The organism is Pseudomonas sp. Root71 (genome assembly GCF_001429045.1).
GTDB classification, from domain to species: domain Bacteria; phylum Pseudomonadota; class Gammaproteobacteria; order Pseudomonadales; family Pseudomonadaceae; genus Aquipseudomonas; species Aquipseudomonas monachiensis.
Genome location: NZ_LMHY01000027.1, coordinates 230,687 through 288,357, shown reverse-complemented (window position 1 = coordinate 288,357; position 57,671 = coordinate 230,687). Strand labels below are relative to the sequence as shown.

Here is a 57,671-nt window from a genome sequence, read left to right as displayed (position 1 = left end):
CCGGCAAGTCGGCTTGCAGGGTCCACTGGACCTTTTCGAACAAGCCGCTGGCCTGCCATTGCTCGCCGAGTGTCTGCGCCATGGCGACGGCCTGCTGGCGATCACTGTGGCCGACCAGCACCAGCATTTCGCGGTTCAGCGGCTCTTGCATGCGTTGTTCAGCGCGCAGTTCCAGAGCGTCGGGCGCCGTACCGGGCACCAGGTCCATCAGGTTGGCCGACAGCGGCGCGGCGTCACGCCATTGCCAACCGGCGAGCGCCAGTACTGCCAGCAGCAGGATCAGGAACAACCGTGGCAACCACCGTTCACTCGGCAAAGTCATGCTGCTCCGCGTCGCTCAACGGCTGGCTGCTGGTGCTGTCCTGCATGCGCAATAACGTACTGTCGCCCTGGGTCTCGAGCAGTTCGATGCTGTGCACCAGTTCTGCGCCGGTAATGTTGATCTGGTTGAACACCTGCTTGAGCAGCATCGAGCGCGGCAGCAGCGTGAGTTTCCAGTTCTGCGCATCGCCGCTCAGGGACAGTTCGAAATCCCGTTGCAGGCCACTGCTGTCGCCTTGCAGCACGGCGAGGAACAAACGGTTCTGCTCGGCACCGGCGCTTTTGCCCGGCAGCATTTGCCAGACAATGCCGTCGCGCCGGGCAATGCCTTTGGCGGTGATGCGATAGTCCTGTTGCAGTGGCGTTTTCAGCAGCCACAACAAGCCGTGGTTTTTGGCCAGCACGAACGTGCCCTTGCTGGTCAGCGGCTGGGACAGGGCGCGCAGGTGTTTTTCCTGGACGAAACTGCCGTGGATCACCTCGGGCCTGGCCAGTTGATCGCTGAGTTGTTGCAGGTCGAAGGCGCTGGCCATCGACGACACCCCGAGTAACGCCAAAACACTGAGGCATTTGAACACTGAGAAACGTGGCGAGCGAGCTTGCTCGCGCTGGGCTGCGTAGCGGCCCCAATACGTCAGCAAACCTCGGCGGGGTTGCGAGTGCTGCGCACTCGAGCGCGAGCAAGCTCGCTCGCCACAGGCGGGGCGGCTGGTCTCAAGGGAAATATCGATCATCCCAGTACCCTCTCAACCGCGTCGGTGAACACTGTCGGCGAGGCCAGTTGCATCTCGCGGCTGGCGATGTCGACGGCCACCTGTACCGACATGGCTCGGGTCAGGCGCTCACCGGTTTGCAGGTCGCTGATCAGGTAGTTGATCTTCAAGCGGTTCTCCCACTCCACCAGGTTGGCGCGCACGTTGAGCGTCTGGCCGAACACCGCGCCGCGCACGTAGCGCAATTGCAGGTCGATCACCGGCCAGGCATAGCCGGATTCGTTCATCGCCGTGTAGTTGTGGCCGATCTTGTCCAGCAGCGCACAGCGGGCCACCTCCAGGTATTTGACGTAATGGCCGTGCCAGACCACGTGCATGCTGTCGACGTCAAAGAACGGTACGACGATTTCCGTGTCGGTGTAGAGAAATCCCTTGCTACGCATGCAGCCTCCAGTGTTGTTCGGCGATGCGTTGCAGGCACAGGCGCAATTCGCCTTCCAGCGCGCGGTCTTCGATGACCGGTGGGAAGTCCTTGGCCAAGGCTTCGTGCATGGTCGCCAAAGCGGGTGGCAGGGGGCGTGCATCTTCGGCCTGGCCGCGCAGCCAGACGCCCTGATTGGCCGCCAGCAGCGTGGCGGCCGCCACTTGTTCGGTGAGTTCCAGCACGCGGATCGCATCCCGGGCGGCGATGGTGCCCATGCTGACCTTGTCCTGGTTGTGGCATTCGGTGGAGCGCGAGAAGACGCTGGCCGGCATGGTGTTCTTCAGGGCTTCGGCAGTCCAGGCGCTGGTGCCGATCTGCACCGCCTTGAAGCCGTGGTTGAGCATGGCGCGGTCGGCCGTGGCACCCGACAGGTTGCTCGGCAAGCCATGGTTGTAGCGCTCGTCCACCAGCAGCGCGAGTTGTCGATCCAACAGGTCGGCGACGTTGGCCACGAGGTTTTTCAGGCTGTCCATGGCGAAGGCGATGTGGCCTCCGTAGAAGTGCCCACCGTGCAGCACTCGCTCGGCCTCGGCGTCGATGATCGGGTTGTCGTTGGCACTGTTGAGCTCGATCTCGATGAATGAGCGCAGCCAGTTCAGGCTGTCGGCCAGTACGCCCAGCACATGGGGGGCGCAACGCAGGGAGTAGCGATCTTGCAGACGATGCAAGGGCGCGGTGGGCGCGTCGATGGCCAGATCCTCGCGCAACCACGCGGCGACCTGCATCTGCCCCGGGTGTGGCTTGGCGGCGAACAGGCGCTCGTCGAAGTGCTCCGGGTTGCCTTGCAGGGCGACCACGTTCAGCGCGGTAATGCGCGTGGCCAGGTGCAGCAGGTAATCGGCGCGGGCGTACGCCAGGCAGGCCAGCCCGGTCATCACTGCGGTGCCATTCATCAGCGCCAAGGCTTCTTTCGGACGCAACACCAGTGGCTGCCAGCCGAGTTCGCGGTGCACATCGGCAGCTTGCCGGCGCTCGCCGCGGAACATCACCTCGCGTTCACCGGACAGCGTGGCGGCCACGTACGAAAGCGGCGTCAGGTCACCACTGGCGCCCACCGAGCCTTCCTCTGGAATCAGCGGCAGGATGTCGTGTTCAAGGAACGCCTGCAGGCGCTCCAGCAGCTCCACCCGCACTCCGGAAACACCGTGGCACAACGACTGCAAACGCGCCGCCAGTACCGCGCGGGTGGCCTGGGCGTCGAGCAGTTTGCCCAGGCCACAGCCGTGGAAGGTGTACAGGTGACGGGGCAGCGCCTCGACGTGATGCAGCGGCACCGCGACCACGCAAGAGTCGCCGTAACCGGTGGTCACGCCGTAGATCACGCCTTCCTTGTCCAGCAGAGAGTCCAGAAAACGCGCGCCCTTGGCGATGCGCTCGCGGTAGGCGGGATCGCTTTGCAACAGCGTCGGCACTTTGCGGTTGGCCAGTGCCAGCACATCTTCTATGCGCAAAGGGCGTTCGCCGAAGGTTACCGGCTCAAGCGTTGGCGTCGTCATCGGTCTTCCAGAAAGGGTAAAAGTTGAACCATTGTTGGGGCGCTTCAAGGCAATAGTGACCCAAGCGTTCGGCGTAGCGGGAGGCCCACTGATGAATGACCTGTTCGCGGTCAGTACGTTTCCAGGTGATTGCCTCAGCGAACGGCTCGATGGTCAGTCGATAGTCACCGTCGGGCTTTTTCAGGCACAGCAGCAGGTTGACCGGGCATTTCAGCAGGCCGGCCAGCAACCACGGGCCCTGGGGGAACCTGGCCGAATGACCGAGGAAGTCCACGGTCGCGCAGCGTCCGCCATGCAGCGGCACGCGGTCGCCGGCGATCGCCAGCCACTCGCCACGCTCCAGGCGCTCGCTCAGTTGCAGCATGATCCCGGGGTCCAGTTCGCTGACCTGGATCAAGCGCAAATTGGTCGCCCCGGCTTCACCCAGTAAACGGTTGAACTGTTCGGCGTGCTTGGTGTGCACCAGCACGTTCATCGTGACCTTTTCGCCGATCTCCGCCAGTGCGCGGCAGACTTCCAGATTGCCCAGGTGTGCGCCCACCAGCATCTGCCCGCGGGCACCGCGCAGCTGGTCACGCAGCAGCGCCGGGTCGATGATTTCGATTTGTTCGATGCTCAGCTTGCCGTTCCAGACGTCGAGTTTGTCGAGCATCGAATCGGCGAAAGCCATGAACTGGCCGAACACCCGCCAATGGCTCGGGCGCAATTCGCTGCGACCGCTCCAGTCGGCCAGCCGTTGCTGGTATTGCCAGGCACTGTGTCGGGCGCTGCGACCGAACAGGAAAAAGTACAGGACGATGCCGTACAACACTGGGCTCAGTACTCGACGGCCCAGCACTTTGGCGCCGAACGCGGTGAGCTTCATCAGCCAGAAACTGCCCCGTTCTTTGCGGTCGGCCCAGTGTTGCTTGTCTGCACTCATGCCCGCCACCGTCGCCAGAGGATCACTGGCGCACGCAGCAACATGCCGAAGAACAGCCGCGTGTGCATGCTGGAAATCAGGACGTTGTCGTGGAACATCCGAAAGTGCGAAACGCCGTCCAGCGGGTAATGGACCTTGGTTTGCAGCCATAACATCGGCTGATTGCGCCAGGACAGGCGCACCAGGATGTCCGAGTCGAAGTCCATGCGCTTGCCGATTTTTGCTGACTCGATCAACGCCAGGACCGGTGCCAAAGGGTAGACCCGGAAACCGCACATGGAGTCGCGAATCTGCAACGACAGGGTGTTGATCCAGACCATGACGTGAGTCAGGTAGCGTGCATACAAACGGCCTTTCGGCACGCTGGCGTCATATTGCGGATAACCGCAAATCAACGCTTGTGGGTAGCGGCGTGACTGTTCGATGAAGCGTTGGACGTCCTGCAAATCGTGCTGGCCATCGGCGTCCACCTGTAAGGCATGGCTGAAACCCAGGCGCGAAGCTTCGCGCAAACCGGTCATGACCGCGCCACCCTTGCCCTGGTTTTCGGCCAGGCGGATCAGGTAAACCATTTCACGCTGGGCCAGGCGATCCAGCACCCGGGCGCAACGCGGGCTGCTGGCATCGTCCACCAGGATGCACGGCAGATGGCTGGCGATCAGCGCATCGACCACCGTGGTAATGGCTGTTTCGTGGTTATACACCGGGACGATGGCGCAGGGGCTATGCATGTTGGTGTACACCTGAAAGACCGAGGTGCCTGCTTCGCGAGCAAGTCGAATCGTCGCACCGCCGCTCCCACAGGGGGGCTGTGTCGTTCACAAATCCAGTGTGGGAGCGAGCCTGCTCGCGATTGAGTGCGCAGCACTCACCCGGCTTATGCATGCGCCGCCTCCAGCAAGATCCGCCCGCTGGAGCAGGTGGCGGTTTCGTCGCGATAGGTGAAATACAATTTGCCGCGGGCCGGGTCGAAGCGCAGGTGCAGCTGGATTTCATCTCCCGGGCGCACCAGTTGCTGGAACTTCAAGACTTCCATGCCGGCAAATTTTTTCGGCAGGTTCATCAATTGCCGGCCCAGGCTCAGCGCCCAGTCCACCTGCACCACGCCAGGCAACACCGGCGCCGTGGGGAAGTGTCCGCTGAAATAGGCCAGGTCCGGTGGCACCGCCAGTTGCAGGCTCCACTCGCCATCGCTTTCGGTTTGTTCCAGCACTTCGGGCGCCTTGGGGCGCGGCGCCAACAGCAGGGCGTCGACGTCGGCCTGGGGCAGTTTGCCCTGAGCGTTCAGCGGCAGTTGGCGCAGCAGGCGCCAGCGTCTTGGCAGGGCCAGGGCTTCGCAGTGTTGGCTCAGGTGCTGGCGCAATTGCTCGGTGAGGCTGCGTCGCCCCTGATTGCGCAGCACATGCAGACCGGCATCGCTCAGCACCAGCAATGCCCCCAGGGAGGCGCGGTTTTCCTGAACGACACCGAGCCGCGCTTCGATGACCCATTCATGGGCCGTCAGCGCTTGTTCCAGCATCGGCAGCGAGATGCGTTTTTCTTCCAGCTTGACGATCCGGTCCAGTCGCCCAAGCAATTCGAAACGACCGTCGACAGAGATACGCACGGCATCGGCCGTGTGTTCGACATGGCCATGGGGCAAATACGGCGAAGCGATCAGCAGTGCACCGTCACTGTCCTGGGTCAGCGTGACACCGGCAAAGGGCTGCCAGAGTTCCGCGCCCTGACGCCAGGCGATTCCACCGGTTTCCGAACTACCGAAGATCTCCGTTGGCCATTGCCCCAGACGCTCATGCAGGCTCTGTGCAGCCTCGACCGGCAATGCGCCGCCGGAGGAAAACACCCGGCGTACGGAACTCAAGGCAGGCCAGTCGAGGTTGTCGCCCATGCGCTTGAGCAGCGCCGGGCTGGCCACCCAGGCGAAGGCCGGGTGCTCGCGGCTGGCGCGTTGCAGGTCTTCCGGAAAGGCCAACTGCCGACGTACGAACGGGCGCCCGGCGCATAGCGGCCACAGCACCCGGAACAGCAGACCGTAGATGTGCTGGGTGGCGACGCTGCCAATGATGCATGCCGGGCCCAGGTCGGCGCCCCACAGCTGTTCCAGGACTTCGACTTCATTGGCCAGTTGGCGCAGGTTTTTTTCGATGCGCTTGGGTTCGCCACTCGAGCCGGAGGTGCACAGGCTGAGTCGGCAGTTATCCAGGTCCAGGGCGGCGGCACTCAGTGGCTGCTGTTGTAGGTCGCCAAGGTGCGCATCGTCGGGCTGATCGCTCAGCCACAGATCGACTTCACCTGACCAGCGTTGGCGGGTCTGGGGTTGCAGGTCGGACGGCAGCAGCACACTGACTCCGGCACGCCAGGCACCGAACAGGGCAATCGCCAGGTCGGCGGCATCCTCAAGGTGCACGGCCATCTGCCGCACACCCCGGGCTTGCAGGCCAGCGGCCAGGCGCAGTGCCTGTTCGCACAGTCGGGCGTGATCCAGTGCCGGGGCGGTCGTTACGGCACGCTCAGGCTGAGCCTTGAGCAGCAGGTGCTCAAGTTTTATCCAATTCATGGGCGGCCTCGTACCCTTTGTCGTATGAGCCATTCAATGGCAAACATCAGGCCTATCAATCCGTAGGAAATCAGCCCGGTGTACAGCGTCCACCAGCTCAGCGGCGCCCAGAGTGTCAGGGCGGCGGCACACAAACCGTTGCATAGAAAAAAAACGCTCCAGGCGATGGTTACCTGACGGGTGTAGCGAATACCCTTGGCGGGCAAATGCGGCTCGCGTACCCGGGCCAGGCGTTCAACGATCGGTGGGCCGAATATCAGGCTCGATCCGAACAGCGCCAGCATGAAACTGCTGATCAGCACCGGATACCAGCGCAACAGCGCCGGGCTGTCGAACAGTGCCAGCAACAGGCAGAACATAATGGCCACCGTGGCCATCCACCGGCTGCCAGGCCGTCGCTTGCCGGTCAGCGCCCGGCCCAGCCACAGTGCGCCCAGCAGCATCCCGAACTGCCACGGGGCGAAATGCTCCATGCCGAAATACACCGCAAAGGGATACAAAAGGCCCGCCAGCAGCAGGCCGAGGCCAATCAGTCGATTCATGCGGCCGGTTGAACCAGACGGTAGACCGCCTCGACCACGTCACTGACGGTACGCACCGATTTGAATTCTTCGGCGGCGATTTTCTTGCCGGTCTGACGTTTGATGTGATCAATCAGGTCGACCGCGTCGATGCTGTCGATTTCCAGGTCCTGATACAGGTTGGATTCCAGGCTCACACGCTCAGGGTCCAGCTCGAAAAGCTCGACCAAGGCATCGCGCAGGGTGTTGAAAATGTCGTCACGAGTTTGCATGGTCCGGTCTCAAGCTGCCTGTTTTGCAATGACGAACGCCGCAAGGCTCGCCACGTTACTGAAGTGATTGCGCGTGTCCTTGGCATCGGCGTCGATCTTGATGCCGTATTTTTTCTGGATGGCCAGGCCCAGTTCCAGGGCGTCCACCGAGTCCAGGCCCAGGCCTTCGCCGAACAGGGTCTGCTCATTGCCGATGTCGTCGGCACTGATGTCTTCCAGGCCAAGGGCGTCGATGATAAGCATTTTGATATCACGGTGCAGATCGCTCATCTTCGGCGAGCTCCTTAATAAAGTAAGAATGTAGATAATCGTTGAGCTTGCGCGAGGCCTGCGGAGCCGGCCCCTGCGTGGCGAAGGTCTGTGGGTCTATATCGGCCTCGACCCGAAAACTGAAGTGCACGCGCCGCTTGGGGATGCGATACCAGGGCTCGGCCTTGGTCAATGTGGTCGGGCTGACTTTGATAATGACCGGGGTGAGGATTTTCGCACCCCGCAGGGCGATTGCCGCGCCGCCCCGATGAAAGGCCGGCGGCTGGCCGGGTCGGGTGCGCGTACCTTCCGGGAAAATGATCAGGGTCTGGCCGTCTTTCAGCGCGTCGGCAGCCGCGTCGAGCATGTCCATGCTGCCGTCGTTGCTGATGTATTCGGTGCAGCGCAGCGGCCCGCGAGTGAAAGGGTTTTCCCAGAGGCTTTGCTTGACCACGCAGTTGGCGTGACGCACCAGACCGATCAGAAAGACCACGTCGATCAGCGATGGGTGATTGGCAATGATCATTTGCCCGGGACGACCGAGTTTTTCCGCGCCTTCAATGTTATAGGTCAGTACCCCGGTACGGGCCATGAAACGCACAAAAATCCAGAAACAGCGGCTGACCGTTTGCCGGGCCCGCAGCCGATGGGTCCGGGCGTCGCCCGGCAGGCAGTTCAGCACAGGGAAAATCACCAGGCGCAGGCACAGCCCGCCCAACCCGAACAGGGCAAAGCTCGCGGCGGTGGCCAGTAAGCGCCAGTGGTAGGCGTCGCGGTTTTTCTCGGTCACGGGTTGCGTTGCCAGGTCCATACACGATTTTTCCAGGCATGTTGGCAGGTGGTTTGCTGGCCGAGCAGCGTACGCAGCAGATTCAGCGCGTGGGGCCAGCGGGATTTGGACAACGCATCCGGGGGGCTGTTCAGGGACAACCGCCAGTCGGTGCCGGGCGTGATCAGCAGGCCGACGGCATAAGGGAACGGTACGTCGTCGATCCAGGTCGAGTAAGCCTCGGGCGGCCGCTCTTCGGTGACTACCAGCAGTACCGCGTCAGCGCCTTCAGCCAGCAGCGCGGCAGCTTCGAGCATGCCATGTTCCAGGCCATCGCCTGCGGCGGCCAGGGCGGTCATTTCGCTGGTTTCACCACGCATGATCGACCACAGGCCAATGATCGCGTTATGCACCGACAAGCTGAAGCGGGTTGGCGACAGCGGTTGATCGGTGGCCAGGTCGCTGAGGATCTCGATCGTGCGGGGCGTTTCGCCGTGACGGGAAACAAAGACCAATGGCAGATCCTGCCGACCTTCGGCCAATGGCCAGCCGACACTGAATGCCATGCGCGCCAGACGGCTGAGCCGCCGACGCTGCATGGCCGGCAGAAAGGAAACGTCGGGAGCGGCATCGCTGTCCGGCAGCACAACCGGTTGTCGGCACCAGGCCTGCCAATCGGACACGCTATCAAGCCCAGGGGCCCAGGCGCGCCATTGGGCGATGTTGAAGTTGATCACAGACATTCATTCCACCCTCACGGGCTTACTTGACGCGGGGGAGTGGCCGAAAGCCGGGACTTACCCTGCGTGGCGTTTGGCGCCGAGTGGCGCGCATTATCCCGGTGCCGGGAACGTGTAGCAAATGCTGGTTACATTTTGCTCAGCAAGATGAAGCTACTGGCTCGCAAAAATTGAACGATTGGTAATTATTCACAGAATTATGACTCCGTCTGTCAGTTCTGGCGTCGAATCGCCGGGCTGTTCAGGGCCTTTCAAGCAGGAGAAGGCAACTGACTGTGTAGTCCTTGCACTGGTGAGGTAGCGTAGCCATGCCGGGGACCACTACACTCGGTCATTCTTTGATACACGGAGGTTTTGACATGCGGCGCGTGGTGTTCAATCAGAAAGGTGGCGTTGGCAAATCCAGCATTGCCTGCAATCTGGCGGCGGTCAGTGCCAGCGAGGGTTTTCGCACCTTGTTGGTGGATCTCGATGCCCAGGCCAACTCCACTCAGTACCTGACGGGGCTCACCGGTAGCGATATCCCGATGGGCATCGCCGATTTCTTCAAGCAGACGCTGTCTTCCGGGCCGTTCTCCAAAAAGAATCAGGTCGACATCTACGAAACCCCCTTCGATAACCTCCATGTCATTACCGCCACCGCCGAACTGGCGGACTTGCAGCCAAAACTTGAAGCCAAGCACAAGATCAACAAGCTGCGTAAGTTGCTTGAAGAGCTGAGCGAAGACTACGACCGGATTTACCTCGACACCCCGCCCGCGCTGAACTTCTATGCGGTTTCAGCGTTGATTGCCGCTGATCGTGTATTGATTCCCTTCGATTGCGACAGCTTTTCACGCCAGGCACTGTATGGCCTGATGGCGGAAATCGAAGAGTTGAAGGACGACCATAACGAAGGCCTGGAAGTCGAAGGCATTGTCGTCAACCAGTTCCAGGCCCGCGCCAGCCTGCCCCAGCAGATTCTCGATGAGCTGATCGCCGAAGGCCTGCCGGTGTTGCCGGTGTACCTGGCCAGCTCGGTACGCATGCGCGAATCCCACCAGGCCAATACGCCACTGATCCATCTCGACCCGCGGCACAAGCTGACCCAGCAGTTTGTCGAGTTGCACAACCTGCTGGAAAACGCCTGAAGATCAAAAGATCGCAGCCTGCGGCAGCTCCTACAGATTGGGCGCTGATGTCCTTGTAGGAGCTGCCGCAGGCTGCGATCTTTCCGGGCAGTCTCAGATCCCCTGGCTACGCAACCAGCTCATCAACTGCGGTAACGGAAAAGCCCCGCTCTGCCGGGCGACTTCCCGGCCGTTCTTGAACAGGATCAGGCTCGGAATCGAGCGAATCCCCAATTGCGCCGACAACTGCTGGTTCGCCTCGCTGTCCAGCTTGGCCAGTCGGCACTTGCCCACCAGTTGCCCGGCCGCCTGCTCGAACACCGGTGCAAACGACTTGCACGGCCCGCACCAGTCCGCCCACACATCCACCAGCAGCGGCAGATCGCCCTTGATCTGGCTGGCGTAGTCGCTTTGTTTCAATTCAAACGGTTTGCTCAGCATGACTTCAGCCTTGCAGCGCCCGCACTTCGGGTGGTCGTTCAGGCGCTCGGCGGGAATGCGGTTGAGGCCGTTGCAGTGGGGGCAGGGGATGAGGAGTGGGTCGGTCATGACAAAACGTCCAGTCGAAAGCGAATGATCCTTATCTGGAGACAGGACTGCAGATTTTCAATCGTGCAGTGCCTCACGACGAACAACTGATCTCCAGGTGCTTGCCCCATTCCGGTGGTCGCTCGGCGTAGCTTTGCATCCCCGGTTGTTCCTCGAACGGATTGCTCAGCACGGCGTGTAGCCGGCGGACTTCCGAGTAGTCGCCGTTCTGCGCCGCCTCGATGGCCTTCTGCGCCAGGTAGTTGCGCAGGATGTACAGCGGATTGACCGCGTGCATCCGCTGGCGGCGCTGCTGTTGATCAAGCGTGCCTTCACGTGCCACCCGGGCGACGTAGAGTTCGCCCCAGGCATCAAAGCCCTTGAGGTCGACGAAGTCATCACGCAAGCGGGTGATGGCCTGTTCCGGTGCTTCATCACCCAGGCGGCGGAAAAACAGGCTGTAGTCGACGCCGCTGTTTTGCATGAGTTGCAGCAGGTTCTCCAGCAATTTCTGGTCGTCATCCTCCGCGGTGGCCAGGCCGAGGCGGCGGCGCATCAGGTCCAGGTAATGAGCCTGGAACAGCGGCAGGTACAGGCCGAGGGTTTCGCGCAGGGCTTCGACGCTGATGAACGGCGTCAGGGCCTGGGCCAGGGCGCTGAGGTTCCACTGGCCAACTGGCACCTGGTTGCTGAAGGAGTAACGGCCCTGGTCGTCGGAGTGGTTGCAGATGAAGTTGGCGTCGAAGTCGTCGAGGAAGGCGAACGGGCCGAAATCGAAGGTGATGCCCAGGATCGACATGTTGTCGGTGTTCATCACCCCGTGGCAGAAGCCATACGCCTGCCATTTGGCGATCAGTTCGGCATTGCGCTCCACCACTTCGCGGAACATCGCCAGGTACGGCTCCGGTTGTTCCAGGCACTGCGGAAAATGCATGGCCAGCACGTGATCACCCAGCTCTTTCTGCTGCTCGGGGCGCTTGGTGTAGTAGAAGTATTCGAAGTGCCCGAAGCGCACATGGCTCGGCGCCAGGCGCAGGACCATGGCCGCGCGCTCCTGTTTTTCGCGCCACACCGGGGTGTCGGAGCCGATCACGCACAGGGCGCGGGTGGTCGGGATATTCAGCGCGTTCAGGGCTTCGGAGGCGAGGAATTCGCGGATCGACGAACGCAGTACCGCCCGGCCATCGCCCATGCGTGAGAACGGCGTCTGGCCGGCGCCTTTTAGGTGCAGGTCCCAGTGTTCGCCAGCCTCGTTGTACACCTCGCCGAGCAACAGGCCACGACCGTCGCCCAGTTGCGGGTTGTAGGAACCGAACTGATGCCCCGAATAGACCATCGCCCTTGGAATTGCGTCGGCCCAGAGCTTGTGGCCGCTGAACAGTTCGGCGAACTCCGGGGTTTCGGCCACGGCCGGGTCGAGGTCCAGCAGCGCCATGGCGGCGGGGCTGGCCACGACCAGGCGCGGATTATCGATGGGCTCGGGCAGCACATGGGCGGAAAACGCATCGCCCAGGCGGTCGAAGCGGTTATCGAAAGTGAGTTCGTCGAGGGCTTTCAAGGGCCGGCTCCAGCAGAATGTCCGAGCATTCTGCTGGGGAAAGTCCGGTTAGTCGAGTTTGGCGGCGGGCGGTTCTTGCGCTGGCTTGCCGTCGACGATCGGCACGATGGTTTTCGCTTCCGGTTCGATCGGCACCATCTTGTATTCCTGGCCGTGCAGGTTCTTGAGGTAGACCTCCATCTGCCGGAACGAGATGTTGATGTGCTGCTTCTTGAACTCGCGGTTGATGAAGCGGTTGACCTCGTCGAGCACCGGGTTGCGGTCGCCGAGATCGCGCACGTGCATGCGCAACTCGTGGTCGAGGGTGCTTTCGCCGAAGTTGAGGAAGTACACGTGGGGTTCCGGGTCTTTCAGCACGCGCGGGTTATCCCGTGCGGCCTTGAGCAGCAGCTCTTTCACCAGGTCCAGGTCCGAGCCGTAGTCGACGCCGAGCTTGAGGGTCACCCGGGTGATGGTGTCGGTCAGCGACCAGTTGATCAGTTGCCCGGTAATGAACGTCTTGTTCGGGACGATGATGTCCTTGCGGTCGAAGTCGGTGATGGTCGTGGCACGGATGCGAATCTTGCTCACGGTGCCGGACAGGTTGCCGATGGTGATGGTGTCACCGATCCGCACCGGGCGTTCGAACAGGATCATGATGCCGGAAATGAAGTTGGCGAAGATCTCCTGCATGCCGAAACCGAGGCCGACCGACAGGGCCGCCACCAGCCACTGCAGCTTGTCCCAGCTCACGCCGAGGGTCGACAGCGTCGAGACGAAACCGACGCCGGCGATCACATAAGACAGCAGTGTGGTGGTGGCGTAGGCGCTGCCCTGGGCAAGATTCAGCTTCGACAGCACGAACACTTCGAGCAAGCCCGGCAGGTTGCGTGCCAGGGCGAAGGTGATGCCGATGATGATCAGCGCGCCGAGCATGTCGCCGATGCTGATCGGTACCATGCTCATGTTGGCGCCGGTACCGCTGGTGTATTCGTAGAGGGTGACGTTGTCCAGGTACGAGAACACCGTGATCAGGTCGGCCCAGACCCAATACAGTGCCGCCATGAAGCCGCCGAGCAGTGCCAGGCGGATCAGGCGCAGGGACTGTTCGTTGACCTTCTCGATGTCCATCGTCGGTTCTTCGATCACCGCTTCGCCATCGCCGGCCTCTTTGGCGGCCAGCCGCTTGGCCAGGGCGCGCTGGTAGGCCAGGCGCCGCGCCGCCACACTGAGGCCGCGCACGAAGGTGGCTTCGATCACCAGCCAGAACATCAGCAGGTACAGGGTGTTGATCAAGCGGTCGCTGAGCTTCAGTGCGGTGTAGTAGTAGCCGAAGCACACCGCCACGAACAGGGCGACGGGCAGGGCGGTGAACAGGACCCCCACCAGTTTGCGGAACAGCGAAGCGTTTTCGTGGGTCGGGCTGCTGCTGAGCAGGCGGCTGAGCAGCAAGGTCATCAAGGCGTAGCAGATCAGCACCACCGGCATGCCGAGCACGTCATCGGCCAGTGCCGCCGGTTGCAGTTCGGCAACGGCGACGACGGTCACCAGTGCCATCACCACGATACCGAGGCGGCGGATCCATCTGCGCAGGAATTCCACCTGGGGCTTTTCCCAACGGAAATGCAGTTCTGCCACACCACCTGGCGCGAGGATCCGGTAGGCGGTGTAGAACACCAGCCAGGCCCCGGCCATTTGCAGCAGCGCCGCGCCCATATTGGCGTTCTGTCCACGGGCGTCGATCTGCAAGGCCAGCCCGCACAAGGCGAGGCCCAGGGAAACCGGCATCGCCAGCAGAATGTTGATCAGAATCGCCTGCGGCGTGTGCCACTGGCTATCGCGCTTGAAGTGACCGATGTCCTGGTGAACCTTGTTCAGTCGCGCGTACAGATTCTTGCGCCGCCACAGCAACGCGCCGATCAGCAGGGCCAGTGGCAGAAACAGCAGTGGGCGCTGGGTCAGGCCGTCGGTCAGTTCGCTCAGGCTTGACAGTACCGGCAGCGAATCGAGTTGCCGCTGCAGGCGATCCGGCACGCTGTGAATCCACTCCAGGTCCAGCGGCTTGTTACTGGGAATCCAGAACATCTGCTCATCCAGGGTCGCCCGCAGGCTTTGCGCGGTGCTGAGCAATTGCTTCTGGTTCAGTTGCAGGGTGATGGATTCATTGAGCACCGCACTCAGTTCGCGGTTCAGTCGCTCCAGCAGGTCGGCGCGGGTGGTGGCCAGTTCCATCAGGCTTTTGCGCAGCTGCGCCGTGACTTGCTCGGGGGGTTGGGTCGACAGCAGGTTTTCGACGTAGGTGGTCGGGTTGCTCAGCAATTCCCGTTGCTGGCTGACTTCGAACTGATACAGGCGAATGTCGGCGATCTGGTCGGCCAGGTTGCGGTCGAGCCGCAGGCGCGGCAACGCCTGTTTCTGTTTGTAGAGAATCTTCGAGAGCAGCAGGCTGCCTTTGAGCACGTTGATTTGCTCGTCCAGGGCCGCATCGCTCTGGGTCAGGCTGTCCAGTTGCTGCTTGGTCTGCAGGTTCTGCTGGGTGACTTCGTTCAGGCGGTCGGTGCTTTTGAGCAGGTAGTCCGAGAGCTTCAGGTTGGCCGCGCTTTCGGTGGCCAAAAGGCTGCTGCCGCCGGCCTTCTGCGCTTCGATGGATTGCTGGGTGACCGTTTCCTGGGACAACGCCAGGCGCTTCTGGTTGATCAGGGTTTGCAGTTCCTGGATTTCCCGATCCAGGCGGTCGGACCGCTCCGACAACAGGTCATGCTGGCTGTTGCCGAGGTCTTGCAACTGGGTATTGCCGGCCAGTTCCTGGCGCCGCAACGGGATCAGGGCGTTCAGCGCTGCCAGCTCGGCATTGAGCTGGTCGCGCTGCTCGGGGCTCAGGGTCTTGCCGGCGTCTTTGCCGTTCTTGAGGGTGTTGTTGATCTGCTGAATGCGCGTCTGGCTGCTGGATATCTCCGCCTGGGCGCGCTCGGGGCGAGTCTGGGCGGTGATGATCAGGCTGTTGGCGTCGGCCAGGGCCTTTTGCAGGTCGCTTTGCTGGGTGGAGCGCTCGGTGAGCAATTGTTCCAGCTGCTGGATCGGTTCCTTGGCGAAACGCTGCGCCACCGGCACCACGGAACTGGCCTTGAGGCGGGTCAGTTCACGCTGGTTCTCGATGGTCTGTTTGGGCGCACTGCTCAATTGCTGCTTGAGCGCGATCAGCTTCTGCTCGTAGTCGCGCTTGTTGTTGAGCTGGTTCAGCGTGCCTTGCAGGACCGATTGCAGGGCCTTCTGATCGGCTTCCGGCAGTTTGCGGTCGGAAATCTTGTCCAGGCTCGCTTGCACGGCTTCGCTGGAAGGCGGTTCGGCCGCTTGCGCCGCTTGCGATAAACCAAGGGTGCCGACAGAGAGACTCAAACCCAAAAGGGCAATGGCGAAAATGGAGCGCAGGTTAGGCATAAAGACCGGTCAAGCAAGTGATAGTGGAAGCAGTTTAGAGGAAGAGTCCGGGACCCGGGCGACTTCCTTCGGGGAATCTGACGCCCACTTTACCGATCTTGTTCCCGTCCATGACGGCCACGGTCCAAATGGTGTTGTTCCATTCCACCTGGTCACCCACCACCGGCGCGCCCCCAACCTTCTGGGCAATGAAGTGGCCCAGGGACATGTCCGGATCGATGCCTTCGACCTTCAGGCCATACAGTGCCGCAACCGCGGCCAGCTGGGCGTCTCCTTCGAGTACGAAGTCGCCGAAGAAACGCAGATCGAGGCCCCGTTGCGGCGCTTGGCTGAAGAGTTTTCCGAGGGCCGGCAGGTTGTGTTCATGGCCGATAACACACAGCAAATCATCGACTTCTAGTACCGTACTACCCGACGGATGGAGTAATTGTTGGCCACGAAACAAAGCGGCGATACGGGTGCCTTCGGGCATTTTCAGCTCGCGCAGGGGCGAACCGATGCACCATTTTTCCGCGCCGAGGCGATAGACGAACAGCTCCCACTCGCTGGTGACGTGTACTTCCAGGGCCGAGCGGGAGATGGGCGCCGGCTCCGGGGGCACCGTCACCTTTAGCAGCTTGGCGACCCATGGCAGGCTCGTGCCCTGAACCAGCAGCGACACCAGCACGATAAAGAACGCGAGGTTGAAGTACAGCTGGGCGTTGGGCAGGCCGGCCATCAGCGGGAACACCGCGAGAATGATCGGGACCGCGCCGCGCAGGCCGACCCAGGAAATGAAAGCCTTCTCGCGACCATGAAATGCCTTGAACGGCAGCAGGCCAACCATCACCGACAGTGGCCGGGCAAACAGAATCATCCACAGCGCCAGGGCCAGTGCCGGCAAGGCGATAGGCAGCAGGTCGTGAGGCGTCACCAGCAGCCCCAGCACCAGGAACATGCCGATCTGCGCCAGCCAGGCCATGCCGTCGAGCATGTGCAGGATGCCGTGGCGGCTGCGCACCGGACGGTTGCCGATTACCAGGCCGCAGATGTACACCGCCAGAAAGCCGCTGCCGTGCAGGGCGTTGGTCAGGGCAAAGACGACCAACCCGCCGGCGATGACCAGAATCGGATACAAACCGGTGGCCAGATTGATGCGGTTGACCAATTGCAGCATCAGCCAACCGCCACCAAGACCGATGACGCCGCCGATACCGAACTCGCGCAGCAAGTGGGTCAGCAGGCTCCAGTGCAGGCCGGTCTGGCCGCTGGCGAGCATGTCGATCAGGGTGACGGTGAGGAACACTGCCATCGGGTCGTTGCTGCCGGATTCGATTTCAAGGCTGGCGGTTACCCGTTCATTCAGGCCCTTGCCACCCAATAGCGAGAACACCGCGGCGGCGTCGGTGGAGCCGACGATGGCGCCGATCAGCAGGCCCTGGATCAGATTCAGGTTGAACAGCCATGCGGCCGCCATGCCGGTCAGCCCGGTGGTAATCAGCACGCCGACCGTGGCCAGAGAGAGCGCCGGCCATAACGCCACGCGAAAACTCGACACTCTGGTGCGCAAGCCACCGTCGAGCAGGATCACTGCCAGTGCGAGGTTGCCGACCAGATAAGCCGTGGGGTAGTTATCAAAAAGAATGCCGGCGCCATCGACACCGGCCACCATGCCGACGGCCAGGATGATCACCAGAATCGGGATGCCGAGGCGGGACGAAAGTGAGCTCACCAGAATGCTTGCACCTACCAGCAACGCGCCGATCAAGAACAGGCTGTTGATGGTCGTCGCATTCAAAGGCAGTACTCCAAAAAGCTGAAAGGCGGGCGCAAACTGACCATGCAGTCTGCGTGCCAGCGATTCTAACCTGTTGAAATGTGATGCTGTCAAAAAGGTTTTGTGTCATCACAGAGCGCCGGACTGAGGTCTTGAGCGCGTCTCGTTTCCACCGGTTGCACCTTGTGGCGACGAAGTGCAGGAACCAGATCGGGCAATCACAGTCTCTACAGTTCGCGAGAAAGGTCACTCGTCAGCAAAATCAAGGCTTTGCGCCTGTATAACCCTGGCATCCAGGGTGACTTTTCTTTATCGTACGCGCCCTTTGAAAATGCCCGGAAAATCAAAATGTTGGAAGCATCCCTTAGCCAATTGGAACAACTGGTCAGCGACCTGGTGCAACAGAACCAGAACCTGGCCGCGGAACTGGCCCAGGCCAAAGATGAAAACGAAAGCCTGCAACTGAGCCTGATGGAGCACGAAGAAAAGCAAGGCGCCACGGCGGCTCGCATCCAGGCCCTGGTTGAGCGCGTCAGCGCAGGCCCTGTCAGCGCATGAGTTACAACGCCGCAGGGGTAAAAGTCGTCTCGATCCTGGGGGAGGACTATTCGATCAAGGCACCGGCCGGGGAAGAACAGACCCTGCTGGACGCCGCGATGATGTTGAAGGCAGCCCTGGCCGAAACCAAGAGGAAGTACCCGACGCTGATCGGTGACCGACTGCTGGTGCTGGCGGCGATGAATCTGTGCTCCCAGCAGATCGAAATGCAGAAGCAGCACAAGCTCGAACTCGACCGTTACCAAGAGCAAGTCAGCGCCACGGTTGAAGTGATTTCCAAGACGATCAATCAGGCCTGATCGGCTTTGCGCACAACCAAAGAATAAATTGTCGGTTGGCTTGTATACAATCGGCACGGCTGTTGCAGTGTTTCAGCCTCTTATTCTTTGGGGGTGCTCCATGCAGTTCTGGCGACGCAGTATTCAATGGCAGTTGATCCTGAGCATGGGCACCGCTCTGCTCGTCAGTATCCTGATCGTGGTTGGCATTTATACCCTGGTGGTCAACCGCCTCGCCCAGAGCTATCTGGTCGAGCAAGCCTTGCCGTCGAGCATCGAAGCGATGCGCAACGATATCGAGCGGGTCCTCGTTCAACCCCTCACCGCTGCCAAGGACATTGCCAGCAACAGCATGGTGCGCAACTGGTTGGCCGGGGGTGAAGACAGTGCCCAAACCGCAAGCTTCGCGCAGTACCTGGAAGGCATCCGCGCCGAGCACAAAGCCTTTACCGCGCTGATCATCGGCACCGCGTCCAGCCATTACATCAGCGAAAAAGGCCTGGACCGCACCCTCAGTCGTTCCAATCCCAAAGACGCCTGGTTCTACTCGTTCCTCGACAGCAACCAGCCGCGCACCCTCAATATCGACAATGACACGGCGACCGGAGAATTGGCGCTTTTCATCGATCTCAAGGTGGAGCAGGCGGGCAAAATCGTTGGTGTTGCGGGTCTTGGCCTGAGCATGAAAGAGCTGTCGGAGCTGATCCACAACTTCAGCTTCGGAGAGCGCGGCAAGGTCTATCTCGTGCGTTCGGATGGTTTGATCCAGGTGCATCCCGAGGCGCAATTCAGCGGCAAACGTACCTTGGCCGAGCAGATTGGTGCTACGGCAGCGCAAGCGGTGATGGGGCAACTCTCTACCTCCAAAGCGTCCGCCACCAACAGTGGCTTCCAGCGTGATGGCGAAGATTATCTGGCGTTGAGCTTGCCGCTGCGCGATCTCGGCTGGACCCTGGTGGCCGAAGTGCCACAGTCGCAGATCTACGCCGAAGCCCGCCGCGCCATGTGGGTGAGCAGCGGGATCGGCCTGGCTGTCGCGCTGGTGTGCCTGTTGCTGGTAGTACTGCTGGCCCGTGGGTTGGTACGGCCGATTCGTCAGGTAACAGCGGCACTGGTTGCCATCGGTAGCGGTGGTGGAGATTTGACCCACCGGTTAGATTCCAGCCGTGCCGATGAGCTGGGCGACCTGGCCCGTGGGTTCAATCGGTTCCTGGACAGCCAGCGCGACATGATTGGTGAAGTGCTGACCACCAGCGAACGCCTGCGCACGGCGGTGGTTCAGGTGGCCAGGGTTGTGGATAACACCGCTGAACGTTCCGGTCGCCAGCAGGAAATGACCGACATGGTCGCCACTGCTGTCCATGAAATGGGCCTGACCGTTCAGGAAATCGCGCAGAATGCCGGCAACGCAGCAGTCGCGTCGCAAACCGCTCGGGATGAGGCGATGCAGGCGCGGGAAGTGGTGGGTGGCTCGATCCGCCATATCGAAAGCATGTCTGACGAAATCGGCATCGCGGCCAGTGCTGTGGGTGAGTTGGCGCATCAGGTGGCGTCCATCGATCAGGTGCTGGCGGTGATTCGCGGGATTTCCGAACAGACCAATTTGCTGGCGCTCAACGCCGCTATCGAAGCGGCGCGGGCCGGGGACATGGGGCGCGGGTTTGCCGTGGTGGCCGATGAAGTGCGGACGTTGGCGCGACGCACACAGTCATCCACCGACGAGATCCAGCAGATGATCGGCAGCCTCAAGCAAGGCGCGGAGAATGCGGTGTCCTCGATGCATTCGGGGCAAGCGGCGACGGGCACGGGTGTTGAGTCGAGCCAGCGCACCGGGGCTTCGTTGACCGCGATTACCGGGCAGGTCGAGCGCATCAGCGACATGAACCATCAGGTGGCGACGGCGACGGAAGAGCAATCGGCGGTGACAGAAGAGATCAACCGTAACGTGCAGGGCATTTCCGATCTGGCCCGGGCGACGGCGGGGGAGGTCAGGGCCTGTCGGGATGATTGCCAGACGTTGCAGCGCTTGGCGGATGATCTGGCGCGGCAGATGGGTGGGTTCAAGCTGAGCTAGAAGCTCAAAATCAAAAGATCGCAGCCTTCGGCAGCTCCTACATGGATCTGATATACACCCTGTAGGAGCTGCCGAAGGCTGCGATCTTTTTTGTGGCCATTACACCAATCTATACCTGATCAGAACCACTCATCCTGCATCCCAAGGCAAACATCATCCCGCGCCTCAAGAATCGCCAGCTCATGGTGACAGCCCGGTACTTCCCACGTCAGGAAATACCGCGCCGCCTGCAGCTTGCCTTTATAGAAGCTCACATCCGCCGCACTACCCTTGGCCAAACCTTCCTCGGCACGGATCGCCTGCTCCAGCCAGCGCCAGCCAATCACCGTGTGACCAAACACCTTCAGGTACAACGCCGAGTTCGCCAGGCTGCTGTTGACCTTGCCTTGGGCCAGGTCGGTCAGCAGGCCGATGGTCACGGTTTGCAAACGAGCAACCAGTTTTTCCAGCGGTTCACGCAGCGGCGTCAATGAGTCAAACGCCTGTGCTCGCTCGCCAGTGTCGGCGATCAGGCGGATCAGTTGCTTGAGTCCCGCGCCGCCATTCTGCGCCAGTTTGCGACCCAACAGGTCCAGTGACTGAATACCGTGGGTGCCTTCGTGGATCGGGTTCAGGCGGTTGTCGCGGTAATACTGCTCCACCGGGTATTCGCGGGTGTAGCCGTGGCCGCCGAGGATCTGGATCGCCAGTTCGTTGGCCTTCAGGCAGAACTCCGACGGCCAGGATTTGACGATCGGCGTCAGCAGGTCCAGCAGTTCATGGGCCTGTTTGCGTTCGGCTTCGGTCGCAAGGGTCGTGGTGTCATCGAACAAGCGTGCCGCATAAAGCCCCAAGTCAAACGAACCTTCGACGTAAGCCTTTTGTGTCAGCAACATGCGTTTGACGTCGGCGTGATTGATGATCGCCACCGGCGCGGTGTTCGGGTCCTTGCTGTCCGGCACGCGACCCTGCGGCCGCTCGCGGGCGTATTCCAGCGAATACAGATAGCCCGCGTAGCCAAGCATCACCGCGCCCATGCCGACGCCGATGCGCGCCTCGTTCATCATCTGGAACATGTAGCTCAAGCCCTGGTGCGGCTTGCCCACCAGATAGCCGACACATTCTCCGTTATCGCCGAAATTCAGCGCGGTAGAGGTGGTGCCGCGCCAGCCCATCTTGTGGAACAGACCGGCGAGCAGCACGTCGTTGCGTTTGCCGAGGCTGCCGTCATCGTTGACCAGGAATTTCGGCACAATGAACAGCGAAATGCCCTTCACCCCGGCTGGTGCGTCCGGCAGCTTGGCCAGCACCATGTGCACGATGTTTTCCGACAGCGGGTGATCGCCACCGGAAATGAAGATCTTGTTGCCCTTGAGGCGATAAGTGCCGTCGGACGCAGGTTCCGCGCGGGTACGAATATCCGACAGTGACGAGCCGGCGTGGGGTTCGGTCAGGGCCATGGTGCCGAAAAAGCGCCCGTCGATCATCGGTTGCAGGAAGCGCTGCTTCTGTTCGTCAGTGCCGAAGCTTTCGATCAGGTTGGCCGCGCCCATGGTCAGGAACGGATAAGAGGTCGAAGCCGCGTTGGCGGACTGGAAGTGCGAAAAACAGGCTTGGGACAGCAAGGTAGGCAGTTGCATGCCACCAGCGTCGAAACTACGCGCGGCGTTGAGGAAACCGGCTTCGAGGAAGGCATCCACCGCCGGTTTCACCTCTGGAATCAGAATCGCCTGACCGTTCTCATAGCGCGGCTCGTTCTCGTCGCCCTTGCGGTTGTGCGGGGCGAAGAACTTCTCGGCAATGCTGCGGGCGGTGCCAATGGCCGCATCGAAGGTCTCGCGATTGTGCTCGGCGAAACGCTCACGCTGGGTCAGGCCCTCGGCATCGAGGACTTCATATAGCTCGAAAGCCAGATTGCGGGAACTGAGCAACGTCTCGGACATGGCGACCTACCTTTTATTGGAATGGGCCGAGTCTAGGCTGGCGAATTTATGCTGAATAGCATGATTGATGAGCGTGATGGTGGGGCAGAGCAGAGCCTTAACAGGCACCACAAAACAACTGTGGGAGCGAGCTTGCTCGCGATGAGGCCATAACAGTCAACATCACTATCGACTGTTATGCCGCTATCGCGAGCAAGCTCGCTCCCACAGGGATTGTTGCTGACCCGGGCACCTGTTGCAGGTGCCCGGATTGTCGGATTTAACCGATCGTCATCAGGCTGGCATTACCCCCCGCCGCAGCCGTGTTGACGCTCAACGCCCGCTCGATCACCAGGCGTTCCAGCGCAATGTTGGTTTCGCCTTGCGACAGGCCCTGCACGCCAACGATGGCACCGGCACGCTTGGCAACCTGCTGGCACACCGCACGCAACTGATCGGAATGGCCGTGATGCACAACCGCATCAATCACCACTTCGTCCTTGTTCCAGTCGGAAACCAGCTTGATGCGCGCCTGAATGTCCTTCGGCAGACGTGCGAACAAGGCCTTGGTCATGTCAGCTTCCGGCCATACCGCCGAACCACCGACTGCCAATACCGCCGCCAGTTGCGTCAGCAGGTCGCCTTCGACTTCCGCCAGGCACAGCACGTGTTCGCGTGGCAGGATCGCGTAGCTGTTGCGCTCGCCGGTCGGGCCGGCCAGAACGCGGGTGATGCCGCTTTGCGATTGCGCGGCGAACTGTACGCACAGGGTGCTCAGATCGGCGAGCTTGTGGCTGTCGGCCCAGGCTTTCAGGGCGTTCAGCGGTTTGCTCATGGCGTCGCGCAGGCGAACGTCCGGTGCTGCGGCAGCATCGCCACGAGCGAAGGATTGTTCGATCGCATCCGCAGGACGGGTCGACAACAGGCGGTACAGATACAGCGGACCACCGGCTTTCGGGCCGGTACCCGACAGGCCTTCGCCGCCGAATGGCTGCACGCCGACCACTGCACCGACGATGTTGCGGTTGACGTAGACGTTACCGGCGTTGACGTTGTCGATCACCTTGGCGATGGTCTCGTCGATGCGGGTGTGCACACCCAGGGTCAGGCCGTAGCCGGAAGCGTTGATCTGGCCGATCAGTTGATCGATGTCCTTGCGCTTATAGCGCACCACGTGCAGCACCGGGCCGAAGATCTCCCGCTGCAACTCGTCGAAGCTTTCCAGTTCGATCAGGGTCGGCATCACGAAGGTGCCGCGTTTGACCTCTTCAGCGTCGGCGATGGCCACCTGGTACACGCTGCGACCTTTGTCGCGCATGGCCTGGATGTGCTTCTCGATGCCAGCCTTGGCTTCGGCGTCGATGACCGGGCCGATGTCCACGGACAGGCGCTCAGGGTTGCCGAGACGGCTTTCGGCCATCGCGCCCTTGAGCATTTCGATGACACGGTCAGCGGAATCTTCCTGCAAGCACAGGACGCGCAGGGCCGAGCATCGCTGACCGGCGCTGTCGAAGGCCGAGGAAACCACGTCGATCACGACTTGTTCGGTCAGCGCCGAGGAGTCGACGATCATTGCGTTCTGGCCGCCGGTTTCGGCGATCAGCGGGATCGGACGGCCCTGGCTGTCCAGGCGGCCGGCAATGTTGCGTTGCAGCAGGCGAGCGACTTCGGTGGAACCGGTGAACATCACGCCTTTGACGCGATCGTCGCCGACCAGGCCGGCACCGACGGTTTCACCGCGACCCGGCAGCAGTTGCAGCACGCCTTCCGGAATGCCGGCTTCGAGCAGCAGGCGCACGGCCTGAGCCGCGACCAGCGGAGTCTGTTCCGCAGGCTTGGCCAATACAGGGTTACCAGCGGCCAGCGCAGCAGCCACTTGGCCACTGAAGATAGCCAGCGGGAAGTTCCACGGGCTGATGCATACGACTGGGCCCAACGGACGGTGAGCGTCATTGGTGAAATCGTTGCGTGCCTGCACCGCGTAATAACGCAGGAAGTCCACGGCTTCGCGCACTTCGGCGATGGCGTTGGCGAAGGTCTTGCCGGCTTCGCGAGCCAGCAGGCCCATCAGCGGCTGGATCTCGGCTTCCATCAGATCGGCGGCACGTTCCAGGATCGCGGCGCGTTCGGCTGGCGGGGTGGCCTGCCAGATCGGCGCAGCGTTGAGAGCGCACTGGATCGCGTTGTCGACGTCTTCGACGGTCGCTTCCTGCACATGGCCGACCACATCGCGCAGATCGGACGGGTTCAAGACCGGTGCCGGCGCTTCGCTGCTGGAGGCGCAACCGAGCATCGGCGCCGCTTTCCAGTGGTTGTGCGCGGTGGCGAGCAGGGCGCAGGACAGGGACGCCAAACGATGTTCGTTGGCCATGTCGATGCCGCTGGAGTTGGCGCGCTCGGAGCCGTACAGGTCACGTGGCAGCGGAATGCGCGGGTGCGGCAGGCCGAAACCACCTTCCACGGTCGCCATCTGCTCGATGCTGGCTACCGGATCGGCCACCAGTTCCTGGATCGAAATCGACTGGTCGGCAATACGGTTGACGAACGAGGTGTTCGCGCCGTTTTCCAGCAGACGACGTACCAGGTACGCCAGCAGGGTTTCGTGGGTGCCGACCGGAGCGTACACGCGGCACGGACGGTTCAGCTTGCCTTCGGAGACTTTGCCTACAACCTGTTCGTACAGCGGTTCACCCATGCCGTGCAGGCACTGGAACTCATACTGGCCCGGGTAATAGTTCTGACCGGCGATGTGATAAATGGCCGACAGGGTATGGGCGTTGTGCGTGGCGAACTGCGGGTAGATGACTTCCGGTACCGACAGCAGCTTGCGGGCGCAAGCGATGTAGGAAACGTCGGTGTACACCTTGCGGGTGTAGACCGGGTAGCCTTCCAGGCCTTCGACCTGGGCGCGCTTGATTTCGCTGTCCCAGTACGCGCCTTTTACCAGGCGGATCATCAGGCGATGACGGCTGCGGCGAGCCAGGTCGATCACGTAGTCGATTACGTACGGGCAACGCTTCTGGTAAGCCTGGATCACGAAGCCGATGCCGTTCCAGCCAGTCAGTTGCGGCTCGAAGCACAGGCGCTCGAGCAGATCCAGCGACAGTTCGAGGCGGTCGGCTTCTTCGGCATCGATGTTCAGGCCGATGTCGTATTGCTTGGCCAGCAGGGTCAGCGACAGCAGGCGCGGGTACAGCTCGTCCATCACGCGCTCGTACTGGGCGCGGCTGTAGCGCGGGTGCAGGGCGGACAGCTTGATCGAAATGCCCGGGCCTTCATAAATCCCGCGACCGTGGGAGGCTTTGCCGATCGAGTGGATGGCTTGTTCGTACGAGGCCAGGTATTTCTGGGCGTCGTGCTCGGTGAGTGCGGCTTCACCCAGCATGTCGTAGGAATAGCGGAAGCCCTTGGCTTCGAACTTGCTGGCGTTGGCCAGGGCTTCGGCGATGGTTTCGCCGGTCACGAACTGTTCGCCCATCAGGCGCATGGCCATGTCGACGCCCTTGCGGATCATCGGCTCGCCGCTCTTGCCGATGATGCGGCTCAGGGACGACGTCAGGCCCGCTTCGTTGTGCGTGGACACAAGCTTGCCGGTCAGCAGCAGGCCCCAGGTGGCGGCGTTGACGAACAGCGACGGGCTGTTGCCCAGGTGCGGGTGCCAGTTACCGGTGCTGATCTTGTCGCGGATCAGGGCGTCGCGGGTGCCTTTGTCCGGGATGCGCAGCAGCGCTTCGGCCAGGCACATCAGCGCCACACCTTCCTGGGACGACAGGGAGAATTCCTGCAACAGGCCCTGAACGATGCCGGCACGGCCGCCGGCGCTCTTCTGGTTGCGCAGTTTTTCAGCAATCGAGGCGGCGAGTTTGTTGGTGGCCTCGGCCATCGGTGCCGGCAGGCGAGCCTGCTCGATCAGCATCGGCACGACTTCCGGCTCAGGGCGACGGTAGGCGGCGGTAATCGAGGCGCGCAGTACCGATTGCGGCAGGATGCTTTCGGCGAATTCGAGGAAGCACTGGTGGGCGTGATCCAGAGGCGCATCGACGCTGTCGTCGGAATCCTTGGTCAAACCGTTCAGCTCGGACAGGGTTGCACCACCCTCGAGTTTTTCCAGGTAATTGAAGATTGCCTGCTTGATCAGCCAGTGCGGCGTGCGATCAATCGAGGTCGCGGCGGCCTTGAGGCGTTCGCGGGTCGGGTCGTCAAGTTTGACCCCAAGGGTGGTGGTAGCCATGTTTTTATCCTCATGTTTGCCACGACTGCGTGGCATCAGCTGGCGGCAAGATTAGCCGTGCGACTGTTGAGGTGCAACCGGGTGCAACCCTTTTTTTGTCGGAATATTACGCAGCTCGTCAGGAAATAAATTCTGGTACCACGGTCCCGCCTCTGCTTGGTGCTTTTTAGGTTGGTCAGCCTCCGTTCTTGCTCCGAAAAGGAGCAAAAAACCAGGTTTGAAATTTATTTCCGACTGGGTGCAACTTATTCTCGAGAAACTGGTTGCACCTTATTTGCTTTGTTGAATAGCATTCGCGCCCAAGGTGCAACCCGGAAAAAACCGGGTGCTCCGGCTGATGGCTTTCCTGGGGAAACATCAGTCATAAATGCGCGGGAATCCGGATCGTCTGTCAAACGTATGCGTTTGCGAGCGGTTCACCAGCCGCCGCTACATAAAAACAAAGCCAGGGCGTAACTTAATGAGCGTAAGCAATCCAACCCTGATCACGTTCGTGATCTACATCGCAGCAATGGTGCTGATCGGCTTGATGGCCTATCGCTCCACCAACAACCTTTCCGACTACATTCTGGGCGGCCGCAGCCTGGGCAGCGTTGTGACCGCACTGTCCGCCGGTGCCTCCGACATGAGCGGCTGGTTGTTGATGGGCTTGCCCGGCGCGATCTACATGTCCGGTCTTTCCGAAAGCTGGATCGCCATCGGCCTGATCGTCGGCGCCTACCTGAACTGGCTGTTCGTCGCCGGCCGCCTGCGTGTGCAGACCGAGCACAACGGTGATGCACTGACCCTGCCGGACTACTTCGCCAGCCGTTTCGAAGACAAAAGCGGCCTGCTGCGGATCATCTCCGCGGTCGTGATCCTGGTGTTCTTCACCATCTATTGTGCTTCCGGCATCGTGGCCGGTGCCCGTCTGTTCGAAAGCACCTTCGGCATGTCCTACGAGACGGCGCTGTGGGCCGGTGCCGCGGCGACGATTGCCTACACCTTTATCGGCGGATTCCTGGCTGTAAGCTGGACCGATACCGTACAAGCCACCCTGATGATCTTCGCGTTGATCCTGACGCCGGTTATCGTGCTGCTGGCCACCGGCGGCGTCGACACCACTTTCCTGGCCATCGAAGCGCAAGATCCAAGCAACTTCGACATGCTCAAGGGCACCACTTTCATCGGCATCATCTCGCTGATGGGCTGGGGGCTGGGCTACTTCGGCCAGCCGCACATCCTGGCGCGTTTCATGGCTGCCGATTCGGTTAAGTCGATCGCCAAGGCCCGTCGCATCTCCATGACCTGGATGATCCTGTGCCTGGGCGGCACCGTGGCTGTCGGCTTCTTCGGTATCGCCTACTTCTCGGCGCACCCGGACATGGCTGGCGCAGTCTCCGAGAACCACGAGCGTGTGTTCATCGAATTGGCCAAGATCCTGTTCAACCCATGGATCGCGGGTATCCTGCTGTCGGCCATCCTGGCTGCCGTCATGAGCACCCTGAGCTGCCAGTTGCTGGTGTGCTCGAGCGCCCTGACCGAAGACTTCTACAAGACCTTCCTGCGTAAATCCGCTTCGCAACTGGAGCTGGTGTGGGTCGGCCGTGCCATGGTGCTGTTGGTTGCCCTGATTGCTATCGCACTGGCGGCCAACCCGGAAAACCGTGTACTGGGTCTGGTGAGCTACGCCTGGGCCGGTTTTGGTGCCGCATTCGGTCCGGTCGTGCTGATCTCCGTAATCTGGAAAGACATGACCCGCAACGGCGCACTGGCCGGTATCCTGGTCGGCGCGATCACCGTGATCGTCTGGAAACACTTCGAACTGCTGGGCCTGTACGAAATCATCCCTGGTTTCATCTTCGCCAGCCTGGCGATCTACTTCGTCAGCAAAATGGGCACGCCGACTGCCGGCATGTTCCAGCGTTTTGCTGCTGCTGAGGCTGATTACCGTTTGAACAAGTGATGAGCTGAACTCTTCCCATCGCTGATAAAAGAACGGCTCGCAGCTTTATGGTGCGGGCCGTTTTTTTGGTCAATCTAGAACGCGCTTTGGTTCCTGCCTCCGTTTTCGTCACCCTTTTCTTTGGAGCTTGTAGGAAGTTTCCTGTTTTGCCCGGCTGCCTTGAATTACCTCTCTGGTCACGTACTTTGCGTTAGCCCGACTCGTTCCCGAGCCGGAGTCACTCATCGTTAACAATGGCGCATTTCTTCAAGGGGTGGGGCGCCAGTGGAAAGGGACATCAAGACATGGTTATCGGGTATTACATAGGGCTAGGTGACAAAACTGACTGCGGCGGTACCGTTCTGGAGGGGGACCACACCTTCAATTTCGGTCTCATCCATGCTCGTGAGGGCGATCTGGTCAGTTGCGGAAAAGATAAGAAGAGCTACCGGATCATCGGCGGCGTCTCTCACGTCCTGAGCGAGGGTCGACGAGTTGCTGGCACGCTGGATAGTTTCAGCGGCTGCCCCTGTGAAGCCAAACTGATTCCCTCGAATTTCGAGGGTAGTTATGTAAATGAACCCTCTGCACCGAAAGCAGCCAAGGTAACAGCTCAATCGGCTTCGCCCGCGCCATCACCGATAACCACCAGCCATTCGACTACGCCGCGTCCATCCAGCTTTACGTCAGCGCCAGACACCTCGTCTCCATCACGGTTCACCAGCCTCGACGCTCCGGAGCCGGGTTTCTACATCGTGCCCAAGAGCACCACCCGCGAACAGCTTGAGGCCTCGCTGTTCACCCTTCGCGATCCCGCCGTGATGGGCAAATTCAAGCTGCTCAACCCTAACCTGGGCGATGTCAAAGCCGGCTCGATGATCGTGCTGAGTGACCCCAATAACTACCAATGCACCCGCGAAGAAGCCCTGCTCATGGACGTGGCGGCCAGGACCAATCTGGTGCTTGCAACGCTTAGCCCGGAAGAGGCGGATTTTATGGTGCAACACCGGGATGCCATTCAGACGATGTTGGGCTACGGTTCTGGCGCCATTGGCGTTGGCGCGAGCATTTTCAAAAATAATCTGGATAACGTCGGCAACGCATTGAGGGACATTGAAGTATTGCAACAGACGACGCTCCCAGGAGATGGGCACCTTCGTTCGCCGGCCTTTTTTGTAGAACGACAGCGTTTGCTTGCACAACTTAACAGCCACATGACGACTTTGACCCGTAAGGGTATTGGGTTTCCCCACCACATTAATCTGAAAAAGATGTTGGGTATCTCTAGCCAAAGCCTGGTCCACCACTGGACCAATGCCAGTCCTGCCGGCCAAATACCAGGTTATGCCACTCATCTTGAAGGCGTGGTGAGGGCTTCGAAATACGTTCAGTACGGCGGTTGGCTAGGGACTGCCGTCGGCGGAGGAACGTCTGCTTTGAAGGTTAAGGACGTGTGTGCTGCGGGAAGTACCGAAACGTGCGAGCGGGTTAAATTTACTGAAACGGGGAGTTTTACCGGGGGGATCGTAGGTGGCGGAATTGTAGGTGCTGCTCTATCAACCTCAGCTGTCGGCGGGCTTTGTGTTGGGTTGGGTGTGCCAACTGGCGGTTTGGGATTACTGGCCTGCAGTATTGTTGTGGTCGGGGCAGGCTCTATTTCTTCCAGCGTTATTGGGAGCGTTATTGGTGAAGAAATGGGCGAGCGCATTTTCGAGGCCACTCAATGAGTATTAGCGTTGCAGACGCACTATTCCTGGCATCAGGGCTAATAGTTTTCGGTGGGGCACTTGTTGTATTTGGGGTTGCGCTGCATTTGGGCTACACCAAGGGAGACGTCCTGTCAGCGCATTTCCAAAACAGTTCTCCACTTATAACTGTCTCTGCGCGTATTGACGCAGGGCTTAGAGGTAAGACTCGGCTGGTTTATTCAATATCTAGCGTCGTTACGTTTCCCCGATTTTTTTTGAAACGCGGTATGGTCACTGCTGAAGATCTCGACAATTTTCCCCATGACCTCAGGCGAAAACTCGTAGTGCTGCAATGGACTCTTCTAGGGGTTGTATCTGGCATGGTGCTACTTGGCCTGATAGCGATGTCTGGGATAATCAGGTAGCTGACCAATAAAAAATGGGCACTCAATCTGGTTGGTGTGCCCATTCTTCATGCCACTCCCTACTCGTCAGGCGGGTTGGAAATTTTCTGGACAAGGTCCTAGGACGTTTCCTTCAAAACGTATCGGTTTCCATGAACTGGTGGAGCCTGGGGTTCATGGATAGTCTTTGGCGGTCACTGACAATTCAGTGGCGGGGTGTAGGAACCTCTCAAGACCGTTAGAGCTACTTTGGCGTCACAGCCTGTTTTGCGGCCGTTTGCATGCGGCCGTAAGATCAGTTGCGGCGGCTATGCGCGGGCACGCTTCGGCGTGGTCGAGTTTTGCTCTAAGGGTCTCGATATTCCTACCCCGTGCATAGCTGCCACCCTAGCCCGTAGGAAGGCTAATGGCAGGTCCATTTCTTCCTTAGAGCATTAAAAATGAAATCAATACATCCCGACCCACCCTACGAAAAACCAATCCCCCATCCCGACAACCGCTTCATGGCATTGACCGGCAACTGCACCGATATGCCCACCCTGTTCGTCGACACCCATGCGCCACTCGACATCCTTACCGACGCCGCCAACTACAGAATCCGCGCAGTCACCCAAGTGCTTGAGAACTTGTCCATGCGCGGTTCGATCGAGTGCGAATCCTTCATCCTCAGCGATTTCGCCTTGCTCTGCGCCATTGCGTTGCGCGATGGCTGTGATGTGCTGGATGTGATTGGGCGGCGGTTGCGGGCGGGGCCTACAGCGGCGGCATAAGATCAAAAGATCCTGGGCTTCATCTTCGCCAGCCTGAAGCTCTATATCGTCAGTAAATTGGGCGCACCGTCTGCGGGCACGCTGCAGCGATTCGCCGCGGCGGAAAGGACTTCATGCTGAGCAAATGAGGTTTTCAGCGAGGCATTAGCTTCCTGATTGAAGAAGACGGCACGCATCCGATGGATGCGGGCCGTTTTTCATTGGGGATCAGTCAAGATCGGCATCGGGCTGATTCAGAAAGATCAGCACACCCAGTATTGCCATGTAGAACCTGAAGGCTGCGTCCTGACCATTCCAAATGTCGGATTGCCACATCAGAAACCACTCACCTCCAACCACCATGAAGCCGAAAAACCACACGAAAAACCCTGTCGTCAAACCCGCTACGGCCCACTTCCTGGCCAGTCTGAACTCATGCCCACCGGCTGACCGCGAGCGCCAGAGCTGTAGTGCGCCGTAGCCGAGAAGTCCACAGGTAATGGCTTCGCCAAGGATGATCAGCCAGTAAGCTCCATGCCACACCCAAGGCAGATCAATTGCGCGATACCGGGCGGCGTTGTCAGGGAAGGTGGTATCCATGCTCAGCACATGCCGGACGAAGTTGAAGTTGGAACTGTAGTCGGTGATGTTGTTGAATACGGTCATGAAGGCGAATGCGGCGAGCGCCAGGGTCATTGCAATCTTTGCGTAGCGAATGGTCATTTGTGCGTCCTTTGCTTTTTTCGACAAAGAACGCTATCACGCCGGTTTGCAGGTTAGGGAATCTTCCTGTTGTGAGGCGTTTCTGAATTTGTCGATCGATGGTGCGTGCTTGTTGCCGCTATGAATGCTCGAAGTGTCCGCTCAGCCGCCAGCCCCTGACTTGCCGGCCGGTAAAAGGTAAACTCCCCGCCCTTCGCAGGAGCAACCATGAATTATCGTCACGCCTTCCATGCCGGCAATCACGCCGATGTGTTCAAACACCTGACCTTGACCCGCCTCATCGCCCTGATGTCGCGCAAGGAGCAGCCGTTTGCCTATCTCGATACCCACGCCGGCATCGGTCTGTATGACCTTCAGGGTGACCAGGCCAATCGTACCGGCGAGTACCTGGAAGGCATTGCGCGTTTGTGGGATCAGCCGGATCTGCCGATCCTGACCGCTGATTACATGCAGGTGCTGCACGAGATGAACCCGGATGGCCAGTTGCGCTATTACCCGGGCTCGCCGGAGCTGGCGCGACGCCTGACTCGCCCGCAGGACCGTGTGTTGCTCAACGAGAAGCACCCGGAAGACGGCCTGCTGCTCAAGGACAACATGGCCGGTGATCGCCGGGTCAAGGTGCACTTGGGCGAGGGCTGGCATGTGCCCCGGGCCTTGCTGCCGGTGCCGGAGAAGCGTGCGGTGATGCTGATCGATCCGCCGTTCGAGCAGCTCGACGAGATGCAGCGTTGTGCTGCGTCGTTGAAGGAGGCGATTGGCCGGATGCGCCAGACCGTGGCGGCGATCTGGTACCCGGTGAAGGATCAGCGTGCCCTGCGCCGCTTCTATCAGGACCTGGCCGGTACTGGTGCGCCGAAGTTGTTGCGGGTGGAGTTGCTGGTGCATCCGCTGGATACGCCGAACAGCCTGAACGGTTCCGGGCTGGCGATTGCCAATCCGCCTTGGGGGCTGGAGGAAGAGTTGCGTGAACTGCTGCCGTGGTTGTCCCGGAAGCTGGGGCAAACCCAGGGTGGGTGGCAGATGGATTGGTTGATTGCCGAGTAGTAGCTGCATGATCAAAAGATCGCAGCCTGCGGCAGCTCCTACAGGGCTATGCGTACACCCGTAGGAGCTGCCGAAGGCTGCGATCTTTTGTTTTGGCGATCAGATCGGGCAGGTCACGCCGGTACCACCAATGCCGCAATAACCTTCCGGGTTTTTCGCCAGGTATTGCTGGTGATACGTCTCGGCAAAGTAGACGGTCGGGGCCTGGTCGATTTCGGTGCTGATTTCACCGAGGCCGGCCTTGGACAGCTCGGCCTGGTAGGTTTCCTTGCTCTTGAGCGCCGCGTCCAGTTGTTCCTGGCTGGTGGCGTAGATCGCCGAACGGTACTGGGTGCCGATGTCATTGCCCTGGCGCATGCCCTGCGTCGGGTTGTGCAGTTCCCAGAACATCGCCAGCAGTTCTTCGTAGCTGACCCTGGCCTTGTCATACACCACCAGCACCACTTCGGTGTGGCCGGTCAGGCCCGAGCAGACTTCTTCGTAGGTCGGGTTCGGGGTGAAACCGCCGGCGTAGCCGACCACGGTGCTGACCACGCCTTCGCGCTGCCAGAAGCGGCGTTCCGCACCCCAGAAGCAGCCGAGGCCGAAGATCGCGAAGTCGACGTCTTCGAAGAACGGGCCGAGCAAGGGGGTGTCTTTAAACACAAAGTGCTTTTCAGGCAGGGTCATCGCGGTTTCGCGACCGGGCAGAGCTTGTTCTTTAGTCGGGAGCACGTTTTTGTTCACCAGAATTTCCGAGCGCAGAACCATGATCAGTCCTCTCAGTCAGGTTGGGTTGTAAATAAACAGGCCGTCAGTGTGCCCAATACCTGCCCGATACGCACTACCTTGTGGGAGCGGGCTTGCTCGCGAAGGCGTTGAGTCAGTCAGTAACCACGGCTCTGACACACCGCATTCGCGAGCAAGCCCGCTCCCACAGGTTTTTTGTCATCCACAGGTTCTGTGTCTGTCAGGCGATTGGGCCACGGGGGTAGCGTTTGAGCTTGTCGACCAGCTCATTGCCCGGGATCGGACGGTCGAACAGGTAGCCCTGGCCGACGTCGCAGCGGTGACGGCGCAGGAACGACAACTGCTCGGCGGTTTCGATGCCTTCAGCCACGACCTTGAGCTTCAGGTTGTGGGCCATGGCGATCACCGCGGAGGTGATTTCCATGTCGTCCTGGTTGTCCGGGATTTCGTGGATGAAGCTTCGATCGATCTTGATGATGTCGATGGGGAATTTTTTCAAGTAGCTGAGCGACGAGTAACCGGTGCCGAAGTCGTCCATGGCCAAGGTCAGGCCCAGGCGCTTGAGCTGGTCGAGTTGCAGGTGGGTGTCTTCGGTGGCTTCCAGCAGCAGGCCTTCGGTCAGCTCCAGCTCCAGCAAATGAGCCGGCAGGGCTTCTTCCTTGAGGATGTTGGCAATGGAGGCCACCAGGTCCGGATCGGAGAACTGCTTGGGCGACAGGTTGATCGCCACTTGCAGGTTGCCCAGGCCGGCGGCGGTCAGCGCTTTGCTCATGCGGCAGGCCTGGCGGGCGATCCATTTGCCGATCGGAATGATCAGCCCGGTTTCTTCGGCGACGCTGATGAACTGGTCCGGGCGGATCATGCCCTTTTCCGGATGGTCCCAGCGCAGCAGCGCTTCCATACCCAGCAGGCGACCGCTGCGCAGGCACAGCTTGGGCTGGTAGAACACGTCGAGTTCGTTCTGGGTCAGGGCGCGGCGCAGGTTGTTTTCGACGAACAGCTTGTAGCTGGCCTCGGCGTTCAGCGCTTCGGTGAACACTTGCACCTGGTGTTTGCCGTTGGCCTTGGCCTTGTGCAGCGCTAGCCCGGCGTTGCGCATCAGGGTTTGCGGGTCGCGCCCGTGCAGCGGCGCGCAGGCCAGGCCCACGGAGCCAGTGACGCTGATCAACTGGTTGTCGACGAACATCGGTTTGTCGAGGGTCGCCAGCAACTGGTTGGCTACTTGCTGGCCTACCGTGAGGTCGCTGTTGTCCAGCAACACGGCGAATTCGTTACTGGCGAATCGCGCCAGGCTGCCGCTCGGGATCAGGCTGTTGCGCAGGCGTCGGGCCAGGCTGATCAGCAGTTTGTCGCCGGTCTGGTGGCCGAGGCTGTCGTTGATCCGCTTGAAGTTGTCGATGTCCACCAGCAACAGGCTGATCGGCGCATCGCTGTCACGGGCGAAGCGTTCATCGAGGTTGCGGATGAACGCCGGGCGGTTGCCTAGGTTGGTCAGGTTGTCGGTGTAGGCCAGGCGCTCGATACGCTGCTGGGCAAGCTTGGTCTGGGTGATGTCTTCGTAGATGCCGATGTAGTGGGTCAGCTCGCGGTTGTCGCCGTAAACCTTGGAGATCGACAACTGGCCCCAGTAGGGTTCGAGGTTTTTCCGGCGGCTCTTGAATTCGCCCTGCCAACTGTTGCTCTTGGCCAGCGCCGAAGGCGCATCGAACAGCAGCTCGCTGAGGTTTTCCAGGGCCGGCAGTTCTGACAGGCGCTGACCGTGCACTTCTTCGGTGGAATATTGGGTGATCGCGGTGAAGCTCGGGTTGACGTATTCCACCACACCATCGCAGTTGACCAGCAAGAAGGCGTTGGCACTTTGTTCGACTGCGCGCTGGAACAGGTGCAGGGCGCTGGTGGCTGTTCGCCGATTGTGGTTGCTGATGACCTGGGCAAACTGGTCCGCCAGTTCTCCGGCGAAGGCAATTTCATCCGACTGCCAGTCGCGGGTCGCCCCGGTCTGCTCCAGGCACAAAACGCCGACCACTTGGCCATCGACGCGGATACTGGCGTCGAGCATTGCGTTGACATCGCGCGGGCGCAGGCTTTCAGCCATTTCCCGGGTACGCGGGTCGCGCATGGCGTTATGGGCGTCGATGGCACGGCCGGTGTGCAGGGCGTCGAGGTAGTCGGGGAAAACGCTGACATCGATCGGTTGCGGCAGCAGGTATTGCTGATTCGTGCGGTGATAGGCCGAGATCGGCACCAGCATCGAGCCTTCGAGGTGCCACAGGCTGGCACTGTCGATTTCGTAGATGTTGCAGGCGCTGCGGGTGATCAGCTCGGCGGCTTCGCGCAAGGAGTTGTTGCTGCTGTAGCGTTGTCGGGTGAGCAGCAGGATCAGGTCCTGCTGGGCACGCACCCGCTCCAGGTGCAGCAGTTGCTCCTGCTGGGCACGCTGATTGAGCTCCAGGGCGATTTGCAGGCGCGAGTTCTGGGTTTCCAGATCCAGGGCCGCTTGCAGCGGGTCATCCTCGAACAGGCCGTCGATGACCAGCAGGTAGCCGCGCAGCAGGTGTCGATTGTGTTGTTTGAAGGCTTCGCCCAGTTCAAGCAGGGTCAGGGAGCCAGAGGTGGTGTGCAGGGTGTAGCGGATCAGGTAATGCGTGCTTTCGCTCAGTTGCTGCTGGATCGCGTCGTGCAGTTGATAGCGCGCTTGCGGTTCCATCAGGCTGGCGTAGGGCGAGCCCACCAGCGCACACAGCTCAACGGCGGGGAGGCCGAACTGGCGTTCGCAATTGGGGTCGAGAAACAGCAGCGCCCAGCTGGGTTCATTAAGCCGTTCGAAACGCAGCATGCCGAGCCGCGAGGGCACAGGCAACTGCGTCACTACCTCGGCCACCATACGGCTGGCGGCATCGGGTTGGCTTTTCATGGAGGGAAACTCGCTTCGAATATGCTGAACGCGCCGGGCTCTCGCCCTCTTTACTGTTGCCTGCGGCAAGGTTGCATCATTGCGACACCGACTGACAAGAGAGATGAAGGCCAAGTGCTATAAGAATATGTCGGCAGGTGCGAAGATTTCTGAAGTTTCCAGTGAAAAGTATTGCTATTGATCAGGTCGCAGCCTTCGGAGTCGTCTCGAAGGCCGTGATTTTTTGCCGTCAACGCAATTCAATGGCTGTCGATTGCAATAGCTCGCCATCGCGATCGTGGTAATTGACCCGGATGCGTTTTGCGTCGATAACCAGATGCGCGAAGTTATCCTGACTGATGACTTTACCGGTCAGTTCCTGCCGATATTCGCCTGCGGCGGTCCGTGCCAGCGGACGGTCGAGGATAAAGCCGGATTGACTGGCATAGGGCAGCAGCCTGGAGTTGCACAGGGGCGACGAGACGATGGTGTGCACTTCGAAGCCCGGGTCTTCGCTGTGGGTCAGTCGGCTGGTCATGGAGGCGTGGACGTCACCGGCAACGAATATGACATTCTTCAGCCGGTACAAACGAATGGTCTCCAGCAACCGCAGCCGTTGCGCGGGAAATCCGGCCCAGGCATCATTTCCGTTTTGCCTGGCATCGGGGAAGAACATCACACTGGTGACCACCAGTTTGACCCGCGCAGGGCTGTGGATCAGCCATTGGCACAAGGCATATTCTTGTTCGTTATCAAGCAGGCGCCGATCATTGGCGGATAGATTGCGCCGGGTGCGACCATCGGTGACAAACCATTCGATATCGCCATCGCTGAACTGATACCAATAGTGCTTCGCCAGTCGGCTGATCCGGCCATCGTCAAATAATTCAAATACCGGGCTGTGGCTGGCTTGATATATCTCATAAGCACTTATGGCGTTGTTATATAAAATATCATCGCCTGATTTTTTCTTGTCTGGCCAGTTATCTTCAATTTCGTGATCGTCGAGGATCATGTAAGTCGATATATTGGCCATTAATCTGGAAACATGTGGCTGAGAGAACGCCGCACGGTATTTCGCAAGTATTTGCTGATATTCGCGATCAGGCGCGAAAAAATTCAAATCGTCGACATAGATCTGATCGCCAGTCATCAACATCGCGCTGACCGGCGGGTCGGCTTGCTGTGCCAGCTGAGCAATCGAGGCAAATATCCGGTCGCCCCACTCTGGCGCCGACGCAACGCCGGCGGTCATTCTCAGGTAGCGACATGAGCCGACGAAATAGCCACGTGGCGTGGCGAACGAGCCGGAACGCGTACGCAAGTGATAGAGCTCCTTCGGCCATCGCAGCGGTAGTTCCTGCAGTGAATCCGCGGTGTGCCCGGCACTCCTGGTACTGAACCAGCCGGCCTGGTATTCATATTCGGTATCGGGCGCCAGGTTATCGAGAACCAGGACATCGGACATATCTTGCAGACTTGTCAGCTTTGCAAAGATTGTTTCGATCCATTGTTCATGCCCGGATCGGCGATAACGGATGCCGGCAAATACGGGTGCATTCTTTTGTGCTGCGCCACGCACAAATATACGTGCATGATTAGTTGTAGTGTGGCCAATAATTGGCCCAATAGTTGGTTTGAACATGCTTGAGTCCATTCGCTGCCAGTTAATGGATAGTTGGTTGTTTCGGATGTAATGGAGGGTATTCAGCCAAGACTAGTTATTTGGCCTGAATAAATATCTGGCAGAAATGGATTCGATTTGTGGGCGATATCGGCCACAAATGTAGGAAGACGTTTTAAGTAAAAGTTTCAGGCAAAAAAAGCCCCGCCAAATTGGCGGGGTTGAGGTACGAGCGTGGCGCTCGGAAACGTGGAACGCAACTGGCCCTCCGGTGAAGGAGGGCCGGTCGGTGTTACAGGAGCATGGTGCGGATGTCGCCCAGCAGATCGCTCAGACGCTTGGTGAAGCGTGCAGCAGCGGCGCCGTTGATCACACGGTGATCGTAGGACAGCGACAGCGGCAGCATCAGTTTCGGCTGGAAGGCTTTGCCGTCCCAGACTGGCTGGATGGTTGCCTTGGAAACACCGAGGATCGCCACTTCCGGCGCGTTGACGATCGGCGTGAAGCCGGTGCCGCCAATGTGGCCGAGGCTGGAAATGGTGAAGCAGGCGCCTTGCATCTCGTCCGACGAAAGCTTCTTGGTCCGGGCTTTTTCAGCCAGGGAAGCAGCTTCGGCGGCCAGTTGCAGCAGGCTCTTCTGGTCGACGTTCTTGATGACCGGTACCAGCAGGCCATCCGGAGTGTCGACGGCGAAGCCGATGTTCACGTATTTCTTGCGGATGATCGCTTTGCCGCTTGGCGCCAGCGAGCTGTTGAAGTCCGGCAGTTCCTTGAGCAGGTGCGCACAGGTCTTGAGCAGCAACGGCAGGATGGTCAGCTTGACGCCGGCCTTCTCTGCAACGGCTTTCTGAGCAACGCGGAACGCTTCGAGCTCGGTGATATCCGCCGAGTCGAATTGCGTCACGTGCGGCACGTTCAGCCAGCTGCGGTGCAGGTTGGCTGCGCCGACCTGCATCAGGCGGGTCATCGGCACTTCTTCGACTTCACCGAAGCGGCTGAAGTCCACGACCGGAATCGGCGGGATGCCCGCGCCACCGGTTGCACCGGCAGCAGCGGCCGGCGCTTCCTTGGCCTTCTGCATCATGGCCTTGACGTAAACCTGCACGTCTTCCTTCAGGATGCGACCGTGCGGACCGCTGGCGCCAACGGCACTCAGCTCGACACCGAATTCGCGGGCCAGTTGACGCACGGCAGGGCCGGCGTGAACTTTTGCACCCGGCCTGGCTGGCGCAGCAGCAGGTGCAGCGGCGGCGGCAGGAGCAGCAGCTGGAGCAGGTGCGCTCGGAGCGGCAGCAGCAGCGGCAGGTGCCGGTGCGGCGGCCGGAGCGGCGCCTTTGACTTTCAGTTTCAGGATCAGGTCGCCGGTACCGACTTCGTCATCGAGCTTGATGGAAACGCTTTCCACCACGCCAGCGGCAGGCGATGGAATTTCCATGCTCGCCTTGTCGGATTCCAGGGTGATCAGCGACTGGTCGGCCACAACGGTGTCGCCGGCCTTGACCAGGACTTCGATGATCTTGGCCTTGCCCGCCGAACCGATGTCCGGAACGTGGATGTCCTGAACGCTGTCGGCAACCGGTGCAGCCGGAGCTGCTGCAGGAGCAGGCGCAGCGGCGGCAGCTGGAGCGGCAGCCTGGGCCGGAGCAGCAGCCGGTGCCGCAGCACCCGCCACTTCCAGATCCAGGATCAGGTCGCCGGTGCCGACTTCGTCGTTGAGCTTGACGCTGATGGCCTTGACCACGCCAGCGGCTGGCGACGGGATTTCCATGCTCGCCTTGTCGGACTCCAGGGTGATCAACGATTGATCAGCCGCGACGGTGTCGCCGACCTTGACCTGGATCTCGATGATCTGGGCCTTGCCCGACGAACCGATGTCCGGCACGTGCACTTGCTGAACGCTGGCGGCAGCCGGCGCAGCAGGGGCAGGCGCGGCGGCAGGTGCCGCAGCCGGTTTGGCCTCAGCCTTGGCAGCCGGTGCAGGGGCAGCCGCAGGGGCCGCTTGCGCGGCACCTTCGACTTCCAGTTCCAGCAGTTCGTCGCCTTCTTTCAGGCGATCGCCCAGCTTAACTTTCAGGCTCTTGATGATACCGGCCTTCGGCGCAGGCACTTCCATGCTCGCCTTGTCGGACTCAAGTGTCAGGATGCTCTGGTCGGCTTCGATACGGTCGCCGACCTTTACAAACAGTTCAATTACTTCACCTTCACCGCTGCCGATGTCAGGTACGCGAATGAGTTCGCTCACAGAATCTCTCCTCAGCAGTCCAGTGGGTTGCGTTTTTCCGGGTTGATACCGAACTTGGCGATGGCTTCAGCCACAACCTTAGGTTCGATGTCACCACGGTCAGCCAGTGCTTCCAGGGCTGCCAACACCACGAAATGACGGTCGACTTCGAAGAAATGACGCAGTTTCTTGCGGCTGTCGCTGCGGCCGAAACCGTCGGTGCCCAGGACTTTGAATTCCTTGGACGGTACCCACTGACGGATCTGCTCGGCGAACAGTTTCATGTAGTCGGTAGAGGCGATGACCGGACCTTTACGGCCGTTCAGGCACTCTTCGACGTAGCTCAGCTTAGGCTTCTGGCCCGGGTGCAGACGGTTGGTGCGCTCAACGGCCAGGCCGTCGCGACGCAGTTCGTTGAAGCTGGTAACGCTCCACACGTCGGCGCCGACGTTGAACTCTTCGCGCAGGATCTTCGCTGCTTCACGGACTTCACGCAGGATGGTGCCGGAGCCCATCAGCTGAACGTGGTGCGCCGCTTCGCGGTTGTCTTCTTCGAGCAGGTACATGCCTTTCTTGATGCCTTCTTCGGCACCGGCCGGCATGGCTGGCTGCTGGTACGACTCGTTCATCACGGTGATGTAGTAGAAGACGTCCTGTTGCTCTTCGGTCATCTTCTTCATGCCGTCCTGAATGATCACCGCCAGCTCGTAGCCGTAGGTTGGATCGTAGGTGCGGCAGTTCGGGATGGTCGCGGCCAGCAGGTGGCTGTGACCGTCTTCGTGTTGCAGGCCTTCACCGTTCAGGGTGGTACGGCCGGCGGTGCCGCCGATCAGGAAGCCACGGGTGCGGCTGTCGCCAGCGGCCCATGCCAGGTCGCCGATACGCTGGAAGCCGAACATCGAGTAGAAGATGTAGAACGGCAGCATCGGCTGGTTGTGGCTGGAGTACGAAGTACCGGCAGCGATGAAGGAGCTCATGGCGCCCGCTTCGTTGATGCCTTCTTCGAGGATCTGGCCCTTCTGGTCTTCCTTGTAGAACATCACCTGGTCTTTATCGACTGGCTCGTAGAGCTGGCCGACGGAGGAGTAGATGCCCAGCTGGCGGAACATGCCTTCCATACCGAAGGTACGGGCTTCGTCCGGGATGATCGGTACGATGCGCGGGCCGATTTCCTTGTCCTTGACCAGTTGCGCGAGGATTCGCACGAAGGCCATGGTGGTGGAGATTTCGCGGTCGCCCGAGCCGTCCAGGATCGCCTTGAGGGTGTCCAGTGGCGGAGTCGGGATGTTGAAGCTCTTGGCGCGACGCTGAGGTACGAAGCCGCCCAGTGCGGTACGGCGCTCGCTCAGGTAACGGGCTTCGGCGCTGCCTTCTTCCGGTTTGAAGAACGGCAGGTTTTCCAGTTCATCGTCCTTGACCGGGATGTCGAAGCGGTCGCGGAACAACTTCAGGCTTTCGACATCGACCTTCTTGGTGTTGTGCGCAGTGTTTTTCGCTTCGCCGGCACCGGTGCCATAACCCTTGATGGTCTTGGCCAGGATGACGGTCGGTTGTTCTTTGTGGTTGACCGCTTCGTGGTACGCCGCGTAGACCTTGTACGGGTCGTGGCCGCCACGGTTGAGCTTCCAGATCTCGTCGTCGGACAGGTCTTCGACCATTGCCTTGAGTTCTGGCGTGTTGAAGAAGTGTTCACGTACGAACGCGCCGTCTTTGGCTTTGTAGTTCTGGTATTCGCCGTCGATGACTTCGTCCATGCGGCGTTGCAGGATGCCGTCGACGTCCTTGGCCAGCAGTGGGTCCCAGAAACGGCCCCAGATGACTTTGGTCACGTTCCACTGGGCACCACGGAACACGCCTTCGAGTTCCTGGATGATCTTGCCGTTGCCGCGAACCGGGCCGTCGAGGCGCTGCAGGTTGCAGTTGATGACGAAGATCAGGTTGTCCAGCTTCTCGCGGCCGGCCAGGGAGATCGCGCCCAGGGATTCCGGCTCGTCGCACTCGCCGTCGCCCAGGAAGCACCAGACTTTCTGTTTGCCTGGCTGGATGAAGCCACGGTGTTCCAGGTACTTCATGAAGCGTGCCTGGTAGATCGCCTGGATCGGGCCCAGACCCATGGATACGGTCGGGAACTGCCAGAAGTCAGGCATCAGCCAAGGGTGCGGGTAGGACGACAGGCCTTGACCATCGACTTCCTGACGGAAGTTGTTCATCTGGTCTTCGGTGATGCGGCCTTCCATGAATGCGCGGGCGTAAACGCCTGGCGAGGTGTGGCCCTGGAAGTAGATCAGGTCGCCGCCGTGTTCTTCGGTCGGGGCCTGGAAGAAGTAGTTGAAGCCGATGTCATACAGGGTCGCACTGGAAGCGAAGCTGGAGATGTGACCGCCGAGGTCAGAATCCTTCAGGTTCGTACGCATTACCATGGCCATCGCGTTCCAGCGTACCAGCGAGCGAATGCGGCGTTCCATGAACAGGTCGCCAGGCATGCGTGCTTCGTGGGTTACCGGGATGGTGTTGCGGTAAGGCGTGGTGATGGCGTAAGGCAACTGCGAACCGCTGCGGGTCGCCAGTTCACCCATACGGGTCATCAGATAGTGAGCACGGTCTTCGCCTTCTTTGTCGAGAACCGATTCCAGGGCGTCCAGCCATTCCTGGGTTTCGACGGGATCGAGGTCTTGCATGGCTTGCTCCAGGGCGGAAAGGCTTCCAGAATCGGTTGCCTGAGTTTGCGACTGGCCTTGTGGGCAGACGATATAAATTCTTGGATTGCCGATAGGTTGTTCCGGCGGCGTGTAGTTTTACTACAAATCTTCCGGCATTTCAGCCCGGCTAATGTATATACGAGTAGTAAAACTACAGATGAGCGGCTTGTGGCCCCCGGCTGCGTTGTGAGAATAATCGTTAAGGTTGGTCTTTTTCCAACTACAAAAGGTAAAAGCTTGATGCTGGCTGCCAAAATTAAAGAAATTTCAGCTATTTCTAACTTTTGTTCGACACTCCCTCAGGTAGTGGGTTTTCGAAAACCACTACATGCAGTCCGTTGTACGCCGATCAAGGATAGACCATGAGCCTCCCCTCGCTTGCCGAACTGCCCGCCATTCTCCTGCCGTTTGTCACTCGCGCCGAGCAGTCGTTCCGGGCTGCTGTGGCCGCCCTGGACGATGATCACGGGCTGTCTGCCTGGACGCCGGAACGCTGGGCGCAATTTGCCCGCGTCACCGCCGCCAGCGATTTTGTGATTGAACAGTGTGTTCGTGACCCTTTGATGTTGCTGGAGCTGGTGCAGTCCGGTGAGCTGGACCGCAGCTTCGCTCCCGGTGAGTTATGCGGGCAGATCGCGGCCGCCGTAAGCGCGGCCGAGACCGACGATCTGCTTGGCCGCGTCTTGCGCCGCCAGCGTGCACGCCATCAGGTGCGGATCATCTGGCGCGACCTGACACGCCAGGCCGACTTGATCCAGACCTGCCGCGACCTTTCGGACATGGCCGATGCGAGCATCGATCAGGCCTATCAATGGTTGTACACGCGGCATTGTCAGCAGTTCGGCGTGCCGACCGGGCGGCGCAGCGGCGAGCCGCAGCAGATGGTCGTTCTTGGCATGGGCAAGCTCGGTGCCGTGGAGTTGAACCTGTCGTCGGACATCGACCTGATTTTCGCCTACCCCGAGGGTGGCGAAACCGTCGGCGTCAAACGCCCGCTGGATAACCAGGAGTTCTTCATCCGTCTGGGCCAGCGGCTGATCAAGGCCCTGGACCCGATGACTGTCGACGGCTTTGTATTCCGCGTCGACATGCGCTTGCGTCCCTACGGTTCGGCGGGCGCACTGGTGCTGAGCTTCAACGCGCTGGAGCAGTATTACCAGGATCAGGGTCGCGACTGGGAGCGCTACGCGATGATCAAGTCGCGGGTAGTGGCCGGGGATCAAGTCGCCGGCGCGCAACTGCAGGAGATGCTGCGGCCATTCGTTTACCGGCGTTACCTGGACTTCTCGGCCATTGAAGCGCTGCGCACCATGAAGCAGCTGATCCAGCAGGAAGTGCGGCGCAAGGGCATGGCCGACAACATCAAGCTCGGTTCCGGCGGTATTCGCGAAGTCGAGTTCATTGCCCAGGCATTCCAGCTGATCCACGGGGGGCGGGACCTGAGCTTGCAGCAGCGCCCACTATTAAAGGTACTGGGCACGCTGGAAGGCCAGGGTTATCTGCCGCCGGCCGTGATCAGCGAGCTGCGTGAAGGCTACGAATTCCTGCGTTATACCGAACACGCGATTCAGGCGATTGCCGATCGCCAGACGCAAATGTTGCCTAATGGCGAGCAGGATCAGGCGCGCATTGCCTTTATGCTCGGTTTCGCCAACTGGACGGCGTTCCACGAACAACTGATGTACTGGCGCGGACGTATTGCCTGGCACTTCGGGCAGGTGATTGCCGATCCCGATGAAGAGCAGGGCGCCGAAAGCGAAGTGGTGGTCGGCGGTGAGTGGTTGCCGCTGTGGGAAGAGGCCCAGGACGATGAGGCTGCCTGCCGCCAACTGGAAGAGGGTGGTTTCAAGGATGCCCCAAAAGCCTTGAAAGCCTTGGCCGGCTTGCGCGGTAGCCCGCAATTGAGGGCGATGCAGCGTCTGGGGCGCGAGCGTCTCGATGCTTTTATTCCGCGGTTGCTGGCACAGGCCGTGGAACATGACAATCCGGACCTGGTACTGGAGCGGGTGCTGCCGCTGGTCGAAGCCGTGGCCCGTCGTTCCGCGTACCTGGTGCTGTTGACCGAGAACCCCAGTGCATTGCGGCGTTTGCTGACGCTGTGCGCGGCGAGCCCGTGGATCGCCGAGCAAATCACCCGCTTCCCGCTGTTGCTCGACGAATTGCTCAACGAAGGCCGGCTGTTCAAGCCGCCACTGGCGCCAGAACTGGCGGCCGAATTACGCGAGCGCCTGACACGGATTCCCGAGGACGACCTCGAACAGCAAATGGAAGCCCTGCGCCACTTCAAGCTGGCGCACCGCTTGCGGGTGGCTGCTTCGGAAATCGCCGGCAGCCTGCCGCTGATGAAAGTCAGCGATTACCTGACCTGGCTCGCCGAGGCGATCCTGGAGCAAGTGCTGGCCCTGGCCTGGCGCCAGACCGTGGCCAAGTACGGCACGCCGCTGCGCACCGATGGCACCTTGTGCGATCCCGGCTTCATCATTGTCGGTTATGGGAAAGTCGGCGGCCTGGAACTCGGGCATGGTTCGGACCTGGACCTGGTGTTCATCCACGACGGCGATCCGCAGGCTGAAACCGATGGCGTGAAACCCATCGATGGCGCGCAATTCTTTACCCGGCTGGGGCAGCGGATCATTCACTTGCTGACGGCGCAGACCAACTCCGGGCAGTTGTATGAAGTGGACATGCGTCTGCGGCCATCCGGTGCGTCGGGCTTGTTGGTGAGCTCCTTGGGGGCGTTTGCCCGCTATCAGGAGAACGAAGCCTGGACCTGGGAACACCAGGCGCTGGTGCGGGCGCGGGTGTTGGTGGGCAGTCAGGATGTCGGTCAGGCCTTCGAGAAAGTCCGCGCCGCGATATTGGGCAAAACCCGTGATCTACCGACCCTGCGCCAGGAGGTCAGTGAGATGCGCGCCAAGATGCGCGATAACCTGGGCAGCAAGAGCACCGCGGCCGGCACCGGGGCAAATGCCTTCGAAGCCACGGCGCCGTTCGATATCAAGCAGGACGCCGGTGGTATCGTCGATATTGAATTTATGGTGCAATACGCGGCCCTGGCGTGGTCCGAAACACACCCGCCATTGCTGCGCTGGACAGACAATATCCGCATTCTGGAAGAGCTGGAGCATGAAGGGCTGATGCCGGTCGAAGATGCCAGCCTGTTGCGTGAAGCGTATAAAGCGTACCGTTCCGCCGCCCACCGGCAGGCCTTGCAGAAGGACCCGGGGGTGATTCCGGGCGACCAGTTCGCGGACGAACGGCGGCAGGTCATGCGGATCTGGCGTGAGCTGGGGCTAAGCTGAAACGGGATATTTGATACGCCCAATATCCCCTGTGGGAGCGGGCTTGCTCGCGAAGGCGGAGTGTCAGTCAATAGTGATGTTGGATGTGACGGCCCCTTCGCGAGCAAGCCCGCTCCCACAGTAGATCTGCAGTGTCATGCGGATCGAGGTACACCAATACCCAATGTGGGAGCGAGCCTGCTCGCGATAGCGGAGTGACACTCGACAGCAATGTTGAAGGTGATGACCCATCGCAAGCCGCCGTGCTCCCGCAGAGATTCTCGAGGCGGGGAGGCGTAGGCCTCCCCGGTTCGTTTATGGAAACTACATGAAAATTCTGATCGTTGGGCCCAGTTGGGTCGGTGACATGGTGATGGCGCAGACACTTTTCCAGTGTCTGAAACAACGCCACCCGCAATGCGAAATCGACGTGCTGGCCCCCGAGTGGAGCCGGCCGATTCTTGAGCGCATGCCCGAAGTTCGCCAGGCCTTGAGCTTTCCGCTCGGTCACGGTGTCCTGGAGCTGGCAACGCGTCGGCGCATCGGCAAATCCCTGGCTGGCCAGTACGACCAGGCGATCCTGCTACCCAATTCCCTGAAGTCGGCACTGGTGCCGTTCTTTGCCGGCATCCCGAAACGCACCGGCTGGCGTGGCGAGTTCCGCTATGGCCTGCTCAACGACGTGCGCACGCTGGACAAGGATCGTTATCCGCTGATGATCGAGCGCTTCATGGCCCTGGCTTACGAGCCTGGCGTTGAACTGCCAAAACCCTATCCGCGCCCGACACTGCAGATCGACCCGGTTACCCGCGAAGCGGCACTGGCCAAATTCGGCCTGACCCTCGACCGCCCGGTGTTGGTCCTGTGCCCTGGTGCCGAGTTCGGTGAATCCAAGCGCTGGCCGTCCGAGCATTACGCCGCGGTTGCCGAAGCGAAGATCCGCGAAGGCTGGCAAGTCTGGCTGTTCGGTTCGAAAAACGATCACGCCGTGGGCGAAGACATCCGCGCGCGGCTGATTCCCGGCCTGCGTGAAGAATCGGTCAACCTCAGCGGCGGCACCTCGCTGGCTGAAGCCATCGACCTGATGTCCTGCGCCGATGCGGTGGTGTCCAACGACTCCGGATTGATGCACGTTGCCGCCGCGCTGAACCGCCCGCTGGTCGCGGTCTACGGCTCGACGTCGCCAGGTTTCACGCCACCGCTGGCCGAGCACGTCGAAGTCGTTCGCCTGGGTATCGAATGCAGCCCATGCTTCGACCGCACTTGCCGTTTCGGCCATTACAACTGCCTGCGCCAACTCATGCCGCAAGCGGTGAACGAAGCCCTGCAGCGGTTGCAAGGCACTCCGGTCGAGGTCAAATAGCTTGCGGGTTCTGTTGATCAAGACGTCATCGTTGGGCGACGTCATTCATGCGTTGCCGGCGTTGACCGACGCTGCACGGGCGATTCCCGGCATCAAATTCGACTGGGTGGTGGAAGAAGGCTTTGCCGAGATCCCGACCTGGCATCCAGCGGTGGACAAGGTGATTCCGGTGGCGATCCGTCGCTGGCGCAAAAACATCTGGCAGACCATCAAGAGCGGTGAGTGGAAGCGCTTCAAGCAAAGCGTTCGCGCCACGAAATATGACTTGGTGATCGACGCCCAGGGCTTGCTGAAAAGCGCCTGGCTGACCCGTTACGTCAAGGCCCCGGTGGCCGGCCTCGATAAAAGCTCGGCGCGCGAGCCCATCGCCGCGCGCTTCTACAATCGACGCCTGGCCGTTGCCCGCGGGCAGCACGCGGTGGAGCGAGTGCGTCAGTTGTTCGCCATCGCGTTGGGCTATGACTTGCCCAAAGGCCTGGGCGACTACGGCTTGAATATCGAGCGCCTGGTGGAATTGCCGCGCAAGAATACGTACGTGGTGTTTCTGCACGGCACCACCTGGGACACCAAACACTGGCCAGAAGCCTATTGGCGCGAGCTGACCGAACGGGTCGGCTACCTTGGGGTCGGGGTGAAACTGCCTTGGGGCAATGCCGTGGAAAAGGCCCGCGCCGAGCGTATCGCTGCCGGTTTCAAACACGCCGAAGTGTTGCCCAAACTGAATCTGGCCGGTGTCGGCAAGGTACTGGCGGGCGCGCAAGCCTGCGTGGCGGTAGACACCGGCCTGGGCCATCTGGCTGCCGCGCTGGATGTGCCGACGCTGTCGCTGTTCGGCCCGACCAATCCGGGCCTGACCGGCGCCTATGGCAAGGTGCAGATTCACCTGGCCAGCGATTTCCCTTGTGCTCCGTGCCTGCAAAAGAAATGCACTTATCAACCGACGGCTGAAGATGCCCGTCAATTTGACCTGAAACGCGAGTGGCCGTTGTGCTTCACGCGTCTGAATCCCGAGCGTGTCGCCAGCCGACTGAGCACGTTGTTAATGGCTGAGGAGCTGCGCTGATGCAATTGGCATTTGTCTTGTACAAATATTTTCCCTTTGGCGGTTTGCAGCGCGACTTCATGCGAATCGCCCTGGAGTGCCAGAAACGCGGCCATCAGATTCGCGTCTACACGCTGATCTGGGAAGGCGACGTCCCTCCGGGTTTCGAAGTGCTGGTGGCGCCGGTCAAGGCGTTCTTCAACCATCGGCGCAACGAAAAGCTCAGCGAATGGATGGAAGCGGACCTGGCCAAGCGCCCGGTCGACCGCCTGATCGGCTTCAACAAGATGCCGGGCCTGGACGTCTACTATGCCGCCGACGGCTGCTTCGAAGACAAGGCGCAGAACCTGCGTAACTCGCTGTATCGCCGTTGGGGCCGCTATCGCCATTTCGCCGAATACGAGCGGGCGGTGTTCGCCAAAGAGGCGAAGACCGAAGTACTGATGATTTCCGAGGTCCAGCAGCCGCTGTTCATCAAGCATTACGACACGCAGCTGGAGCGCTTCCACCTGCTGCCACCGGGTATCGCCCAGGACCGTCGCCGACCGGCGGATGCCGATGAAATTCGCGCCGGGTTCCGTGCTGAGTTCAATCTCAAGGACGACGAACTGCTGCTGGTGCAGATCGGTTCCGGGTTCAAGACCAAGGGGGTGGACCGCAGCCTCAAGGCCCTGGCGGCATTGCCCGCTGATCTGAAGAAGCGCACCCGGCTGTTTGTAATTGGCCAGGATGACCCCAAATTATTCCAGATGCAGAGTGCGACATTGGGGTTGGGCGACAACGTCACCTTCCTCAAGGGGCGTAGCGATATCCCGCGTTTCCTGCTGGGTGCCGATCTGTTGATTCACCCGGCGTACAACGAAAATACCGGCACTGTGCTGCTCGAAGCCCTGGTGGCCGGCCTGCCGGTGCTGGTGAGTGCGGTGTGCGGTTACGCCCATTACATCGCCGAGGCCGATGCGGGCCTGGTGCTGGACGAACCGTTCGATCAGGCGCAGCTGACGCAGTACCTGACCGGCATGTTGAACGACGCTCAAGCAAGGGCGGCCTGGAGCCGCAACGGTCTGGCCTTCGCCGAAACGGCCGACCTCTACAGCATGCCGCAGCACGCGGCCGATGTGATTCTGGCGGAGCGCGCTTAAATGAAGTTGATGCTGGCTGAACCGTTCAAGAGCCTTTGGGCCGGACGCGACCCGTTCGCCGAAGTCGAGGGGCTCAAGGGTGAGGTGTACCGCGAGCTGGAAGCACGCAGGACATTACGCACGGAAGTCGACGGCAACGGGTTTTTCGTGAAAATCCACCGTGGCATCGGCTGGGGCGAAATCTTCAAGAACCTGCTCACCGCCAAACTCCCTGTACTGGGTGCCGGTCAGGAGTGGCAGGCCATTCAGCGCCTGCAGGAAGTCGGCGTGCCGACCATGACCGCCGTTGCGTATGGCGAGAAGGGTAGCAACCCGGCCGACCAGCACTCGTTCATCGTGACCGAAGAGCTGGCGCCGACGGTCAGCCTGGAAGACTTCAGTATCAACTGGGTCAAGCAGCCGCCCGAGCCAAAACTCAAGCGCGCGCTGATCGCCGAAGTCGCACGCATGACTGGCATGATGCACCGCGCCGGGGTCAATCACCGCGACTGCTACATCTGCCATTTCCTGCTGCACACCGACAAGCCGGTGACCTTTGATGACTTCAAGCTCTCGGTGATCGACCTGCACCGTGCCCAGACCCGCCCGGCGATCACCTCGCGCTGGCGCAACAAGGACCTGGCCGCGCTGTACTTTTCCGCGCTGGACATCGGTCTGACCCGCCGCGACAAGCTGCGCTTCCTCAAGGGCTATTTCCAGCAGCCGCTGCGCCAGATCCTGAGTGAAGAGGCGTCTTTGCTGGCCTGGCTCGACGGCAAGGCCAACAAGCTCTATGAGCGTAAACAGCGATACGGGGATGCGCTCTGATGTCGGGTTGGAAACTGGATCCGGCCTACAGCGAGCTGGCCGATGACTTTGGCAGCCTCGAGGCTGTGTTTGCACTGCAAGGCGAGCGTTTGACCAGTGACGTGCTCTCGGAGGTCATCCGTGTCGAGCGCAATGGCGTCAACTATTACGTCAAACGGTATGTGGGTGCCGGCAAAGGCTTGCGGCGTTACCTGGGCAAGCCTCGGGTGAAGATGGAATGGCAGAACCTCAAGCGCTTCGCCAAGTGGGGCATTCCCACTGCCGAAGTAGTGGCCTGGGGGCTGGAGCGGCGCGGTGCGGCCTACGCTCGCGGCGCGATGATTACCCGGGAACTGCCGCGCACCGAAGACTTGTCGGCACTGGCCGAGCGCCGCGACCCGAAGCTGTCGGATCGCGCCTGGGTCGATACCGTCAGTCGCCAGTTGGCCCAATACACCCGGACCATGCACGACCACCGCTTCACCCATAATGATCTGAAGTGGCGCAACCTGCTGATCGACGATGAGGCTCGAGTGTTTCTGATCGACTGCCCCAACGGCGATTTCTGGCGCGGTTTCTGGCTCAAGTACCGTATTACCAAGGATCTGGCGTGCCTGGACAAGGTCGCCAAGTATCAATTGTCGGCTACCCAGCGCCTGCGCTTTTACCTGCAATACCGCAACCGGACCCGGCTCAACGCTGCGGACAAAAAACGCATCCGGCATGTGGTGAGATTTTTCGAGGGACGCGAATGACTGATTTTCTGGCCGCTGAGGACCGTGCGCTGCTTGAGCGCCATGGCCTCGGCACGTTCGAGGCGCTCTGGGCCAAGCAGCTCGATGCGGTGGACGAACCCAACACCGGTCGCGGTGGCTGGAGCAGCGTGTTTCGGCTGGATCTGGAAGGTCATGGTTTTTACCTCAAGCGTCAAAGCAACTACCTGACCCGCACCTTGCGCGCACCGTTCGGCGAGCCGAGTTTCGCTCGCGAGTTTCGCAACATCTCCCGTTACCGGAAGATGGGCATTCCGGCGCTGGACGCGGTGTTTTACGGGGAGCGCAAGGTCAATGGCGAAGTCCGCGCGATCCTGATGACCCGCGCCCTGGACGGTTGGGACGACCTCGACTCGCTGTTGCAGCGCTGGGCTCAATTGAGCCCTGAGCAGCACTCGGAAATCCTCAAGGCCAGTGGCGAACTGGCCCGGCAGCTGCACGCCGCACGCCAGGTGCATGGGTGCTTTTATCCCAAGCACATTTTCATGCGCGCCACCGGCAACGGCTATCAGGCTCAATTGATTGACCTGGAAAAGACCCGGCCGCTGCTGTACGGGCAGCGTGACCGAATCAAGGATCTGGAACCGCTGACGCGTCGCGCGCCCGAGTGGGGCGAGTCGCAACTGCGGCAATTGCTGGCCGCCTATCTGGATCAGCCGCAGGACAGCTCGCTGATCGACAACTGGCTGCAGCGGTTGACCGCGCGGCGCAGCCAGAAGAGGCCACGCTGATGCGATTGTCCGAACTGAAGTCTGCCGGCCGTACCCCAGGCTTGCCGCTGAGCGTTTCGCTGGCCGACGCCGCCGGCCCCGCCGAGTTGCAATTGCTGAGCCTGTTGCGGGTGTTGCCGGGGCAGCGTTATGTCGGTGCCGGCGTCTGGCGTGGCCGGCCGGTGCTGGCTAAATTGCTGGTCGGCAGCAAGGCTGCACGGCATTTTCAGCGTGAACTGGACGGCGTGCGCCTACTGTCTGCCCAAGGGCTGACCACGCCGCAGTTGTTGGCCGATGGCCTGAAGGACGGCGAGGGTGGCTGGCTGCTGTTTGATTTCCTTGAGCATGCCGAAAGCCTGGGCGACACCTGGAAGCAGGTTGAGCAGCAGCCCGTACTGTCCGATGGGCAAGGCGCGGTGCTGGCCGAGGCGTTGGGCGCGATCGGTCAGATGCATCGCAAGGGGCTGTGGCAAGAAGACCTGCATCTGGACAACCTGCTGCGCCAGGGCGGGCGCCTGTACCTGATCGATGGCGCGGGCATCTGCTGCGAGACGCCTGGCCAGCCGCTGTCCCGGCAGAAGGTCCTGGAAAACCTCGGGGTGTTCTTCGCCCAGTTGCCGAAGTCGATCGAGCCCTTCATTGAAGAGTTGCTGGTGTATTACCTGCTCAGCAACGGCGAACACGCCTTGCCCATGGAAGCGTTGCAGAAGCAGATCGACAAGGTCCGCAGCTGGCGCCTCAAGGACTTCCTGATCAAGGTCGGCCGCGAGTGCACGCTGTTCAGCGTCCAGCGCGGGGCCTTCGGACTACAGGCGATTCGCCGAGAGGAAGTGCCGTCGATGGTGCCGGTGCTGGAGCAGGCCGATGCCTTGCTCGATCAGGGGCATCTGTACAAGACCGGCGGTGCGGCGAGTGTCGGCAAGGTCGAGGTGGATGGCCGCACGCTGGTGATCAAGCGCTACAACATCAAGGGTTTTGCTCACTGGCTCAAGCGTTTCTGGCGCCCGAGCCGGGCCTGGCATTCCTGGCGCGAAGGCAACCGCCTGGCATTCCTCGGGATTGCCACGCCCAAGCCGCTGGCGTTGCTGGAAAAGCGTTTCATGTGGCTGCGCAGCCGGGCTTACCTGATCACCGAGTACCTGCCGGGGCCGGACATCATCGAGCGTTTTGCGCCGTATGTGGAACGTGGCGATGCACCGGAAGCCGAACTGGCGGCACTGGATCATCTGTTCGCCGAATTGATTCGCCTGCGCATCAGCCATGGCGACTTCAAGGGGCATAACCTGTTCTGGCAGCAGGATCGCTGGGCGTTGATCGACCTCGACTCGATGTGCCAGCACGGCTCCCTCGGCAGCTTCGCCCCGGCGTATGCCAGGGATCGCGCGCGGTTCATGCGCAATTGGCCTGAAGGTAGTGCCCTTTACCAGGTCATCGATCAGCGTCTTCCCAAGGACATCTCAGGCGCTGCTTAAGCCGCTATCGCGAGCAAGCTCGCTCCCACAGGGATTGGTGGTGAACACAAAACCTGTGAACACCTCAGTTCAAATGTGGGAGCGAGCTTGCTCCGGGCGGAGTTCCGACGATGAGGCCGGAACTGCCAACCAAGAAAGCAGACAAGTTCTTGTGAACCGTCCTACGCGATCTTGGGAAGTCATGAGCTGTGGCCAAAATTGCCCCGATGCTAGTTTGCCCGACGTTCTCGGAGGGCAGGCAGTGACGATCAAAATGGCAGTTTCAGCGGGTGTTTTATCAGTGTCGCTAACGGGCTGCGGGACCGCCGCCACCGTCCTGCTGGATGAAGCCCAGGCCGCGCAGGGGCTGCGCCGGCAAAAGACCTATTGCCAATCCATTCCCCGGGTCTACAGCGGCCTGGCCTACGACTTCTGTGTATTGAATGCGCCGCCAGACCCTACGGGCATCCTTGTACCGCTCGTATTGGTGGACCTGGCCGTGTCCGGCGCGCTGGACACTGTTGTCTTGCCGTACACGATTTACCGGCAAAGCGTGGACGGCAATATTTCCATCTATTGGCGACCTGCACGCGGATAAAAAGAAGCCGCGAGGCCCCGGCCGTAGTTGCATGCCGCTTGCGGCTAGAGGTTTGCCGTCGCTTTTACGCTATAATCCCGCCCTTTAGCTGTCTCTCGCCCCTTGCGAGGGCACATTAATTTTTGAGGCGCTTGCGCCTGCATGCAGACTAAAGAGGCTAGACCCCTGTGGCATTGACGATTCTTGGCCTGTCCGGCGCCCTTAGCCATGATCCTTCCGCAGCCCTGTATATCGACGGCAAGCTGGTCGCGGCGGCTGAAGAGGAGCGCTTCGTACGCGATAAACATGCAAAGAACCGCATGCCCTACGAATCGGCGAAATTCTGCCTGGAACAGGCCGGCATCAAGCCGTCCGACGTTGACGTGGTCGCGATTCCATTCGCCCCGATCAGCCTGTTCGGCAAGGCCCGCTGGCAGTACGCCAAGCGTTACTGGTACGCTCCGGACCGCGCCCTCGACGCGATCCTGATGGGTAACCGTCGCTACAAGCGCTATCGCAACAAGATCGTCTGGTGCCTGGAGCAATTGGGTTTTGATCCGAAGAAGATCAAGATCGAGCCGGTCGAACACCACCTGGCCCACGCCTCCAGCGCTTATCACTGCTCCGGTTTCAAAGAGAAAACCGCGATCCTGGGTATCGACGGCAAGGGCGAGTACGCCACGACCTTCTTCGGTTATGGCGAAAACGGCAAGATCCACAAGATCAAGGAATTCTTCGATCCGGACTCCCTCGGCGGCCTGTATGGCGCGATCACCGAGTTCCTCGGTTTCGATATGCTCGACGGTGAGTTCAAGGTCATGGGCATGGCGCCGTACGGCGACGCCAGCAAATACGATTTTTCGCGCCTGGCTTCGTTCGAAAATGGCGAACTGGTGATCAACACCGACTACGCCAACGTCATCGGCCTGCGTCGCTACAAAGAGAAGGGCAAGGGTTACTACTTCTCGCCGAAGCTGATCGAGTGGCTGGGTCCCAAGCGTGAAGGCGACATCGCCGACGAGCCGTACATCCACTACGCCGCCAGTATTCAAGCGCTGTTCGAAAAAATTGCGCTGCAGATGATCGACCATTACCTCGGCGACGTGCTCAAGGAAACCGGCAAGCTGGCCTACGCTGGCGGCTGTGCGTTGAACGTCAAGCTGAACCAGAAAATCATCGCCCGCGACGACGTCAAAGAGCTGTTCGTACAGCCTGCATCCGGCGATGCCGGCACAGCAGTCGGTGCCGCGGCCTATGTGTCCCACGCCCGTGGCGTGCCGGTCGAGAAGATGGAACACGTCTACCTCGGCCCGTCGTACAGCAACGAGGACGTGATTGCCGCATGCGCCCGTCATGAGAACAAGCCGACCTGGCGCAAGCTCGACAACATGCCCGAGCAGATCGCCAAAATCATGGTCGATGGCAACCCGGTGGCCTGGTTCCAGGGCCGCATGGAGTTTGGTCCGCGCGCCTTGGGCGGTCGTTCGATCATCGGTTGCCCGAGCATTGCGGGCGTGGCTGACCGCATCAACCACCAGATCAAGTTCCGCGAGCGCTGGAGGCCTTTCTGCCCGTCGATGCTCGACACCGTGGCGCCACAGATGATCAAGATCGATCACCCGGCCCCGTTCATGACCTTCACCTTCGAAGTGGCTGAAGAGTGGAAGACCCGCGTGCCCGAAGTTGTCCACGAAGACGGTACCTCCCGAGCCCAGGTGCTCAAGCGCGAATACAACCCGCGCTACTACGACATGATGAAAGCGCTGGAAGTGCTGACCGGCAACGGTGTGTCGCTGAACACCTCGCTCAACCGTCGCGGCGAACCGATGATCTGCTCGCCGACTGACGCCCTGAACATGTTCTTCGGTTCGGATCTACAGTATCTGATCATGGAAGACATCCTGGTGGTCAAAGAGGGCGCGAACGCCTATGACACGTTCGGCTGAACGCCATGTGCTGCAGTTCTGCCACGGCTATGACGGGCCGTTCCTGGACTGCGCACGGCAGTACGCCAGCCTGTTCGCGGGGACCGGTTATCGAGTGACCACGGTGTTTCTCACCGGGGTTGCCGATGCCGAAGTCGCCGCGGGCTGCGCCTCCGACGAAGTGCTGTTCATGGAGTACAGCTCCAAGGCCATTCGTGGCCTCAAGCTGGGTGCCATCGGCGATCTGCGCAAGATCGCCGCATCACGCAACTTCAGTTTCTGCATCGCCCACCGCTTCAAGCCGATCTATATCGCCTTGCTCGGCACGTCGTTGCCGGTGATTGGCGTGCACCACGCTTTTGACGATTACAAACGTGGCAGCCGCAAACTGTTCGCGCATATTTTCCGCAAGCGTTTGAGTCTGCTCGGTGTGTCCGACGCCGTGCGCGACGACATGCGCCAATGCCTGCCGAAGTGGCCGGCTTCGCGGATCCAGACCTTGTACAACCGTATCGATGTGGACGCCTTGCAGGCGACCCAGGTGTCGGCTCGCGAGGCCCGGGAAACCCTCGGTTTGTCGGCGGATGCGTGGATCGTCGGCAACGTCGGACGGCTGCATCCGGACAAGGACCAGGCCACGCTGCTGCAGGGATTCGCCGAGGCGTTGCCGGGGTTGCCCGCCAACAGCCAGCTGGTGATTCTCGGCAAAGGGCGCCTGGAGGAGGACCTCAAGGACCAGGCCCGGGAACTGGGTATCGGTGACCGGGTTCTGTTTCTCGGTCAGGTGCCGGATGCGCGTAACTACTTCCGGGCCTTCGATGTGTTCGCCCTGAGTTCCGATCACGAACCGTTCGGCATGGTGCTGCTGGAGGCCATGGCCGCTGGCGTTCCTTTGCTCGCCACGGCGTGCGGCGGAGCGAAAGAGGTGGTCGAAGGCGTGGGCATCCTGTTCCCGTTGGGCGATGCCGGGCGTCTGGCCCAAGGGCTGCAACATCTGCACGGTATGGATGATCAGCAGCGTCGGCAGTGTGCCGGGTTGATGCTCGAGCGCTTGCGCGAACGCTTCTCCGATCGCGCAGTGCGCGATGCTTTCTGGCACTTGCCGCACGTTACCGAACTGGCACAGAGGGGCTGATGCTCAACCGATTTCAAGGCTGGCGCGAGCGTGGCTGGGCGGTAGTCGACGCCTCGACTTACGCCGAAACCTGGCAGCGTTATGGCGGCAGCGTCGCGACTCATCCCATGGTGGTCGAGCGGCTGGCGCAACTGGCTGACATTCCGGTGCGTTACCTGGCCTGGGTGCAGGGCGACGATGTCAAGGCGGCGATCCCGACCTGGGGTCGCGACCTGGCCTTGTCCAAGGACGTGCTCAAGCGTCGCGGCAAGAAGGGTCTGTTCGACCTCGGCAACGCCGAGATCATCCTGCCGGCCGCCGCCGATACCCAGGCGCCTTTGCGTCATCGCGCGCG

General features: G+C 60.6%; 44 protein-coding genes and 2 pseudogenes (2 of these 46 running past the window's edge). 22 read left to right on the top strand and 24 right to left on the bottom strand.

Features of this window, described 5'->3' with window-relative positions; all coding sequences use genetic code 11:
• From ASD95_RS21755 to ASD95_RS21700, 12 genes are all read right to left on the bottom strand, one after another.
• Window positions 1–322, bottom strand: partial view of an MMPL family transporter gene (locus ASD95_RS21755; RefSeq protein WP_056725638.1) — the 5' end (the start) only. Its footprint begins 2,018 nt before the window's first position; only the first 322 of its 2,340 coding nucleotides appear in the window; it begins with the start codon at window positions 320–322; the stop codon falls past the left edge of the window.
• Window positions 306–854 carry an outer membrane lipoprotein carrier protein LolA gene (locus ASD95_RS21750; RefSeq protein ID WP_056725635.1) on the bottom strand — a complete coding sequence of 183 codons (549 nt, stop codon included), beginning with the start codon at window positions 852–854 and terminating at the stop codon, window positions 306–308. The genes ASD95_RS21755 and ASD95_RS21750 overlap by 17 nt, the downstream gene beginning before the upstream one ends.
• A gap of 197 nt (window positions 855–1,051) precedes the next feature.
• The gene (locus ASD95_RS21745) at window positions 1,052–1,477 is read right to left on the bottom strand and encodes an acyl-CoA thioesterase (protein ID WP_056725634.1); all 426 of its coding nucleotides are present in this window, start codon (window positions 1,475–1,477) and stop codon (window positions 1,052–1,054) included.
• Entirely contained in the window at window positions 1,470–3,014 is a 1,545-nt protein-coding gene (locus tag ASD95_RS21740; protein ID WP_056725628.1) for an HAL/PAL/TAL family ammonia-lyase, read from the bottom strand. Before ASD95_RS21740 ends, ASD95_RS21745 begins: the two co-directional genes overlap by 8 nt.
• Window positions 2,995–3,936 carry an LpxL/LpxP family acyltransferase gene (locus ASD95_RS21735; RefSeq protein ID WP_056725620.1) on the bottom strand — a complete coding sequence of 314 codons (942 nt, stop codon included), beginning with the start codon at window positions 3,934–3,936 and terminating at the stop codon, window positions 2,995–2,997. Before ASD95_RS21735 ends, ASD95_RS21740 begins: the two co-directional genes overlap by 20 nt.
• Complete coding sequence (locus ASD95_RS21730; protein WP_056725616.1) at window positions 3,933–4,667, bottom strand: glycosyltransferase family 2 protein; 735 nt, start codon at window positions 4,665–4,667, stop codon at window positions 3,933–3,935. The genes ASD95_RS21735 and ASD95_RS21730 overlap by 4 nt, the downstream gene beginning before the upstream one ends.
• A gap of 146 nt (window positions 4,668–4,813) precedes the next feature.
• Entirely contained in the window at window positions 4,814–6,493 is a 1,680-nt protein-coding gene (locus tag ASD95_RS21725; RefSeq protein WP_056725604.1) for an acyl-CoA synthetase family protein, read from the bottom strand.
• Complete coding sequence (locus ASD95_RS21720; protein WP_056725603.1) at window positions 6,490–7,035, bottom strand: hypothetical protein; 546 nt, start codon at window positions 7,033–7,035, stop codon at window positions 6,490–6,492. The genes ASD95_RS21725 and ASD95_RS21720 overlap by 4 nt, the downstream gene beginning before the upstream one ends.
• The gene (locus tag ASD95_RS21715; protein WP_007992314.1) at window positions 7,032–7,286 is read right to left on the bottom strand and encodes an acyl carrier protein; all 255 of its coding nucleotides are present in this window, start codon (window positions 7,284–7,286) and stop codon (window positions 7,032–7,034) included. The genes ASD95_RS21720 and ASD95_RS21715 overlap by 4 nt, the downstream gene beginning before the upstream one ends.
• A 9-nt stretch (window positions 7,287–7,295) precedes the next feature.
• On the bottom strand, window positions 7,296–7,556 hold the full coding sequence (locus tag ASD95_RS21710; protein WP_056725601.1) for a phosphopantetheine-binding protein: 261 nt from the start codon (window positions 7,554–7,556) through the stop codon (window positions 7,296–7,298).
• The gene (locus ASD95_RS21705) at window positions 7,537–8,346 is read right to left on the bottom strand and encodes a lysophospholipid acyltransferase family protein (RefSeq protein ID WP_056725599.1); all 810 of its coding nucleotides are present in this window, start codon (window positions 8,344–8,346) and stop codon (window positions 7,537–7,539) included. The genes ASD95_RS21710 and ASD95_RS21705 overlap by 20 nt, the downstream gene beginning before the upstream one ends.
• Window positions 8,322–9,047 carry a beta-ketoacyl synthase chain length factor gene (locus tag ASD95_RS21700; RefSeq protein ID WP_056725598.1) on the bottom strand — a complete coding sequence of 242 codons (726 nt, stop codon included), beginning with the start codon at window positions 9,045–9,047 and terminating at the stop codon, window positions 8,322–8,324. The genes ASD95_RS21705 and ASD95_RS21700 overlap by 25 nt, the downstream gene beginning before the upstream one ends.
• Window positions 9,048–9,403: 356 nt before the next feature.
• Here ASD95_RS21700 and ASD95_RS21695 point away from each other — a divergent pair, with 356 nt between their 5' ends.
• Window positions 9,404–10,174, top strand: a complete 771-nt coding sequence (locus ASD95_RS21695) for a ParA family protein (protein WP_015093167.1) — start codon at window positions 9,404–9,406, stop codon at window positions 10,172–10,174.
• A 93-nt stretch (window positions 10,175–10,267) separates the two neighbouring features.
• Here the strand turns inward: ASD95_RS21695 and trxC are convergent, their stop codons facing one another.
• From trxC to ASD95_RS21675, 4 genes are all read right to left on the bottom strand, one after another.
• Entirely contained in the window at window positions 10,268–10,702 is a 435-nt protein-coding gene (gene trxC, locus ASD95_RS21690) for a thioredoxin TrxC (protein ID WP_056725595.1), read from the bottom strand.
• Between the two features lie 73 nt (window positions 10,703–10,775).
• Entirely contained in the window at window positions 10,776–12,239 is a 1,464-nt protein-coding gene (gene selO, locus ASD95_RS21685) for a protein adenylyltransferase SelO (RefSeq protein WP_056725593.1), read from the bottom strand.
• A gap of 48 nt (window positions 12,240–12,287) precedes the next feature.
• Entirely contained in the window at window positions 12,288–15,656 is a 3,369-nt protein-coding gene (mscK, locus tag ASD95_RS21680; RefSeq protein ID WP_056725591.1) for a mechanosensitive channel MscK, read from the bottom strand.
• A 34-nt stretch (window positions 15,657–15,690) separates the two neighbouring features.
• Window positions 15,691–17,433 carry a potassium/proton antiporter gene (locus ASD95_RS21675; protein WP_056725589.1) on the bottom strand — a complete coding sequence of 581 codons (1,743 nt, stop codon included), beginning with the start codon at window positions 17,431–17,433 and terminating at the stop codon, window positions 15,691–15,693.
• Between the two features lie 327 nt (window positions 17,434–17,760).
• Between ASD95_RS21675 and ASD95_RS21670 the strand changes: the two genes are divergently transcribed.
• The 4 genes and pseudogenes from ASD95_RS21670 to ASD95_RS30405 all read left to right on the top strand — a co-directional run bounded on the left by ASD95_RS21670 (window position 17,761) and on the right by ASD95_RS30405 (window position 20,322).
• The gene (locus ASD95_RS21670) at window positions 17,761–17,970 is read left to right on the top strand and encodes a hypothetical protein (protein WP_056725587.1); all 210 of its coding nucleotides are present in this window, start codon (window positions 17,761–17,763) and stop codon (window positions 17,968–17,970) included.
• The gene (locus ASD95_RS21665; protein WP_007981180.1) at window positions 17,967–18,269 is read left to right on the top strand and encodes a cell division protein ZapA; all 303 of its coding nucleotides are present in this window, start codon (window positions 17,967–17,969) and stop codon (window positions 18,267–18,269) included. The genes ASD95_RS21670 and ASD95_RS21665 overlap by 4 nt, the downstream gene beginning before the upstream one ends.
• A 100-nt stretch (window positions 18,270–18,369) precedes the next feature.
• A pseudogene (locus tag ASD95_RS30410) lies at window positions 18,370–19,458 on the top strand (HAMP domain-containing protein); the annotation flags it as partial.
• 18 nt (window positions 19,459–19,476) lie between these two features.
• Window positions 19,477–20,322, top strand: coding sequence for a methyl-accepting chemotaxis protein (locus ASD95_RS30405; RefSeq protein ID WP_411741803.1), 846 nt, complete (start codon window positions 19,477–19,479; stop codon window positions 20,320–20,322).
• A gap of 119 nt (window positions 20,323–20,441) precedes the next feature.
• Here the strand turns inward: ASD95_RS30405 and ASD95_RS21655 are convergent, their stop codons facing one another.
• Both ASD95_RS21655 and putA read right to left on the bottom strand, forming a co-directional pair.
• Window positions 20,442–22,244, bottom strand: a complete 1,803-nt coding sequence (locus ASD95_RS21655; protein ID WP_056725583.1) for an acyl-CoA dehydrogenase — start codon at window positions 22,242–22,244, stop codon at window positions 20,442–20,444.
• A 259-nt stretch (window positions 22,245–22,503) separates the two neighbouring features.
• On the bottom strand, window positions 22,504–26,454 hold the full coding sequence (putA, locus tag ASD95_RS21650) for a trifunctional transcriptional regulator/proline dehydrogenase/L-glutamate gamma-semialdehyde dehydrogenase (protein ID WP_056725582.1): 3,951 nt from the start codon (window positions 26,452–26,454) through the stop codon (window positions 22,504–22,506).
• 460 nt (window positions 26,455–26,914) lie between these two features.
• Here putA and putP point away from each other — a divergent pair, with 460 nt between their 5' ends.
• The 4 genes and pseudogenes from putP to ASD95_RS30400 all read left to right on the top strand — a co-directional run.
• Window positions 26,915–28,399 (top strand): sodium/proline symporter PutP, encoded by a 1,485-nt coding sequence (gene putP, locus ASD95_RS21645; RefSeq protein ID WP_056725580.1) that lies wholly within the window; start codon window positions 26,915–26,917, stop codon window positions 28,397–28,399.
• Window positions 28,400–28,683: 284 nt separating this feature from the next.
• Complete coding sequence (locus tag ASD95_RS21640) at window positions 28,684–30,105, top strand: PAAR domain-containing protein (protein ID WP_056726317.1); 1,422 nt, start codon at window positions 28,684–28,686, stop codon at window positions 30,103–30,105.
• Between the two features lie 805 nt (window positions 30,106–30,910).
• On the top strand, window positions 30,911–31,240 hold the full coding sequence (locus ASD95_RS21630) for a hypothetical protein (RefSeq protein ID WP_056725576.1): 330 nt from the start codon (window positions 30,911–30,913) through the stop codon (window positions 31,238–31,240).
• A 9-nt stretch (window positions 31,241–31,249) separates the two neighbouring features.
• Window positions 31,250–31,360 (top strand): annotated as a pseudogene (locus tag ASD95_RS30400) (sodium:solute symporter family transporter); the annotation flags it as partial.
• 87 nt (window positions 31,361–31,447) lie between these two features.
• Here the strand turns inward: ASD95_RS30400 and ASD95_RS21625 are convergent.
• A complete protein-coding gene (locus ASD95_RS21625; protein ID WP_056725574.1) occupies window positions 31,448–31,942 on the bottom strand; it encodes a DUF2165 family protein in 495 nt (164 codons plus the stop codon).
• A gap of 207 nt (window positions 31,943–32,149) precedes the next feature.
• Between ASD95_RS21625 and ASD95_RS21620 the strand changes: the two genes are divergently transcribed.
• On the top strand, window positions 32,150–32,986 hold the full coding sequence (locus tag ASD95_RS21620; RefSeq protein ID WP_056725572.1) for a 23S rRNA (adenine(2030)-N(6))-methyltransferase RlmJ: 837 nt from the start codon (window positions 32,150–32,152) through the stop codon (window positions 32,984–32,986).
• Window positions 32,987–33,085: 99 nt separating this feature from the next.
• On the opposite strand, the gene msrA is transcribed toward ASD95_RS21620, so the two are convergent.
• The 5 genes from msrA to aceE form a co-directional block, all read right to left on the bottom strand.
• Window positions 33,086–33,736 carry a peptide-methionine (S)-S-oxide reductase MsrA gene (msrA, locus tag ASD95_RS21615; protein WP_056725570.1) on the bottom strand — a complete coding sequence of 217 codons (651 nt, stop codon included), beginning with the start codon at window positions 33,734–33,736 and terminating at the stop codon, window positions 33,086–33,088.
• A gap of 199 nt (window positions 33,737–33,935) precedes the next feature.
• Entirely contained in the window at window positions 33,936–36,629 is a 2,694-nt protein-coding gene (locus ASD95_RS21610) for a putative bifunctional diguanylate cyclase/phosphodiesterase (RefSeq protein WP_056725568.1), read from the bottom strand.
• Between the two features lie 229 nt (window positions 36,630–36,858).
• Window positions 36,859–38,253 (bottom strand): alkaline phosphatase D family protein, encoded by a 1,395-nt coding sequence (locus ASD95_RS21605; protein WP_056725566.1) that lies wholly within the window; start codon window positions 38,251–38,253, stop codon window positions 36,859–36,861.
• Window positions 38,254–38,524: 271 nt separating this feature from the next.
• Complete coding sequence (gene aceF, locus ASD95_RS21600; protein ID WP_056725565.1) at window positions 38,525–40,474, bottom strand: dihydrolipoyllysine-residue acetyltransferase; 1,950 nt, start codon at window positions 40,472–40,474, stop codon at window positions 38,525–38,527.
• Window positions 40,475–40,485: 11 nt separating this feature from the next.
• A complete protein-coding gene (gene aceE / locus ASD95_RS21595; protein WP_056725562.1) occupies window positions 40,486–43,131 on the bottom strand; it encodes a pyruvate dehydrogenase (acetyl-transferring), homodimeric type in 2,646 nt (881 codons plus the stop codon).
• Between the two features lie 383 nt (window positions 43,132–43,514).
• Here aceE and glnE point away from each other — a divergent pair, with 383 nt between their 5' ends.
• The 12 genes from glnE to ASD95_RS21535 form a co-directional block, all read left to right on the top strand.
• A complete protein-coding gene (gene glnE, locus ASD95_RS21590; protein WP_056725559.1) occupies window positions 43,515–46,454 on the top strand; it encodes a bifunctional [glutamate--ammonia ligase]-adenylyl-L-tyrosine phosphorylase/[glutamate--ammonia-ligase] adenylyltransferase in 2,940 nt (979 codons plus the stop codon).
• Between the two features lie 307 nt (window positions 46,455–46,761).
• Window positions 46,762–47,796, top strand: a complete 1,035-nt coding sequence (waaF, locus tag ASD95_RS21585; RefSeq protein ID WP_056725557.1) for a lipopolysaccharide heptosyltransferase II — start codon at window positions 46,762–46,764, stop codon at window positions 47,794–47,796.
• Between the two features lies 1 nt (window position 47,797).
• Window positions 47,798–48,859, top strand: a complete 1,062-nt coding sequence (gene waaC, locus ASD95_RS21580; protein WP_056725555.1) for a lipopolysaccharide heptosyltransferase I — start codon at window positions 47,798–47,800, stop codon at window positions 48,857–48,859.
• Entirely contained in the window at window positions 48,859–49,980 is a 1,122-nt protein-coding gene (locus tag ASD95_RS21575; protein ID WP_056725553.1) for a glycosyltransferase family 4 protein, read from the top strand. Before waaC ends, ASD95_RS21575 begins: the two co-directional genes overlap by 1 nt.
• Window positions 49,981–50,787, top strand: coding sequence for a lipopolysaccharide core heptose(I) kinase RfaP (gene rfaP, locus ASD95_RS21570; protein WP_056725551.1), 807 nt, complete (start codon window positions 49,981–49,983; stop codon window positions 50,785–50,787).
• Complete coding sequence (locus tag ASD95_RS21565; RefSeq protein ID WP_046039745.1) at window positions 50,787–51,521, top strand: lipopolysaccharide kinase InaA family protein; 735 nt, start codon at window positions 50,787–50,789, stop codon at window positions 51,519–51,521. Before rfaP ends, ASD95_RS21565 begins: the two co-directional genes overlap by 1 nt.
• Entirely contained in the window at window positions 51,518–52,270 is a 753-nt protein-coding gene (locus tag ASD95_RS21560) for a lipopolysaccharide kinase InaA family protein (RefSeq protein WP_056725550.1), read from the top strand. The genes ASD95_RS21565 and ASD95_RS21560 overlap by 4 nt, the downstream gene beginning before the upstream one ends.
• Window positions 52,270–53,721, top strand: coding sequence for a lipopolysaccharide kinase InaA family protein (locus ASD95_RS21555; protein ID WP_056725547.1), 1,452 nt, complete (start codon window positions 52,270–52,272; stop codon window positions 53,719–53,721). The genes ASD95_RS21560 and ASD95_RS21555 overlap by 1 nt, the downstream gene beginning before the upstream one ends.
• Window positions 53,722–53,962: 241 nt before the next feature.
• On the top strand, window positions 53,963–54,298 hold the full coding sequence (locus ASD95_RS21550) for a YceK/YidQ family lipoprotein (RefSeq protein ID WP_082562989.1): 336 nt from the start codon (window positions 53,963–53,965) through the stop codon (window positions 54,296–54,298).
• Between the two features lie 167 nt (window positions 54,299–54,465).
• Entirely contained in the window at window positions 54,466–56,223 is a 1,758-nt protein-coding gene (locus ASD95_RS21545) for a carbamoyltransferase family protein (RefSeq protein ID WP_056725542.1), read from the top strand.
• A complete protein-coding gene (locus tag ASD95_RS21540; RefSeq protein ID WP_056725540.1) occupies window positions 56,207–57,337 on the top strand; it encodes a glycosyltransferase in 1,131 nt (376 codons plus the stop codon). The genes ASD95_RS21545 and ASD95_RS21540 overlap by 17 nt, the downstream gene beginning before the upstream one ends.
• On the top strand, window positions 57,337–57,671 hold the 5' end (the start) of the coding sequence (locus tag ASD95_RS21535) for an antimicrobial resistance protein Mig-14 (RefSeq protein WP_056725538.1). The gene runs 562 nt beyond the window's last position; only the first 335 of its 897 coding nucleotides appear in the window; it begins with the start codon at window positions 57,337–57,339; the stop codon falls past the right edge of the window. The genes ASD95_RS21540 and ASD95_RS21535 overlap by 1 nt, the downstream gene beginning before the upstream one ends.

What these genes read in the sequence shown, in the direction of transcription:
- ASD95_RS21705 (WP_056725599.1), bottom strand. Translation starts at nt 8,346, where the DNA reads ATGGACCTGGCAACGCAACCCGTGACCGAGAAAAACCGCGACGCCTAC.
- ASD95_RS21540 (WP_056725540.1), top strand. Translation starts at nt 56,207, where the DNA reads ATGACACGTTCGGCTGAACGCCATGTGCTGCAGTTCTGCCACGGCTAT.
- ASD95_RS21665 (WP_007981180.1), top strand. Translation starts at nt 17,967, where the DNA reads ATGAGTTACAACGCCGCAGGGGTAAAAGTCGTCTCGATCCTGGGGGAG.
- ASD95_RS21735 (WP_056725620.1), bottom strand. Translation starts at nt 3,936, where the DNA reads ATGAGTGCAGACAAGCAACACTGGGCCGACCGCAAAGAACGGGGCAGT.
- putA (WP_056725582.1), bottom strand. Translation starts at nt 26,454, where the DNA reads ATGGCTACCACCACCCTTGGGGTCAAACTTGACGACCCGACCCGCGAA.
- ASD95_RS21555 (WP_056725547.1), top strand. Translation starts at nt 52,270, where the DNA reads ATGCGATTGTCCGAACTGAAGTCTGCCGGCCGTACCCCAGGCTTGCCG.
- ASD95_RS21745 (WP_056725634.1), bottom strand. Translation starts at nt 1,477, where the DNA reads ATGCGTAGCAAGGGATTTCTCTACACCGACACGGAAATCGTCGTACCG.
- ASD95_RS21610 (WP_056725568.1), bottom strand. Translation starts at nt 36,629, where the DNA reads ATGAAAAGCCAACCCGATGCCGCCAGCCGTATGGTGGCCGAGGTAGTG.
- ASD95_RS21695 (WP_015093167.1), top strand. Translation starts at nt 9,404, where the DNA reads ATGCGGCGCGTGGTGTTCAATCAGAAAGGTGGCGTTGGCAAATCCAGC.
- ASD95_RS21655 (WP_056725583.1), bottom strand. Translation starts at nt 22,244, where the DNA reads ATGTCCGAGACGTTGCTCAGTTCCCGCAATCTGGCTTTCGAGCTATAT.
- ASD95_RS21605 (WP_056725566.1), bottom strand. Translation starts at nt 38,253, where the DNA reads ATGTTCAAACCAACTATTGGGCCAATTATTGGCCACACTACAACTAAT.
- aceE (WP_056725562.1), bottom strand. Translation starts at nt 43,131, where the DNA reads ATGCAAGACCTCGATCCCGTCGAAACCCAGGAATGGCTGGACGCCCTG.
- ASD95_RS21730 (WP_056725616.1), bottom strand. Translation starts at nt 4,667, where the DNA reads ATGCATAGCCCCTGCGCCATCGTCCCGGTGTATAACCACGAAACAGCC.
- ASD95_RS21625 (WP_056725574.1), bottom strand. Translation starts at nt 31,942, where the DNA reads ATGACCATTCGCTACGCAAAGATTGCAATGACCCTGGCGCTCGCCGCA.
- ASD95_RS21700 (WP_056725598.1), bottom strand. Translation starts at nt 9,047, where the DNA reads ATGTCTGTGATCAACTTCAACATCGCCCAATGGCGCGCCTGGGCCCCT.
- ASD95_RS21750 (WP_056725635.1), bottom strand. Translation starts at nt 854, where the DNA reads ATGGCCAGCGCCTTCGACCTGCAACAACTCAGCGATCAACTGGCCAGG.
- ASD95_RS30405 (WP_411741803.1), top strand. Translation starts at nt 19,477, where the DNA reads ATGATTGGTGAAGTGCTGACCACCAGCGAACGCCTGCGCACGGCGGTG.
- ASD95_RS21575 (WP_056725553.1), top strand. Translation starts at nt 48,859, where the DNA reads ATGCAATTGGCATTTGTCTTGTACAAATATTTTCCCTTTGGCGGTTTG.
- msrA (WP_056725570.1), bottom strand. Translation starts at nt 33,736, where the DNA reads ATGGTTCTGCGCTCGGAAATTCTGGTGAACAAAAACGTGCTCCCGACT.
- ASD95_RS21560 (WP_056725550.1), top strand. Translation starts at nt 51,518, where the DNA reads ATGACTGATTTTCTGGCCGCTGAGGACCGTGCGCTGCTTGAGCGCCAT.
- ASD95_RS21725 (WP_056725604.1), bottom strand. Translation starts at nt 6,493, where the DNA reads ATGAATTGGATAAAACTTGAGCACCTGCTGCTCAAGGCTCAGCCTGAG.
- glnE (WP_056725559.1), top strand. Translation starts at nt 43,515, where the DNA reads ATGAGCCTCCCCTCGCTTGCCGAACTGCCCGCCATTCTCCTGCCGTTT.
- ASD95_RS21565 (WP_046039745.1), top strand. Translation starts at nt 50,787, where the DNA reads ATGTCGGGTTGGAAACTGGATCCGGCCTACAGCGAGCTGGCCGATGAC.
- ASD95_RS21710 (WP_056725601.1), bottom strand. Translation starts at nt 7,556, where the DNA reads ATGAGCGATCTGCACCGTGATATCAAAATGCTTATCATCGACGCCCTT.
- ASD95_RS21720 (WP_056725603.1), bottom strand. Translation starts at nt 7,035, where the DNA reads ATGAATCGACTGATTGGCCTCGGCCTGCTGCTGGCGGGCCTTTTGTAT.
- rfaP (WP_056725551.1), top strand. Translation starts at nt 49,981, where the DNA reads ATGAAGTTGATGCTGGCTGAACCGTTCAAGAGCCTTTGGGCCGGACGC.
- ASD95_RS21620 (WP_056725572.1), top strand. Translation starts at nt 32,150, where the DNA reads ATGAATTATCGTCACGCCTTCCATGCCGGCAATCACGCCGATGTGTTC.
- ASD95_RS21640 (WP_056726317.1), top strand. Translation starts at nt 28,684, where the DNA reads ATGGTTATCGGGTATTACATAGGGCTAGGTGACAAAACTGACTGCGGC.
- trxC (WP_056725595.1), bottom strand. Translation starts at nt 10,702, where the DNA reads ATGACCGACCCACTCCTCATCCCCTGCCCCCACTGCAACGGCCTCAAC.
- ASD95_RS21630 (WP_056725576.1), top strand. Translation starts at nt 30,911, where the DNA reads ATGAAATCAATACATCCCGACCCACCCTACGAAAAACCAATCCCCCAT.
- ASD95_RS21715 (WP_007992314.1), bottom strand. Translation starts at nt 7,286, where the DNA reads ATGCAAACTCGTGACGACATTTTCAACACCCTGCGCGATGCCTTGGTC.
- putP (WP_056725580.1), top strand. Translation starts at nt 26,915, where the DNA reads ATGAGCGTAAGCAATCCAACCCTGATCACGTTCGTGATCTACATCGCA.
- ASD95_RS21670 (WP_056725587.1), top strand. Translation starts at nt 17,761, where the DNA reads ATGTTGGAAGCATCCCTTAGCCAATTGGAACAACTGGTCAGCGACCTG.
- waaF (WP_056725557.1), top strand. Translation starts at nt 46,762, where the DNA reads ATGAAAATTCTGATCGTTGGGCCCAGTTGGGTCGGTGACATGGTGATG.
- ASD95_RS21740 (WP_056725628.1), bottom strand. Translation starts at nt 3,014, where the DNA reads ATGACGACGCCAACGCTTGAGCCGGTAACCTTCGGCGAACGCCCTTTG.
- mscK (WP_056725591.1), bottom strand. Translation starts at nt 15,656, where the DNA reads ATGCCTAACCTGCGCTCCATTTTCGCCATTGCCCTTTTGGGTTTGAGT.